This is a genomic window from Maribacter sp. R86514 (genome assembly GCF_044597005.1).
GTDB lineage: Bacteria > Bacteroidota > Bacteroidia > Flavobacteriales > Flavobacteriaceae > Maribacter.
This window is the reverse complement of sequence record NZ_CP138999.1, coordinates 1,679,972-1,737,642: the sequence shown is the minus strand read 5'-3', so window position 1 is coordinate 1,737,642 and position 57,671 is coordinate 1,679,972. Positions and strand designations below refer to the sequence as shown.

General features: G+C 35.7%; 54 protein-coding genes, 2 tRNA genes, 3 rRNA genes, 1 other RNA gene and 1 pseudogene (2 of these 61 running past the window's edge). 25 read left to right on the top strand and 36 right to left on the bottom strand.

What is annotated here, in order from left to right:
* Positions 1-1,095, bottom strand: the start of a protein-coding gene (locus tag SJY30_RS07755; RefSeq protein ID WP_396634986.1) for a carboxypeptidase-like regulatory domain-containing protein. It extends 1,323 nt beyond the left edge of the window; only the first 1,095 of its 2,418 coding nucleotides appear in the window; it begins with the start codon at positions 1,093-1,095; its stop codon lies beyond the left edge, outside the window.
* A 149-nt stretch (positions 1,096-1,244) separates the two neighbouring features.
* On the opposite strand from SJY30_RS07755, the gene SJY30_RS07750 reads away from it, so the two are divergent.
* Positions 1,245-2,216 carry a helix-turn-helix domain-containing protein gene (locus tag SJY30_RS07750; protein ID WP_396634985.1) on the top strand — a complete coding sequence of 324 codons (972 nt, stop codon included), beginning with the start codon at positions 1,245-1,247 and terminating at the stop codon, positions 2,214-2,216.
* 25 nt (positions 2,217-2,241) lie between these two features.
* On the opposite strand, the gene SJY30_RS07745 is transcribed toward SJY30_RS07750, so the two are convergent.
* Positions 2,242-3,036, bottom strand: coding sequence for an HAD family hydrolase (locus SJY30_RS07745; RefSeq protein ID WP_396634984.1), 795 nt, complete (start codon positions 3,034-3,036; stop codon positions 2,242-2,244).
* 93 nt (positions 3,037-3,129) lie between these two features.
* On the opposite strand from SJY30_RS07745, the gene SJY30_RS07740 reads away from it, so the two are divergent.
* Together SJY30_RS07740 and SJY30_RS07735 are read left to right on the top strand one after the other, a co-directional pair.
* Positions 3,130-3,552, top strand: a complete 423-nt coding sequence (locus SJY30_RS07740) for a secondary thiamine-phosphate synthase enzyme YjbQ (protein ID WP_396634983.1) — start codon at positions 3,130-3,132, stop codon at positions 3,550-3,552.
* A 33-nt stretch (positions 3,553-3,585) separates the two neighbouring features.
* A complete protein-coding gene (locus tag SJY30_RS07735; RefSeq protein WP_396634982.1) occupies positions 3,586-3,864 on the top strand; it encodes an EF-hand domain-containing protein in 279 nt (92 codons plus the stop codon).
* A gap of 36 nt (positions 3,865-3,900) precedes the next feature.
* Here SJY30_RS07735 and rplT read toward each other — a convergent pair whose 3' ends face one another.
* The 4 genes from rplT to thrS form a co-directional block, all read right to left on the bottom strand.
* Positions 3,901-4,245: a 50S ribosomal protein L20 gene (gene rplT / locus SJY30_RS07730; protein WP_027064529.1), complete on the bottom strand. Its 345-nt coding sequence runs from the start codon at positions 4,243-4,245 to the stop codon at positions 3,901-3,903.
* Between the two features lie 96 nt (positions 4,246-4,341).
* Positions 4,342-4,539, bottom strand: a complete 198-nt coding sequence (rpmI, locus tag SJY30_RS07725; RefSeq protein ID WP_027064530.1) for a 50S ribosomal protein L35 — start codon at positions 4,537-4,539, stop codon at positions 4,342-4,344.
* A 115-nt stretch (positions 4,540-4,654) separates the two neighbouring features.
* Positions 4,655-5,212, bottom strand: a complete 558-nt coding sequence (gene infC / locus SJY30_RS07720) for a translation initiation factor IF-3 (protein ID WP_396635314.1) — start codon at positions 5,210-5,212, stop codon at positions 4,655-4,657.
* 28 nt (positions 5,213-5,240) lie between these two features.
* A complete protein-coding gene (gene thrS / locus SJY30_RS07715; protein WP_396634981.1) occupies positions 5,241-7,181 on the bottom strand; it encodes a threonine--tRNA ligase in 1,941 nt (646 codons plus the stop codon).
* Between the two features lie 684 nt (positions 7,182-7,865).
* Between thrS and SJY30_RS07710 the strand changes: the two genes are divergently transcribed.
* From SJY30_RS07710 to SJY30_RS07685, 6 genes are all read left to right on the top strand, one after another.
* Positions 7,866-9,392 (top strand): 16S ribosomal RNA (locus tag SJY30_RS07710).
* A 186-nt stretch (positions 9,393-9,578) separates the two neighbouring features.
* Positions 9,579-9,652: transfer RNA gene (locus SJY30_RS07705), tRNA-Ile, on the top strand.
* A 116-nt stretch (positions 9,653-9,768) separates the two neighbouring features.
* A tRNA-Ala gene (locus tag SJY30_RS07700) sits at positions 9,769-9,842 on the top strand.
* A 201-nt stretch (positions 9,843-10,043) separates the two neighbouring features.
* Positions 10,044-12,871: ribosomal RNA gene (locus SJY30_RS07695) — 23S ribosomal RNA — on the top strand.
* Between the two features lie 168 nt (positions 12,872-13,039).
* A 5S ribosomal RNA gene (gene rrf, locus SJY30_RS07690) occupies positions 13,040-13,151 on the top strand.
* The 16S, 23S and 5S rRNA genes sit together here with 2 tRNA genes alongside, the layout of an rRNA operon.
* A gap of 197 nt (positions 13,152-13,348) precedes the next feature.
* On the top strand, positions 13,349-13,981 hold the full coding sequence (locus tag SJY30_RS07685) for a hemolysin III family protein (RefSeq protein WP_396634980.1): 633 nt from the start codon (positions 13,349-13,351) through the stop codon (positions 13,979-13,981).
* 17 nt (positions 13,982-13,998) lie between these two features.
* Here SJY30_RS07685 and SJY30_RS07680 read toward each other — a convergent pair.
* Both SJY30_RS07680 and SJY30_RS07675 read right to left on the bottom strand, forming a co-directional pair.
* Positions 13,999-14,423: pseudogene (locus SJY30_RS07680) on the bottom strand (DUF4268 domain-containing protein).
* Positions 14,423-15,094 carry a ZIP family metal transporter gene (locus SJY30_RS07675; RefSeq protein ID WP_396634979.1) on the bottom strand — a complete coding sequence of 224 codons (672 nt, stop codon included), beginning with the start codon at positions 15,092-15,094 and terminating at the stop codon, positions 14,423-14,425. The pseudogene SJY30_RS07680 and the gene SJY30_RS07675 overlap by 1 nt, the downstream one beginning before the upstream one ends.
* A gap of 94 nt (positions 15,095-15,188) precedes the next feature.
* On the opposite strand from SJY30_RS07675, the gene SJY30_RS07670 reads away from it, so the two are divergent.
* Together SJY30_RS07670 and SJY30_RS07665 are read left to right on the top strand one after the other, a co-directional pair.
* Positions 15,189-16,358, top strand: coding sequence for a class I SAM-dependent RNA methyltransferase (locus tag SJY30_RS07670; protein WP_396634978.1), 1,170 nt, complete (start codon positions 15,189-15,191; stop codon positions 16,356-16,358).
* Complete coding sequence (locus tag SJY30_RS07665; RefSeq protein ID WP_299799050.1) at positions 16,355-16,585, top strand: hypothetical protein; 231 nt, start codon at positions 16,355-16,357, stop codon at positions 16,583-16,585. Before SJY30_RS07670 ends, SJY30_RS07665 begins: the two co-directional genes overlap by 4 nt.
* Here the strand turns inward: SJY30_RS07665 and SJY30_RS07660 are convergent.
* From SJY30_RS07660 to SJY30_RS07645, 4 genes are all read right to left on the bottom strand, one after another.
* Positions 16,580-17,320, bottom strand: coding sequence for a DUF6048 family protein (locus SJY30_RS07660; RefSeq protein WP_396634977.1), 741 nt, complete (start codon positions 17,318-17,320; stop codon positions 16,580-16,582). The genes SJY30_RS07665 and SJY30_RS07660 overlap by 6 nt on opposite strands.
* 25 nt (positions 17,321-17,345) lie before the next feature.
* Positions 17,346-17,852: a DUF6452 family protein gene (locus SJY30_RS07655; RefSeq protein WP_396634976.1), complete on the bottom strand. Its 507-nt coding sequence runs from the start codon at positions 17,850-17,852 to the stop codon at positions 17,346-17,348.
* 1 nt (position 17,853) lies between these two features.
* Positions 17,854-19,266 carry a 23S rRNA (uracil(1939)-C(5))-methyltransferase RlmD gene (gene rlmD / locus SJY30_RS07650; RefSeq protein ID WP_396634975.1) on the bottom strand — a complete coding sequence of 471 codons (1,413 nt, stop codon included), beginning with the start codon at positions 19,264-19,266 and terminating at the stop codon, positions 17,854-17,856.
* 184 nt (positions 19,267-19,450) lie between these two features.
* A complete protein-coding gene (locus SJY30_RS07645; protein ID WP_396634974.1) occupies positions 19,451-20,623 on the bottom strand; it encodes a mechanosensitive ion channel in 1,173 nt (390 codons plus the stop codon).
* A 248-nt stretch (positions 20,624-20,871) separates the two neighbouring features.
* Here SJY30_RS07645 and rocD point away from each other — a divergent pair, with 248 nt between their 5' ends.
* The gene (gene rocD, locus SJY30_RS07640) at positions 20,872-22,152 is read left to right on the top strand and encodes an ornithine--oxo-acid transaminase (protein ID WP_396634973.1); all 1,281 of its coding nucleotides are present in this window, start codon (positions 20,872-20,874) and stop codon (positions 22,150-22,152) included.
* A 51-nt stretch (positions 22,153-22,203) separates the two neighbouring features.
* Here the strand turns inward: rocD and SJY30_RS07635 are convergent, their stop codons facing one another.
* The 3 genes from SJY30_RS07635 to SJY30_RS07625 are packed head-to-tail and all read right to left on the bottom strand — an operon-like array spanning position 22,204 to position 23,125.
* Positions 22,204-22,515 carry a CCC motif membrane protein gene (locus SJY30_RS07635; RefSeq protein ID WP_396634972.1) on the bottom strand — a complete coding sequence of 104 codons (312 nt, stop codon included), beginning with the start codon at positions 22,513-22,515 and terminating at the stop codon, positions 22,204-22,206.
* Between the two features lie 4 nt (positions 22,516-22,519).
* Positions 22,520-22,846 (bottom strand): CCC motif membrane protein, encoded by a 327-nt coding sequence (locus SJY30_RS07630; protein WP_396634971.1) that lies wholly within the window; start codon positions 22,844-22,846, stop codon positions 22,520-22,522.
* A gap of 18 nt (positions 22,847-22,864) precedes the next feature.
* Positions 22,865-23,125, bottom strand: coding sequence for a DUF2752 domain-containing protein (locus SJY30_RS07625; RefSeq protein ID WP_245233075.1), 261 nt, complete (start codon positions 23,123-23,125; stop codon positions 22,865-22,867).
* Between the two features lie 104 nt (positions 23,126-23,229).
* Between SJY30_RS07625 and SJY30_RS07620 the strand changes: the two genes are divergently transcribed.
* A complete protein-coding gene (locus tag SJY30_RS07620; protein WP_396634970.1) occupies positions 23,230-23,772 on the top strand; it encodes a Smr/MutS family protein in 543 nt (180 codons plus the stop codon).
* Here the strand turns inward: SJY30_RS07620 and SJY30_RS07615 are convergent, their stop codons facing one another.
* Positions 23,773-24,282 carry a hypothetical protein gene (locus tag SJY30_RS07615; protein ID WP_396634969.1) on the bottom strand — a complete coding sequence of 170 codons (510 nt, stop codon included), beginning with the start codon at positions 24,280-24,282 and terminating at the stop codon, positions 23,773-23,775. It abuts the gene before it with no gap.
* A gap of 103 nt (positions 24,283-24,385) precedes the next feature.
* On the opposite strand from SJY30_RS07615, the gene SJY30_RS07610 reads away from it, so the two are divergent.
* The gene (locus tag SJY30_RS07610; protein WP_396634968.1) at positions 24,386-25,531 is read left to right on the top strand and encodes a cysteine desulfurase family protein; all 1,146 of its coding nucleotides are present in this window, start codon (positions 24,386-24,388) and stop codon (positions 25,529-25,531) included.
* Here the strand turns inward: SJY30_RS07610 and SJY30_RS07605 are convergent, their stop codons facing one another.
* From SJY30_RS07605 to SJY30_RS07595, 3 genes are read right to left on the bottom strand one after another with little or no spacing between them, the layout of a single operon-like run.
* Complete coding sequence (locus SJY30_RS07605) at positions 25,532-26,182, bottom strand: hypothetical protein (RefSeq protein WP_396634967.1); 651 nt, start codon at positions 26,180-26,182, stop codon at positions 25,532-25,534.
* Positions 26,183-26,191: 9 nt separating this feature from the next.
* On the bottom strand, positions 26,192-28,657 hold the full coding sequence (locus SJY30_RS07600) for a carboxypeptidase-like regulatory domain-containing protein (RefSeq protein ID WP_396634966.1): 2,466 nt from the start codon (positions 28,655-28,657) through the stop codon (positions 26,192-26,194).
* A 5-nt stretch (positions 28,658-28,662) separates the two neighbouring features.
* A complete protein-coding gene (locus SJY30_RS07595) occupies positions 28,663-30,354 on the bottom strand; it encodes a M23 family metallopeptidase (protein ID WP_396634965.1) in 1,692 nt (563 codons plus the stop codon).
* Positions 30,355-30,547: 193 nt separating this feature from the next.
* Between SJY30_RS07595 and SJY30_RS07590 the strand changes: the two genes are divergently transcribed.
* From SJY30_RS07590 to rny, 4 genes are all read left to right on the top strand, one after another.
* Positions 30,548-30,838, top strand: a complete 291-nt coding sequence (locus tag SJY30_RS07590; protein ID WP_396634964.1) for a hypothetical protein — start codon at positions 30,548-30,550, stop codon at positions 30,836-30,838.
* A gap of 13 nt (positions 30,839-30,851) precedes the next feature.
* The gene (locus tag SJY30_RS07585; RefSeq protein WP_396634963.1) at positions 30,852-31,148 is read left to right on the top strand and encodes a cell division protein ZapA; all 297 of its coding nucleotides are present in this window, start codon (positions 30,852-30,854) and stop codon (positions 31,146-31,148) included.
* A 56-nt stretch (positions 31,149-31,204) separates the two neighbouring features.
* A non-coding RNA gene (gene ssrS / locus SJY30_RS07580) (6S RNA) lies at positions 31,205-31,315 on the top strand.
* Between the two features lie 49 nt (positions 31,316-31,364).
* Positions 31,365-32,933: a ribonuclease Y gene (gene rny, locus SJY30_RS07575; protein ID WP_396634962.1), complete on the top strand. Its 1,569-nt coding sequence runs from the start codon at positions 31,365-31,367 to the stop codon at positions 32,931-32,933.
* A gap of 53 nt (positions 32,934-32,986) precedes the next feature.
* Here rny and SJY30_RS07570 read toward each other — a convergent pair whose 3' ends face one another.
* From SJY30_RS07570 to SJY30_RS07490, 17 genes are all read right to left on the bottom strand, one after another.
* Positions 32,987-33,301 carry a hypothetical protein gene (locus tag SJY30_RS07570; protein ID WP_396634961.1) on the bottom strand — a complete coding sequence of 105 codons (315 nt, stop codon included), beginning with the start codon at positions 33,299-33,301 and terminating at the stop codon, positions 32,987-32,989.
* Between the two features lie 5 nt (positions 33,302-33,306).
* Positions 33,307-34,518 (bottom strand): ATP-binding protein, encoded by a 1,212-nt coding sequence (locus SJY30_RS07565; RefSeq protein WP_396634960.1) that lies wholly within the window; start codon positions 34,516-34,518, stop codon positions 33,307-33,309.
* Between the two features lie 97 nt (positions 34,519-34,615).
* Positions 34,616-36,634: a DUF349 domain-containing protein gene (locus SJY30_RS07560; RefSeq protein ID WP_396634959.1), complete on the bottom strand. Its 2,019-nt coding sequence runs from the start codon at positions 36,632-36,634 to the stop codon at positions 34,616-34,618.
* Between the two features lie 148 nt (positions 36,635-36,782).
* Entirely contained in the window at positions 36,783-37,535 is a 753-nt protein-coding gene (locus SJY30_RS07555) for a shikimate dehydrogenase family protein (RefSeq protein ID WP_396634958.1), read from the bottom strand.
* Positions 37,507-38,526, bottom strand: coding sequence for a DUF368 domain-containing protein (locus tag SJY30_RS07550; protein WP_396634957.1), 1,020 nt, complete (start codon positions 38,524-38,526; stop codon positions 37,507-37,509). Before SJY30_RS07550 ends, SJY30_RS07555 begins: the two co-directional genes overlap by 29 nt.
* A 13-nt stretch (positions 38,527-38,539) precedes the next feature.
* On the bottom strand, positions 38,540-39,454 hold the full coding sequence (locus SJY30_RS07545) for a DUF368 domain-containing protein (RefSeq protein WP_396634956.1): 915 nt from the start codon (positions 39,452-39,454) through the stop codon (positions 38,540-38,542).
* 17 nt (positions 39,455-39,471) lie between these two features.
* The gene (locus SJY30_RS07540) at positions 39,472-40,875 is read right to left on the bottom strand and encodes a tetratricopeptide repeat protein (RefSeq protein ID WP_396634955.1); all 1,404 of its coding nucleotides are present in this window, start codon (positions 40,873-40,875) and stop codon (positions 39,472-39,474) included.
* Between the two features lie 104 nt (positions 40,876-40,979).
* Positions 40,980-42,155, bottom strand: coding sequence for an aspartate aminotransferase family protein (locus SJY30_RS07535; RefSeq protein ID WP_396634954.1), 1,176 nt, complete (start codon positions 42,153-42,155; stop codon positions 40,980-40,982).
* A gap of 9 nt (positions 42,156-42,164) precedes the next feature.
* Positions 42,165-43,868, bottom strand: coding sequence for an OstA-like protein (locus tag SJY30_RS07530; RefSeq protein ID WP_396634953.1), 1,704 nt, complete (start codon positions 43,866-43,868; stop codon positions 42,165-42,167).
* A 134-nt stretch (positions 43,869-44,002) separates the two neighbouring features.
* Positions 44,003-44,845: a sugar phosphate isomerase/epimerase family protein gene (locus SJY30_RS07525; protein WP_396634952.1), complete on the bottom strand. Its 843-nt coding sequence runs from the start codon at positions 44,843-44,845 to the stop codon at positions 44,003-44,005.
* A 42-nt stretch (positions 44,846-44,887) separates the two neighbouring features.
* Entirely contained in the window at positions 44,888-46,324 is a 1,437-nt protein-coding gene (locus tag SJY30_RS07520; protein WP_396634951.1) for a Gfo/Idh/MocA family protein, read from the bottom strand.
* Positions 46,325-46,335: 11 nt separating this feature from the next.
* Entirely contained in the window at positions 46,336-47,112 is a 777-nt protein-coding gene (locus SJY30_RS07515) for a DUF1080 domain-containing protein (protein ID WP_396634950.1), read from the bottom strand.
* A gap of 137 nt (positions 47,113-47,249) precedes the next feature.
* On the bottom strand, positions 47,250-48,521 hold the full coding sequence (locus SJY30_RS07510; protein ID WP_396634949.1) for an adenylosuccinate synthase: 1,272 nt from the start codon (positions 48,519-48,521) through the stop codon (positions 47,250-47,252).
* Between the two features lie 25 nt (positions 48,522-48,546).
* The gene (locus tag SJY30_RS07505) at positions 48,547-49,017 is read right to left on the bottom strand and encodes a Fur family transcriptional regulator (RefSeq protein ID WP_396634948.1); all 471 of its coding nucleotides are present in this window, start codon (positions 49,015-49,017) and stop codon (positions 48,547-48,549) included.
* 50 nt (positions 49,018-49,067) lie between these two features.
* Entirely contained in the window at positions 49,068-51,272 is a 2,205-nt protein-coding gene (locus tag SJY30_RS07500; RefSeq protein WP_396634947.1) for a RelA/SpoT family protein, read from the bottom strand.
* Positions 51,273-51,316: 44 nt separating this feature from the next.
* The gene (locus SJY30_RS07495) at positions 51,317-52,549 is read right to left on the bottom strand and encodes a M48 family metallopeptidase (protein ID WP_396634946.1); all 1,233 of its coding nucleotides are present in this window, start codon (positions 52,547-52,549) and stop codon (positions 51,317-51,319) included.
* Between the two features lie 45 nt (positions 52,550-52,594).
* Positions 52,595-53,398 carry a TrmH family RNA methyltransferase gene (locus tag SJY30_RS07490; protein WP_396634945.1) on the bottom strand — a complete coding sequence of 268 codons (804 nt, stop codon included), beginning with the start codon at positions 53,396-53,398 and terminating at the stop codon, positions 52,595-52,597.
* An 87-nt stretch (positions 53,399-53,485) separates the two neighbouring features.
* On the opposite strand from SJY30_RS07490, the gene SJY30_RS07485 reads away from it, so the two are divergent.
* The 7 genes from SJY30_RS07485 to moeB all read left to right on the top strand — a co-directional run.
* Positions 53,486-54,280, top strand: a complete 795-nt coding sequence (locus tag SJY30_RS07485; protein ID WP_396634944.1) for a hypothetical protein — start codon at positions 53,486-53,488, stop codon at positions 54,278-54,280.
* Between the two features lie 100 nt (positions 54,281-54,380).
* The gene (locus SJY30_RS07480) at positions 54,381-54,620 is read left to right on the top strand and encodes a MoaD/ThiS family protein (protein ID WP_036153379.1); all 240 of its coding nucleotides are present in this window, start codon (positions 54,381-54,383) and stop codon (positions 54,618-54,620) included.
* Positions 54,620-55,036, top strand: a complete 417-nt coding sequence (locus SJY30_RS07475; RefSeq protein ID WP_036153382.1) for a molybdenum cofactor biosynthesis protein MoaE — start codon at positions 54,620-54,622, stop codon at positions 55,034-55,036. Before SJY30_RS07480 ends, SJY30_RS07475 begins: the two co-directional genes overlap by 1 nt.
* Positions 55,037-55,212: 176 nt before the next feature.
* Entirely contained in the window at positions 55,213-56,196 is a 984-nt protein-coding gene (gene moaA, locus SJY30_RS07470; RefSeq protein WP_396634943.1) for a GTP 3',8-cyclase MoaA, read from the top strand.
* A complete protein-coding gene (moaC, locus tag SJY30_RS07465) occupies positions 56,196-56,669 on the top strand; it encodes a cyclic pyranopterin monophosphate synthase MoaC (protein WP_396634942.1) in 474 nt (157 codons plus the stop codon). Before moaA ends, moaC begins: the two co-directional genes overlap by 1 nt.
* Entirely contained in the window at positions 56,653-57,246 is a 594-nt protein-coding gene (locus tag SJY30_RS07460; RefSeq protein WP_396634941.1) for an NTP transferase domain-containing protein, read from the top strand. The genes moaC and SJY30_RS07460 overlap by 17 nt, the downstream gene beginning before the upstream one ends.
* Positions 57,243-57,671 carry the 5' portion of a molybdopterin-synthase adenylyltransferase MoeB gene (gene moeB, locus SJY30_RS07455; RefSeq protein ID WP_396634940.1) on the top strand. 645 nt of this gene lie beyond the right edge of the window, so the window shows 429 of its 1,074 coding nt (coding positions 1-429); the start codon lies at positions 57,243-57,245; its stop codon lies beyond the right edge, outside the window. Before SJY30_RS07460 ends, moeB begins: the two co-directional genes overlap by 4 nt.

The following is a 57,671-nucleotide window of genomic DNA, read 5'->3' as shown; positions in this document are numbered from 1 at the left end:
GCTACCAAGTAAGGCATCAGATTCAAGAAATCTATCTTTATATGGTGTTATGGTCATAAAAGCACCATGCTGTACCTCTTTGTAATCATCAGATCCTGTAACTCCTATAAAAAATTGATCAGCCCATGTTACGTTTGTGTACCCAATTTCTGCTCTTCCACCGGTTGATTTATATGCATCGTTAAACCTTCTTGCGGTAATTGGGGTTTGTACTCCGCCCAGTCCAGTTGTAACAACACTTCTGCCAGATACTTTGTAGTCGTTATCAGAATAGTTATGAAATAAAGAAGCTTTTACTGTTAATCCAGATTTATCAAAGCGGTACAAACCGTTAACACTTGCTTGTATGGTATTGAAAGATCCGTAAGATACAGATGCGTTAAAATTTGTTTTAGCATCATTCTGCATCACAATATTAATTGCTCCGCCTAGGGCATCATCTGCTAAATGACCTGGAACCACACCTTTGTAGACTTCAATGTTCTTTATCATTGAAGGGGGTATGCTGTTAAGATTAAATGAGTTGCCGTAAGTAGAAATTGGTATGCCGTCAATGAATATGCGAACCGAATTACCTGATAAACCATTAAGGCTGTAGGTAACATCAGAACCTAGACCACCATTTTGTCGAATCTTTACACCAACAGTGGTATTCAGTAATTCGTTGGTTTGAATATTTCTAAGACTAACTTCTTCGGTTTTTATGGCATTCACTGCAAAACCTTTTGTCTCTAGTTTTGTTTCTTTTGATTTACCGTTGACATTTACTTCATTTAAATTTTCAACGTTTTCTTCTAAAGTATAGTTAAGAGTAATTTGATTAGTGTTTTCACTGATTTCAATGTCTTTTGAAAGAGTTGTGTAACCAATAAATGATACTAAAATGTTATGTTCCCCTAAGGGAATATTTTTAAGAGTATAACTTCCATAGTCGTCTGTAAGAACACCGAGTTTTGACCCTTCAATTAAAACACTTGCAAAAGGTAGTGGCTTACCAGATGTATCTGTAACCTTACCTGAAACTGTAGAGGAAAAGTCTTGACCCTTTGCAGAAAGGAATATTAAGAAAAGTATTGCGGTTAAGAAATTCTTCATTTGATTTTAAAAAGGATTTTATCTTTATTAAGATTTAGTCTAAATAACTTAGTTTTGCAAATCTATAGCAGGTTTGAAGGGGGGAGTACCGAGAAAGGAATTTAAACATACGCGAAAGGAAGTAATGAATTGGGGGGTAGAAAAAGCTTATGAATAAGGAGATGTTGAAGAAAGAAATACGAGTGAGTCAATTGTTCAGAAATGGATACTTGGACAATTCGGTGCAATTCAATCAAGTAGAGGTAACTACTAAAGATAATAGTTCTTTTGTACGTGGAATTGACTTTTCTAATAACCAATTAATTCATGAATTCAATTCTGAAATTTGTGTTTTTAGTGATGAGCATTTAATAAAACTTCATTTCTCCTTAGAAGGTACTTATTGTTACCAACCACTAAAACATATAAAATACCTGGTTCAAATTCCAGAAAATCATTGTAATATGTTTTACTATCCAACAACTGAGGGAAGAGATATATTCTTTAAGGGTAACGCCAAATCATTTGAAATATATGTTAAGCCCAGTTTGTTGAAAAATCTATTGGGCACCGAATTTGAATCTTCTTTTGAAAAACTAAATAGTGCCATTCAAAATTCTAATTCATTTGTGCTATGGGATAAAAGTAAATTCATTCCTCCTAGTATTCGAAGTAAAATAAATGATATTATTCAATGTCCTTATAACGGTGAAATTAGAAAGACGTATTTGGAAAGTAAATTAACAGTTTTAATGATTGATTTTCTTTTAGGTAGACAAACATCCAAGCTTTCTAAGAACAATGTGAAATTGTTAAATTCAGATTACTTAGCCTTAGTTAGGGTAGAAGATCATATTAGAAAAAACTTAAAAGAACCTCTCAAAATCTTAGATCTAGCAGATTTAGCAGGAATCAATGCTACTAAGCTTAAGCGCGATTTTAAAAAGTTATATGGGATAACCATATTCAAGTATATTACAGCATTACGTATGGAGGTCGCAAAGAGTTTAATTACACAAGACGGGGCAACTATTGCACATGCTGCTTATGAAGTAGGCTATGCTAATCCGCAACATTTTACCACGGCATTTAAGCGAACTATGGGGTATGTGCCAAGAGAATTAAAACCAGCTGTTCAGTAAAGTTAGGTGAGTGTACTAAGTGCAACTATTTAACTAGCATCTTCAATATGTGCTCAACACCGTTTTCGTCATTACTTAAAGTGCTGTATTTTGCTACTTCTTTTACATTTGGATGAGCGTTTTCCATAGCAAACCCATAATCTGAAAGTGCCAACATTTCAAGGTCATTGTTAAAATCTCCAAAAACCATAACTTCATCTGATTTTAAATTATAGCTTTTCATTAATTTATCTAAAGCGTATCCTTTGTTTGCATTCATATTTGAAATGTCAAGCCAATTTTCACCAGATACTTTTACTTTTAAATTCGCTTCAAAATGTTTTACATACGGGTATATGTGTTCTTCTGAACTTTCAAAATGATAAATTGCGATTTTAATAACCTCAGAATTAAAATCAGTCAAAGTTTCTATAATTTCATATTCGGTATAGTATTCTGCTAACTTATTGGTAAAGGCATTAGATTTATTTGTTAGATAAGCTTTGTGCTTTGTACAGATTACCGGGTGTATGTTTGGGATATCATCAAGTGTCCTTAAAATATCTTGAACATGTTGTTGTTCTAGTGGAGTAGCTAAAATTTCAGTTTGTTGTTTCATGGCAAATCCTCCATTCTCCGCAATAACGATAATGTCATTTTTAATAGCATCTAGCTTGTCTATGATACTATTATATTGTCTTCCACTTGCAGCAACAAAGGTGATACCTTGAGATTTTAAATCTTTGAATATTTCAAAGAATTGGTCGCTAACTTCGTGGTTAGAGTTCAAAAGTGTCCCATCCATGTCGGTTACAACCATTTTAATCTTTGATAAATCCATATATTTTATATTTAAGGGCAAAGATATTTGAATGATGTTTAATAAGGTGGGGTTATCCTCAAAGTTTTACCTTTATTTAATAATTTACAAGAGATGAAGTTAATTCAGAAGGAGTTTCAATTACGCGCATATAAAAGGGGATTTCATATCATAACTAATGAAATAGTTGTTAGGATTCCTGAAATAAAAGATATAGATGCCGGTTTCTTGCAGGTATTTATAAAACATACTTCTGCTAGCCTTACAATTAATGAAAATGCAGATCCAACGGTCCGTGATGATTTTGAATCTCATATAAATATTATGGTGCCTGAAAATGCACCGTATTACAAACATGATTACGAGGGTTCAGATGATATGCCGGCGCACATTAAGGCATCATTAATGGGAGCTTCGGTACAGATACCAATAACCAATGGTAAATTGAATATGGGTATTTGGCAGGGCATTTATCTTTGCGAGCATAGAAATTATGCCTCAGGTAGAAATATAGTGTTGACGTTGTGGGGAAATTGAATTTTGAGTAACTTGAAGTAAAGCTAAGGGAATATGACTACAGAAGAAGCTATTTTAAATAAAATTCAAATACTAATTACCAACCATTTTCAAACTCCTGAAATGGCCTTTAATTTTTTTGATAAGAATAATGATCAAAAATTGACAAAGGCAGAAATTGTCAAGCTCTTAAAACAAGCAGAAATAAGTGGATTTATTAGAGGTATTGTATCTTCAAAGCTAATTGAAGGTTATGATAAAAGTGGGGATGAGCTTATAGATTGGCAAGAATTTAAAGCGGCTATAGCTAAAATTAAAAAATCCGATTCGTAAGAATCGGATTTTTCAAAAAGTGAGATTGTTATTAATTTATTTTACCTGATCTACAACTGCCTTAAAGGCATCTGGGTGGTTCATAGCTAAATCTGCAAGAACTTTTCTGTTAAGTTCAATGTTATTAGCTTTTACTTTTCCCATAAATTGAGAGTAGGACATTCCGTGTTGTCTGGCACCTGCATTAATACGGGTAATCCATAATGAACGAAAAGTTCTTTTCTTGTTTCTACGGTCTCTATAAGCATATAACATTGCTTTTTCAACCGCATTTTTGGCTACTGTCCAAACGTTTTTACGTCTTCCAAAGTAACCTTTGGCTTGCTTCATTACCTTTTTTCTTCTGGCTCTTGAAGCTACTGCATTTACTGATCTTGGCATTTTTTCTAATTTTTTGTAGTAGGCGCCCTTATAATTTAAAGGAACTTTTAAAGCCTAACTCCATGGTTAATAATTTTACCTTTTAAAGAACTTGATTTACTTTAAACGTAATTGTTCTTTAATACTGTTAACGTCTGCTTGATGAACTAAACCATCATGAGTTAACTTAAGCTTACGCTTTTTAGATTTTTTAGTCAAAATGTGACTCTTAAAAGCGTGCTTTCTTTTAATTTTACCTGTACCTGTAAGCTTAAAACGCTTCTTAGCACTGGATTTTGTTTTTTGTTTAGGCATTTTCTCCTAGTTTATATATTAATCTCACTTTGCATGCTAAACGCCGCCTACAAAAGCAAGCAGCGTTTAGTATTTTATAAATACCTCGGTTGTTTTACCAAGCCGATGTGTTTTATTATTTTCCTTTAGTTTTAGGTGCGATGAACATTGTCATACGCTTTCCTTCTAGTTTAGGCATTTGTTCTACCTTCCCTAATTCTTCTAATTCAGATGCTAATCTTAATAATAAGATTTCTCCTTGATCTTTATAGACAATTGATCGTCCTTTAAAAAACACATAAGCCTTTAATTTAGCTCCTTCCTTAAGGAACTTTTCAGCATGTTTCTTTTTAAATTCATAATCATGGTCATCTGTATTTGGACCAAATCTTATTTCTTTAACAACAACCTTTGAAGCTTTCGCTTTCATGGCCTTGTCTCTTTTCTTTTGTTCGTATAAAAACTTTTTATACTCCATGATCTTACAAACAGGAGGGTCTGCTTTTGGGGATATCTCCACCAAATCCAAACCTAATTCTTCTGCTTTTTCAAGAGCCTGAGGAAAAGGATATACTCCTACTTCAACGTTATCGCCAACTAACCTAACTTTCGGTGCTGTAATCTTCTCATTAATTTTATGAGGATTCTTATTTTCCCTTCTAGGTTGCGGTCTAAATCTTTTACGTATTGCTATGACTAATTCTTTTTAATTAAACTTAATTTTAAAACGTCTTTAAGGTACTATTTATTTCTGTATTGACCAAGTCTGTAAACGTTGCAATGCTTATTGCTCCTAAATCTTCACCTCCGTGTTTACGTACAGAAATAGTATTGTCTGCCTCATCGTTTTCTCCTACGATCAACATGAATGGCACTTTGGTCATTTCTGCTTCACGTATTTTTTTGCCAACAGTCTCATTTCGACTGTCGATAAGGGCGCGAATTTCGTTATTTTCTAGGGATTTTAAAACTTTTTCAGCATATTTTTCATGTTTTTCGCTAACAGGAAGAATAATCGCTTGTTCAGGGGTTAACCATAACGGGAAATTACCGCCTGTATGTTCTAGTAACAATGCTATAAAACGTTCCATACTTCCAAAAGGTGCACGGTGAATCATGACAGGTCTATGTAACTCATTATCACTGCCTTTGTAATTTAAATCAAATCTTTCCGGTAGGTTGTAATCTACTTGGATAGTCCCTAGTTGCCACTGTCTTCCCAAGGCGTCTTTAACCATGAAATCTAGTTTTGGACCATAGAAAGCTGCTTCTCCTGCCTCAACCACAAAATCTAAGCCTTTTTCTTTGGCGGCATTTATAATTGCTTGCTCTGCTTTTTCCCAGTTTTCAACTGATCCAATATATTTTTCTGGAGTTTCTAAATCACGAACAGATACCTGTGCAGTAAAGTTTTCAAATCCTAAAGAGCCTAATACATATAATGATAGGTCAATTACATTTTTAAATTCTTCGTCCAATTGATCTGGTGTGCAGAAAATATGGGCATCATCTTGAGTGAATCCACGAACTCGTGTAAGACCGTGAAGTTCTCCACTTTGTTCATATCTATATACAGTACCAAATTCAGCAAATCTTTTTGGAAGTTCTTTATAACTATATGGTTTGGTATTATAGATTTCACAGTGGTGAGGGCAGTTCATTGGTTTCAATAGAAATTCCTCGCCCTCTTTTGGTGTGTGTATGGGTTGAAAACTGTCTTCACCATACTTTTCATAATGTCCAGAGGTAACATATAGTTCTTTCTGTCCAATATGTGGAGTAACCACCATTTCATAACCAGCTTTCTTTTGGGCTTTTTTTAGAAAGTTTTCAAGTCTCTCTCTTAAAGCAGCTCCTTTGGGTAGCCATAAAGGTAAGCCTTGACCAACTTTTCGCGAAAAAGTGAACAGTTCTAATTCTTTGCCTAGTTTTCTATGATCGCGTTTTTTTGCTTCTTCCAGAAGTTCTAGATATTGCGTAAGTTCTTTTTGTTTAGGAAAAGAGATACCATAGATTCGGGTTAGTTGAGTCTTGTTTTCGTCACCTCTCCAGTAAGCACCTGCAACACTTAATACTTTAATAGCTTTTACTATTCCTGTATTTGGTATATGACCACCTCTACATAAATCGGTAAAGGTATCATGGTCACAAAAAGTTATAGTGCCATCTTCAAGATTTTCTATTAATTCTACTTTGTACTCATTGCCTTGATTTTTGTAAAATTCAAGAGCTTCTGCCTTTGAAACAGATCTCATTTTATAATCATGCTTTCCGCGAGCAATTTCCAATGCTTTCTTTTCTATGATAGGAAAATCTTTTTCAGAAATAGAACCGGTAGGAAGTTCAACGTCATAATAGAATCCGTTTTCAATAGCTGGACCAATAGTTAATTTTACGCCTGGGTATAATTCTTCTATCGCTTGTGCTACAATATGTGAAGTAGAATGCCAAAAAGCTGTTTTTCCTTCTTTATCGTTCCAGGTATATAAGACCAAGCTTCCGTCCGTCTCTAATGGGGTGGTGGTTTCAACAATCGTTTCATTGAATTTTGCCGAAATTACATTTCGTGCTAATCCTTCACTAATGCTTTTTGCAACCACTATAGGGCTTGTTCCTTTTTCAAATTCCTTAACCGATCCGTCGGGAAGTGTAATTTTAATCATTGTTATACAAATTATAGGATGCCAAAGATAATATGAACTATTCACGTCCGCAATAGAATCATGTTATAATGTAAAGTGTATATGATGTAGTTGTCTTTGGTTTGTTGATGCTATCTACCAGGTTTATGTCATCTAATGAATTTAGTATATGCTAGCTTATTTGATAAAATTTAATGCTTTGTGTTTTTATAATATGGTTAATGTGTTATTTATAAGTGTGTTGCATATTGATGTAAATTTTTCTTTAATTTTATTTTAAAAAATGGTTGTGTAATTAATAATAGTGTGTACATTTGCACCCCGCAAACGAGGAAGATGATTTTGGAAACGGGAGTAGGAAAAAGGTTCTTGGATATGTTGTTTAGGTCTGGCGAAAAAAAGAAAATAATTTTTTTTCGATAAAAGTTGTCAGGTTAAAAAACAGTTGTATATTTGCAGCCGCTTAGGGAAACACCTAAGGGAAACGAAGTCGGAAAGTCATGGGATTTGAAGGCTGAGTGGATAGAAGTTCATTGAAATATTGTGGAGATAAGAATCGAGAATAGGTGAGGACCTGTTCGAGAGGAACAAGAATTAAGGAAACATGAAAATTCAGTATATGCCCAAGGGTATACATAAGGAATTGAATCGAGAGTCGGGGCCGGGATTGATTTGGACTTCGTTGGGACGAATATTTACAAAACAACGATGAAGAGTTTGATCCTGGCTCAGGATGAACGCTAGCGGCAGGCCTAACACATGCAAGTCGAGGGGTAACATTTGTGCTTGCACAAGATGACGACCGGCGCACGGGTGCGCACCGCGTATGGAACCTGCCTTGTACAGGGGAATAGCCCAGGGAAACTTGGATTAATGTCCCGTAGTACCGTGACCCGGCATCGGGATACGGTTAAAGCCTTCGGGCGGTATAAGATGGCCATGCGTCCCATTAGCTAGTTGGTAAGGTAACGGCTTACCAAGGCTACGATGGGTAGGGGCCCTGAGAGGGGGATCCCCCACACTGGTACTGAGACACGGACCAGACTCCTACGGGAGGCAGCAGTGAGGAATATTGGACAATGGAGGAGACTCTGATCCAGCCATGCCGCGTGCAGGAAGAATGCCCTATGGGTAGTAAACTGCTTTTATACGGGAAGAAAAAAGAGTACGTGTACTCTACTGACGGTACCGTAAGAATAAGGACCGGCTAACTCCGTGCCAGCAGCCGCGGTAATACGGAGGGTCCGAGCGTTATCCGGAATTATTGGGTTTAAAGGGTCCGTAGGCGGGCCGATAAGTCAGGGGTGAAAGTTTGCAGCTCAACTGTAAAATTGCCTTTGATACTGTTGGTCTTGAGTTATAGTGAAGTTGCCGGAATATGTAGTGTAGCGGTGAAATGCATAGATATTACATAGAACACCGATTGCGAAGGCAGGTGACTAACTATATACTGACGCTGATGGACGAAAGCGTGGGGAGCGAACAGGATTAGATACCCTGGTAGTCCACGCCGTAAACGATGGATACTAGCTGTCCGAGGCCTTGAGTCTTGGGCGGCCAAGCGAAAGTGATAAGTATCCCACCTGGGGAGTACGTTCGCAAGAATGAAACTCAAAGGAATTGACGGGGGCCCGCACAAGCGGTGGAGCATGTGGTTTAATTCGATGATACGCGAGGAACCTTACCAGGGCTTAAATGCATATTGACAGGTCTAGAGATAGATTTTCCTTCGGGCAATTTGCAAGGTGCTGCATGGTTGTCGTCAGCTCGTGCCGTGAGGTGTCAGGTTAAGTCCTATAACGAGCGCAACCCCTACCGTTAGTTGCCAGCATGTCATGATGGGGACTCTAACGGGACTGCCGGTGCAAACCGTGAGGAAGGTGGGGATGACGTCAAATCATCACGGCCCTTACGTCCTGGGCCACACACGTGCTACAATGGTAGGTACAGAGAGCAGCCACGTCGCAAGGCGGAGCGAATCTATAAAACCTATCACAGTTCGGATCGGGGTCTGCAACTCGACCCCGTGAAGCTGGAATCGCTAGTAATCGGATATCAGCCATGATCCGGTGAATACGTTCCCGGGCCTTGTACACACCGCCCGTCAAGCCATGGAAGCCGGGAGTGCCTGAAGTCCGTCACCGTAAGGAGCGGCCTAGGGCAAGATCGGTAACTAGGGCTAAGTCGTAACAAGGTAGCCGTACCGGAAGGTGCGGCTGGAACACCTCCTTTCTAGAGATTGTCCTTTAAGGACGGTCCCTGACGAAGTAAAGAATCGGAATAACGGTCCCGGTCTTTTGATTTAATAATGTTTTCGCTTTAAGAATTGTTCGAAAAAAATAATCTCCATAATTATGATATATAAGTAATTGCTTTTTCCAAAAAAAGGTATTTATACTAAGAGGAAGGAGTAGGGACAGTCCCATAGCTCAGCTGGTTAGAGCGCTACACTGATAATGTAGAGGTCGGCAGTTCGAGTCTGCCTGGGACTACAAAAAAGGAATTCGTTTAGAGATAAGCGAAACGTTCATATATTTAAATATTGAAGGAAATTTTAGAAGTTGTGCTACCTGTCAACTGTAAACTGGCAACTGCCGACTTATAGAATGGGGGATTAGCTCAGCTGGCTAGAGCGCCTGCCTTGCACGCAGGAGGTCATCGGTTCGACTCCGATATTCTCCACATTACAATTGACAATGTTCAATTAACGATAAACAATTTTAGATTGTTCATTGTTGACTGGTAATTGTTAACTGTTCAACGTTCATTGACATATTGGAACAGGAGGTAATACATTTAGGTGTATTATCGACTAAAAAAGAAAGAAACACGAATCTTTATTAAGTAAAGAGTACGAATAAGATAGAATAGATTAAAGATCTGGCGACAAGCTGGAAAAGGGCGTATGGGGAATGCCTAGGCTCTCAGAGGCGAAGAAGGACGTGATAAGCTGCGAAAAGCTACGGGGATCGGCACACACGATATGATCCGTAGATATCCGAATGGGGCAACCCGGCATATTGAAGATATGTCATCCAGTAATGGAGGTAAACCCGGGGAACTGAAACATCTAAGTACCCGGAGGAGGAGAAAACAAAAGTGATTCCGATAGTAGCGGCGAGCGAAATCGGATTAGTCCAAACCGTACATGTTCCGGCATGTGCGGGGTTGTAGGACCACGACATTCGAGATGTGATGAACTAGAACGCTTTGGAAATAGCGACCATAGAGGGTGATAGTCCCGTATAGGCAAAGAGCATTTAGATAGTGGTATCCTGAGTAGTGCGGGGCACGTGAAACCCTGTATGAATCCGGCGGGACCATCCGCCAAGACTAAATACTCCTGAGAGACCGATAGTGAACCAGTACCGTGAGGGAAAGGTGAAAAGAACCGTGAATAACGGAGTGAAATAGATCCTGAAACCATACGCTTACAAGCGGTCGGAGCCCATATGGGTGACGGCGTGCCTTTTGCATAATGAGCCTACGAGTTACTTTTACTGGCAAGGTTAAGTTCTTCAGGAACGGAGCCGTAGCGAAAGCGAGTCTTAATAGGGCGCCATAGTCAGTAGTAGTAGACGCGAAACCGTGCGATCTACCCATGGGCAGGTTGAAGCTGTGGTAACACATAGTGGAGGACCGAACCCGTTGACGTTGAAAAGTCTTGGGATGACCTGTGGGTAGGGGTGAAAGGCCAATCAAGCTCGGAAATAGCTCGTACTCCCCGAAATGCATTTAGGTGCAGCGTGTAGATAGTTTTATAGAGGTAGAGCTACTGATTGGATGCGGGGGCTTCACCGCCTACCAATTCCTGACAAACTCCGAATGCTATAAAATGTTTCTGCGCAGTGAGGGCATGGGTGCTAAGGTCCATGTCCGAGAGGGAAAGAACCCGGATCACCGGCTAAGGTCCCAAAGTATATACTAAGTTGATATAACGCGGTGGAACTGCATTGACAGCCAGGATGTTGGCTTGGAAGCAGCCATTCATTTAAAGAGTGCGTAACAGCTCACTGGTCGAGCGGTTCCGCATGGATAATAATCGGGCATAAGTATATCACCGAAGCCGTGACTTCATATTTATATGAGGGGTAGGGGAGCATTGTAACTGCGTCGAAGGCGTACCTGCGAGGGATGCTGGAGCGGTTACAAACGAAAATGTAGGCATAAGTAACGATAATGCGGGCGAGAAACCCGCACGCCGAAAGACCAAGGTTTCCCCAGCTATGCTAATCAGCTGGGGGTCAGTCGGGACCTAACGCGAACCCGAAGGGGATAGTGGATGGACAACAGATTAATATTTCTGTACCTGCTCACGCTAAAAGTGACGGAGGCGAGAAGTTGGTGCGTACAGACGGAATTGTACGTTGAAGGGAGCGGTAACGCCCCGATAGTACACCGAGACCACGGTCAAGGTGATAATCCAGCATATCGACTTCCAAGAAAAGCGAGTGAAGCAGCCCGTACCGTAAACCGACACAGGTGGTTGGGATGAGTATTCTAAGGCGCTCGAGAGATTCATGGCTAAGGAACTAGGCAAAATAGACCCGTAACTTCGGGAGAAGGGTCGCCCCCTTATGGGGGGCCGCAGTGAAGAGGTCCAGGCGACTGTTTATCAAAAACACAGGGCTCTGCAAAATCGAAAGATGAAGTATAGGGCCTGACACCTGCCCGGTGCTGGAAGGTTAAGAGGAGATGTCAGCTTCGGCGAAGCATTGAATTGAAGCCCCAGTAAACGGCGGCCGTAACTATAACGGTCCTAAGGTAGCGAAATTCCTTGTCGGGTAAGTTCCGACCTGCACGAATGGTGCAACGATCTGGACACTGTCTCGGCCATGAGCTCGGTGAAATTGTAGTATCGGTGAAGATGCCGGTTACCCGCAGTGGGACGAAAAGACCCCGTGCACCTTTACTATAGCTTCGTATTGACCTTGGTCAAGCAATGTGTAGGATAGCTGGGAGACTTTGAAGCTGCATCGCCAGGTGTGGTGGAGTCATTGTTGAAATACCAGCCTTTGCTTGTCCGGGGCCTAACTCTCAATGAGAGAACAGTGCGTGGTGGGTAGTTTGACTGGGGTGGTCGCCTCCAAAAGAGTAACGGAGGCTTCTAAAGGTGCCCTCAATACGGTTGGCAATCGTGTGTAGAGTGCAATGGCACAAGGGCGCTTGACTGAGAGACATACAGGTCGATCAGGTTGGAAACAAGAGCATAGTGATCCGGTGGTTCCGCATGGAAGGGCCATCGCTCAAAGGATAAAAGGTACGCCGGGGATAACAGGCTGATCTCCCCCAAGAGCTCATATCGACGGGGGGGTTTGGCACCTCGATGTCGGCTCGTCACATCCTGGGGCTGGAGAAGGTCCCAAGGGTTGGGCTGTTCGCCCATTAAAGTGGCACGCGAGCTGGGTTCAGAACGTCGTGAGACAGTTCGGTCTCTATCTACTGCGGGCGTTAGAAATTTGAGTGGATCTGACTCTAGTACGAGAGGACCGAGTTGGACTGACCGCTGGTGCACCAGTTGTTCCGCCAGGAGCATCGCTGGGTAGCTATGTCGGGATCGGATAAGCGCTGAAAGCATATAAGCGCGAAACCGGCCACAAGATGAGATTTCTTTAAAGGGCCGTGGGAGATGACCACGTTGATAGGCTATAGGTAGAAGGGCAGTAATGTCCGTAGCCGAGTAGTACTAATTGCCCGTCAGGCTTGCGCATACGTACGCCCTTCCCTTGCGGAGGGGCGGACGACGATCTTTAACCTCTTTCTTTTTATACCGAAACATACTTTATATTATAAGTGCTTCTTTCCTTTATAGGATCCTGTTCCATTCATGTCAACGATATTGCGGCGAAGGCCGCGGTCGGGAAAACCCGATTCAAAACTTAGGTGGCCATGGCGACGGGGCCCACCCCTTACCATTCCGAACAGGGAAGTTAAGACCGTTTGCGCCGATGGTACTGCTATACCAAGTGGGAGAGTAGGTAGCCGCCTTTTTCGAAAGCCCTTTACAGTAATGTAAGGGGCTTTTTTTATGGAATAAGGTCTGGGTTTCTATTTTTCTTCTAATAACTTTATGGCTATTATCAGATTTTATAGAATAGCTTTAATTTTGTATCTGTGAGTTCATACATAGCACTAATTTTAGTCATTGGATTGAATTTTGTGAAGGTGCTAGTGTTATAAAAATTGTTATGATGTACTTAGATTCATTAGAAAAGGAAGAAAAGTTTAATACCATCTCTCATGGTATAGGCGCTTTATTTGCTATTGTAGGTATGGTGTTTCTGATTCAAGGAAATAATCATAAATCTGAGTGGTCATTGTTAGGATTAGTGTTATATAGCTTATCATTAATAAGTATGTTGTCAGTATCTACGATATATCACGCAGTCGATAATAAGGTTTGGAAACTCAGAATGAGAATTCTAGATCATATAAATATATATTATCTAATTGCAGGTACGTATACTCCCGTTGCTTTAATAACGCTTATTAACGGAAATGGATGGTATATTTTCTTTGCAGTATGGGGTATAGCAGCTGTTGGTACTATTTTAAAGTTATTTTTTACTGGTAAATTTGAAATTATATCCTTGCTACTTTATTTAGCTATGGGATGGCTCATAATATTCGATTTTCAAAATTTGGTAGATAATACTTCAGAGTTTGGAATCAATTTACTCATGCTTGGAGGTGCATTTTACACTATAGGAATATTATTTTATGCGGTTAGAAGAATTCCGTATAATCACTTCATTTGGCACCTTTTTGTACTGTGCGGAGCAATATGCCATTGGTATTTTATTTACATAGATGTAATCTAAATGTTTTTCTAATAAGATTAAGAATCGATAACATCTTTATACTCTTCATAGAATTTCTCTATCTGCAACATATTATCGTTTAAAAATACCATTGTCTCCCTCCATGTATTTTTATTATGTATAGATACGTTGTTTAGCTCCACATAAATTCTTGATATTTCTTTTTGGTTTTCTAGGATAAAGAAATCTTCAAATTTTCCTTCAGGAAGGAATTCATCTAATAATATTGATTTTAAAGCTAATAGTTTATCCCATACTTTTATTCGCTGTTCAAAATCAGAATCTACGTCTATGGAAACTATAGCTTTTTTAAATCAAAATGAAATTTGAATGATAAGCCTTTAACTTCAGTTTTATATAAAGTCCATTTGTTTGGAAACGATTTGCCAAAAGCAATCCAAAATTCTTCTCGTAATTTTCTTGATTCTTCTTTACTGAACATTATAGATAATATGCGATTGTTATACCTAGTAAAATCACTAATAACTTTCTTAAATTAAATTTATGCCCTTCAGAACTTTCAAATAGTATTATAGTCGAAATATGTAAGAACACACCTATTACTAGAGCATTTAAATACATACCATAAGTGGAAAGTATATCTGTTGTATTGGCTAAATAGGTGCCTAACGGAGTCATAACAGAGAATAAAAGCATGAAAAATGCTGCGTAAATAGGTTTAATGTTTGACCCTAAAAGGAATATACTCAATATTATTGCTATAGGAATTTTATGAATTAAGATACCATAAATGATGGTGTCATTTGTACCAATAGGTAGACCCTCCAATAGAGCATGGGTGCATAGACTAATAAAAAGTAACCAAGGAAAATCTTGACTTTGCTTCGAAATATGAACGTGGCCGTGTTCAGCTCCTTTTGAGAAAAATTCTAAAAATATTTGAAAAAGAATACCTAGTATTATAAATACACCTATAGTTTTAGGATTCGTATTTTCATAAACTTCAGGTAACATTTCAAAAATAGTAAGCGCTAATAAAAATGCGCCACTAAATGCTAATAATAGTTTGAATGATTCGTTTTTCTGGGGTTTTGCAACAACCACAAAAAGAAAACTAATAAGTACTCCTAGAATAGGTAATATGTAAATCATGTGATGCTGATAAACCTTTTAAAAAAAGGAAATAGGTCATAAATTAAACAGGCGTCAAAATTAGCGTATTTTTGCGGTACGAGAAAAGATGATTATGGGTAATAATTTTAAAATGGTCGCTAAGACCTTATTTGGTTTCGAAGAAGCACTTTCTAAAGAACTTAGAAATTTGGGGGCAAGCAATGTTGTTGAGGGAACTAGAAATGTATCTTTTGAAGGTGATAATGGCTTTATGTACAAAGCCAATCTATGTCTGAGAACAGCTATTAAAATTATTAAACCAATACATTCTTTTCGTGTTAATGATGAAAATGATCTGTACAAGAAAATATATGCGATGGATTGGACAGAGTATCTTTCTGTCAGCGAAACTTTTGCCATAGATGCTACGGTGAATTCAGAGCAGTTTACACATTCCTTGTACGTGTCTCAAAAGACTAAGGATGCTATTGTAGATAAATTTAGAGATACTGATGGTACAAGACCAGATGTAGATGTTAAGAATCCAGATTTACGTATCAACATTCATATTCATAATAATGACTGTAATGTTTCTTTAGATAGTTCTGGTTACTCATTGCACAAAAGGGGATACCGTACAGCAACGAATATTGCGCCAATAAATGAAGTATTAGCTTCTGGTTTGCTTTTATTAAGTGGATGGGATGGTCAATGTGATTTTCTTGACCCAATGTGTGGTAGTGGTACTATGTTGACAGAAGCGGCTATGATTGCTTGTAATATACCCGCAAATATTAATAGGAAGGAATTTGCATTTGAGAGATGGACCGATTTTGATGCTGATCTATATGAGAAAATCGTAGATTCTAGTTTGAAGAAAACAAGAGAGTTTCATCATAAAATTATAGGGTACGATAAAGCGCCTTCTGCTGTTAGAAAGGCTCAAGACAATATAGAAAATGCTAATCTTGAAGATTATATCACAGTAGAAAGAAAAGATTTCTTCAAAACTGATAAGCAAACAGAAGGTACGTTGCATATGTGTTTTAACCCACCTTATGGAGAACGTCTAGATATTGATTTGGAAAACTTTTATAGTGCGATTGGCGATACTTTAAAACAAGGTTACCCTGGTACCAATGCTTGGTTTATAACAAGTAACCTACCTGCTTTAAAGTTTGTAGGCTTAAGACCTTCTCGAAAAATAAAGGTGTTTAATAGCCATCTAGAATCTCGTTTGGTAAAGTATGAAATGTATGAAGGTAGTAAGAAGGCCAAATATCAAAAAAGAAATGAAGAATGAAGCTAAAACATAAAGTTCTAATATATAATTTTTTAGGCTTTGCAGTACTATTTGTATTGTTCCGCTTTCTATTATACATTTCGCTATCAATAAATAGTCTTTATTTATCAGCAATAGCTGCTATTGCAGCTTCTCTACTAGCTCCCAAATTTGCAGTGGCAAAAATAGAAGGGCTTGAGAAGATTGTAATGAAATGGGTGTTTATTAAAGGGTTTAAAGTTTTATAAGCGTTCTTTTGGGTTAGGCGGTCCTACGGGTTCATTAGAATTTTCAATCTTTTTCTTAGCCTTATTTTTCTTTTTATAGAGCGGCAAGAAGTAAGAAATACTATAGTTGTAGCCAACACCAAAATTACTATCCCACGTTACTTTGTTAAAACCGGGTACCCATAGATTAGGAAAACGCTCGTCTTCTTTTTGAGTTAATATAAGTCCTAAACGTACACTAGCTCCAAGGTATATATTTGAGAAGATTTCAAATTTAGTTCCAAAAAGAGCTTCTATCCAAGTTGTAGAAAGACCTGAGAAATTTTCTGAAGTATCCGATCCATTTGCAAAATCATCTGGATTCCAGTATCTATTCGTATCAAAGTATTGATAGTTATTAAGGGTATTTTCAAAAGTGCTGAATCCTAATCTGGCACCCATGTAAATCAAATTTTGCTCTCCATACCAATTAGCATAATTGTTTTTATTGATACCTAGTTTAATGTAATTACCAGAGGTTGTAAAATTGTATAAGTCTTCCTGTCGTGTCTTTTCTTCGCTCCCAAGTTCAGCAGCTAGATATAAATTTTGGGTTAATCTGTAATCCGCAACAAATTCAATTCCTTGATAGTTGTCGTCTAAGGCACCGGTTATAATTCTACTTAAATCTACACCTAAACGTAAACCATAGGATTGTTTATATTCCACCGTATCCTTAGGGTTAAGATCAATTGGTTTACTCTGGCTAAAAGCCATGCAAGTTCCCAGTATAAATAAAAGATTAGTGAAAAATCTTGACATGTGTAGAATCTGAGTTGGTGACTAGTGACTGTTGTATTTCTATATCTTGAATCCAATTATCTGAATCTGCTGTTACATTCGCTTGTAGTTCATCATAATTTACTACGAAACCGCATGCACGTGAAAGAAAGTCTTCAATTCTAGTGTATGAAAAATTAATGGTATCTAGGTTACCTATTTCCGCGCCATCATCAGCATCTGCCGAGTCGCTAATTAATATGAAACTTGTAGCATCTTCATCTGTCTTTAACGGGATGGATATGGTACTTAAATTACTGCGATCTGTAACAGTATTCACGGTTACATTTTGACCGACACCTACTACCCTTAAAGTTTTTACTTCTTTTAACGTCTCTATGTCATCAATATCATAAAATTCTATGACCAGTAGGGGAGTGTCTCCTTCTACACAGATATCATCTTTCTCACATGACGATGCAGAAATAATACTAAGAAACAGCAATAAGCCGAATTGAATTTTTCTCATCCTAAACTTTCTTTTCTAAAAGTACAACATTTTCTACGTGGTGCGTCTGCGGAAACATGTCTACAGGCTGAACCTTGGTTATATTGTACATCTCTTTCATTAGTTCTAAATCTCTTGCCTGTGTAGCGCTATTACAGCTTACATAAACAACTTTTTTAGGTGCAATGTTCAATATTTGCTGAACTACATCTTTATGCATTCCATCTCGTGGAGGATCGGTAATAATAACATCTGGCACACCATTTTGAGCAATAAACTGTTCGTTGAAAACATTTTTCATATCGCCAACAAAGAAATCAACGTTTTCAATTTCGTTTCGCTCTGCGTTTGCCTTGGCATCTAAAATTGCTTCAGGTACCGATTCTATACCTATTACTTTCTTTGCTTTTTTAGAAACAAATTGTGCAATGGTACCTGTACCTGTGTATAAATCATACACCAATTCATCACCATTTAAATTTGCAAAATTTCTGGTGATTTTATAAAGCTCGTAAGCTTGCTCTGAATTCGTTTGATAAAAAGACTTGGCATTGATTTTAAATTTTAGCCCTTCCATTTCTTCGAAAATATGGTCTCTACCAGAAAAACAGATAATCTCTTGATCGTAAATAGTATCGTTCTGTTTTGGATTGATTACATATAATAATGATGTAATCTCTGGGAAAGTTGTAGAAAGATGATTTAAAAGCAATTCTCTTTTTTCTTTATCATTTTCAAAAAACTGAACTAAAATCATTATTTCACCTATAGAGCTAGTGCGTATCATTAATGTACGTAACAATCCATATTGGTTTCTTGGATTAAAAAATGTTAACCCGTTTTCAGTGGCAAATTTTTTAGTCTCTAAACGTATTGCGTTTGATGGGTCTTTTTGTAAATGACATTTTTTAATGTCCAAAATCTTATCCCACATGCCAGGTATATGAAAACCTAAGGCATTTCTATCTTCTATTTGATTATCTGATCTTACTTCTTCTAGCGTTAACCAACGACTGTCAGAAAAAGAAAATTCCATTTTGTTTCTGTAGAAGTATTTTTGTTCTGAACCAAGTATAGGTGTAAGCTCGGGCAAATCTAAATGACCTATTCTTTTTAGGTTATTCTCCACTTCTTTCTGCTTGTAAAAAAGTTGGTGTTCATAGCCCATATCTTGCCATTTACAGCCTCCACAGACATTAAAATGCTGACAAACCGGGTCTACTCTTTTATTTGAAAGACTGTGAAAATTAATAGCAGTTCCTTCAAAATAAGCTTTTCTTTTTTTTGTAGTTTGTACGTCTACCACGTCGCCAGGTACGGTGTTATTTAAGAAAATAACCCTACCATCTGGGGCTTTACCAATAGTTTTTCCTTTTGCAGCAGCATCGGTTACCGTTACATTTTCAAAAACTACTCGCTTTGTCTTTTTTCGCATGTGGCAAAAATAAGCATCCCATGGCATTTATTATAACTAATAAACCTAGTAGCCTTGTTATATTTAGTTAAATATGACCGTTCAAGTATCTAATCAAATGTTTACCTAATTATTTAAATAAAAAAAGTCAGGAAATCTTTAATTTAAGATTCCCTGACTTTGAACAGTAAAATATATTTTACTACTATTTGTTCTTATTGAATTTGTTTAAAATTCTTTCCATTTGCTTGCCAGCAGCTTCTCTACCACCTAAGCCAAATGATAGTGCAATGGTTACTGCAATAGTACCCAATGTAATACCAAAAGCCATATTGATAATTTCGTCGCCAATACCCATAGTCTTAAGACCCATTGCCAAGAAAATAGCTAAAATGCACATTCTTACAATTGAAGCAACAAAAAGACTGCTTTCATCTTTAGCCATAGCTTTGTGAGCTGTAGATGCAATCCAGTTTCCTATGATTAAAATTACTAATCCGAAAAGAATATTTCCAGAAACACCTACTAATGTGTCAAGTACATTGGTAAGTTTTTCAAATTCCAGTTTTTCTAATGCAGTCGTAATTCCAAAAAGAACTATGAAAAAGTAAACAACATTACCTAAAAGTTTTGAAAGGTTTGTATTAGACGATAAGCTGCTTAAATTCATTCTGTTTACAATACCATCTAAATTTAAACTTTCTAATAAATCTGTAACCAAACCAGAAACAAATCTACCACCTATAACGAAGATTAAAAGAATAAGAACAGCAACGATAATTTTTGGTATGGCAGCAAAAAATTGTTCTAGCATATGTGTTGCAGGAACAGAGATAGCATCCATATTTAAGATGTTCAATGCGGTTATCAATAGCGGAATAAATATAAAAATGAAAACTACTTTTTTAAGGATGTTCACTAAATCCAAATTTTCCGGAAGTTTTAATTTAGGTACAAAACTCTGTATAGTCTCGCCTGAAAGACCTACTAATTCAGATACAATAGTAGCTAGCATATAACCTATATAGCCTACTAAACCTGCACCTACAATATTTGGTATGTAATCTGTAAAGCCGTTAAGTAAATTCTTAACTGGATCTAAAACGCTCGTCATACCTAACTTTTCTAAAGCAAGCATAAAGACAAAAATCATGATAAAGAAGTATACTAATTTGCCAATAAAGGAAGAAAGTACCACTTTACCTGTTCCAAGTTTGCTGTCAACATTGGTTCGCTTAATTAATTTTGTAATAAGCCTTTTCAAAAATCCGGCAATAAACCACCCTATTATAAGTATCAGTATTGCGCCGATGGTAGTTGGTAAAAAATCGCCAACTGAGTTAGAAAGGCTGGTCATCATGTTCTCTAAATAATTCATAGTGTTCTTTTTTAATAAATTGGTTGTATAAAGTAAGACACCGTATTTTGTTATAGGTCACATTTATATGGTTGTTCATAGGTTCTTTTGAGAATTATAATGGTTCAAAAAAAATATTTATTAAGTTTGTAGTTCTACAGGATGATTTCTCTCCCACGCTGAATTTTCGACCCGATGAATTTTTCGGGATTTGAAAGGAAAAAGGTATAGAAGGAATTGCTAAAGTTTTATTTAAAGTAATTTTTATCATGTCAATTTTAGAAAACATCACTTCTAAGGATGCTATTGCATTAGAAGAAAAACACGGTGCTCACAATTATCACCCATTACCTGTTGTATTAAGTAAAGGTGAAGGTGTTCATGTTTGGGATGTGGAAGGAAAAAAATATTATGATTTTCTTTCTGCGTACTCTGCCGTAAATCAAGGGCATTGTCACCCCAAAATTGTAAATGCCATGACAGAACAAGCAAAAACATTGTCTTTGACTTCTAGAGCATTTTACAATGATATGTTGGGTAAATACGAGAAGTATGCAACCGAAACTTTTCATTTTGATAAGTTGTTACCTATGAATACAGGTGCAGAAGCTGTTGAAACAGCTTTGAAAATTTGTAGAAAATGGGCATATGAAGAAAAAGGTATTGCAAAGAACAATGCTGAAATAATTGTTTGCGAAAATAATTTTCACGGCCGTACGACAACTATAATTTCTTTTTCAAATGACCCTGTTGCTCGTAAGAACTTCGGACCTTATACTGACGGATTCATTAAAATAGAGTACGATAATCTATCTGCTCTAGAGGATGTTTTAAAATCAAATTCTAATATCGCTGGCTTTTTAGTGGAGCCAATACAAGGTGAAGCTGGAGTTTATGTACCTTCTGAAGGTTATCTAAGCGGAGCGAAAGCTTTGTGCGAAAAGTATAATGTATTGTTCATTGCAGATGAAGTACAAACCGGTATTGCCAGAACAGGTCGTTTATTGGCAACATGTGGTAATTGTTCTTGCCCAGATAAACATTGTAGTGGAATACCTGAAATTAAACCAGATATTTTAATATTAGGTAAAGCCTTATCAGGTGGGGCATACCCTGTTTCTGCAGTTTTGGCTAATGATAATATTATGGGTGTTATACGCCCCGGAAACCATGGTAGTACTTTTGGTGGTAACCCTATTGCCGCTGCTGTTGGTATGGCTGCTTTAGAAGTCGTAAAAGATGAGGAGCTTGCAGAAAATGCCTTTGAACTAGGTGAGCTTTTTAGAGCTGAACTAAATAAATTTATACCAAATACAGATTTGGTAAATAGTGTTAGAGGTAAAGGTCTTTTAAATGCAATACTTATTAATGATAGTGAAGATAGTTCTACTGCATGGGATATTTGTATGGCGTTGAAAGAAAACGGATTACTTGCAAAACCTACACACGGTAATATTATAAGATTTGCACCACCATTGGTAATGACAAAAGAACAGCTTTTAGATTGTGTTTCTATTATTATTAAAACACTACAAGAATTTAAAAACTAGAAATAAAAAATCCCCGATGTAAATCGGGGATTTTTTTTAATTATTAATTTCTTATTGAAAATCGGCTGTCGTAAAGAAAGCGATAATCAATCCGAAATAGAGAATACAGAATACTAGGTAAATAATAGCTAGTGCTAGCCCTATATAAGAAAGAATTCTTCCTGTATTAATATTTTCATATCCTCTATAATTACCTGGGTTAGCTTCAAAATAACTCTTAGCTTTTTTAGCATTGCTCAAACCAATGAAACTGAATATAGCACCAAAGGGACCACAACAGAAAAGGGTTAATGCAATAGATAAAATGCCAAAAGTTAAAGCGTTACTAGAACCTGGTATTTGTTGATTTTCTGAATTGTTCATTGAATTATTGAGAATATTGTTCAGTCATTATTTGAACTTGCTCCATATATGCATCCCATCCGCCAATACTCATGATTCCGTAAATAGAATAAGCTAAATATAAAATACCAATCACCAATACAATTATAGAAACGGTTTTAGTTGTTTTTAAAGTACTGTAATTAGAATAGTTTTCAGGGTTTTCTTTATAGATTTTTTCGTCTTTAGTTGCTAAAAAATAAGCAATACCACCAAAGAGAATTCCAGGTACTCCACCAAAGCAGCAGCATACAAATCCTAAAATAGCAAGTACTAATGCTAATGTTACATTAGGTAATTTTTGTTGTTCCATAATTTAAAGGTTTAGTTATTAGATAAATTTTAAAATATAATTGGTTAATATAAAACCTACGGTACTTACCATAAGCGTAATTGTAATTGTATTTGAATGTTTAAAAGGGTATAATTTATTTAATCCTAAAAAGCCAAAAAGTAAAAGCATAGGGTAAATAGCTGGGTACATTAAAAAGGCAGATGTAAACTCCCCTTTAAGTAAAAATAATAGCGATCGTTGTAAACCGCAACCAGGACAATCAACCCCTAATATTTGCTTTGTGAAACAGGGTAGCATGAAACTTTCAAGTCCCAGAAAAATAATTAATGCTTTAATACGCATCTATAAATAAATTAGTAGTCCGAAAATTACCATTATTTTTGTGTATACAAAATAAAAACATGCGTCATTTTAATATTGGTGATACGGTAGAAACTATTGACGATGTCATAAAAGGCGTTGTGGAGTCTATTAATGGCAACAATATTACTATGCTCAGCGATGATGGGTTTCCGTTAACGTTCAGCGCTCATGAATTGGTTTTGATAGCCGATGATATTCGCGTTTCTAATTATGAAGTCGCTAAAATTAAAAAGGAAAAAGAAATTCCTAAGCGAAAAAAGACGAGAGTTCTAAAGTCAAAGGAACGTACAGCCCCAAAAATGGAAGTTGATCTGCATATAAATCAACTTATCAAGAACCCTAAATCTATAAGTAAGTTTGATATGCTTACCCTGCAGTTAGATACGGCTAAACGTCAACTAGATTTTGCTATCAGTAAAAGAATACAGAAAATTGTATTTATACATGGGGTAGGTGAGGGTGTATTAAAAGAAGAATTAGGTTACTTGTTCAGAAAATATGACAATGTAAAATATTACGATGCCGATTACCAAAAGTATGGGTTAGGTGCAACGGAAGTTTATATTTTTCAAAACTTCTAATTATTCTACTGTAGTGGTTACAGTGCCAAATTCATTCACTTGTAAATCTGTAATTCTACTGCCATTTTCATTTAAAAAAGTAACGCCACTTAATTGAATTGTATGCGAAAAAGTTACACTGTCTACTTCAACGGTTGTAACTATAATACTACCACCTTCAGCTTCAATTTCCTCTAGAAAAGTTGGCGTAAGTGGTGGTGGTGAGTCACAAAAATAACTACTGCTAACGGTCTCAGAGAAAATACGATAGGTAATTTGAGAACTGCCCGGTACAGCACTTTCAATTCCGGTTGCAGTTGAAACCTCGTTGTTTAATAATTGGCTTGGCAGATTCAATATCAATGCTTCATCACCATTAATTTTAAATAAAACATTCTCTGTTGTTGGTGAAATGTCATTGCAACTTTCAATCGTATCTATACTGTCAAAATCAACAGTTTCTATCTGTAGGTCACCATCATTACAGTTAAAGAATAATATGGAACAGACAATTAAAAGGTATTTTTTCATATTTCAAATTTAGTTTAAAATTTATAAATCTGTCTGTCGCATGACTGTCAATTATAGGTTAATTAACTATTTTTGTTCATTGTTTATTTTAGCGAATCCCTATATGAAACAAGTATATTTAGATAATGCGGCCACTACGCAGGTTCACCCCAATGTAATTGCAAAAATGCAAGAAGCTTTAGCTGTTTATGGCAACCCTTCTTCTACTCATAGTTTTGGAAGAACGGCAAAAACTGCTATAGAAAGTGCACGTAAAACCATTGCTAAATATTTAAATGCACAGCCTTCAGAGATCATATTTACATCTGGTGGTACAGAAGCGGATAATATGATCATTAGATGCGCTGTACGAGATCTTGGTGTAAAAACCATCATTACTACTCGAATTGAGCATCATGCAGTTTTACATACTGTTGAAGAATTGGAACAGAAAGGATTGATTCAATTGTTATTTGTAGATTTAGATGCATATGGTAATCCTGATGTAGCTCATTTAGAAACACTTTTACAAAAAGATGACTCCAAAAAATTGGTTAGCCTAATGCATGTAAATAATGAAATAGGAAACAAAATCAATTTAGAGGAAATCACCCTTTTATCTAAAAAATATGATGCACTCGTACATTCAGATACCGTACAGTCTTTAGGGCATTATAATTGGGATGTTAAAGCATTTCCGATAGATTTTTTAGCTGCTGCCGCTCATAAGTTTCATGGGCCAAAAGGTGTTGGTTTCGCCTTTATTCGTAAGAATTCAGGGTTAAGCTGTATGATATCTGGCGGTTCTCAAGAACGTGGTCTAAGGGCAGGTACCGAGTCTTTTCATAATATAGTTGGTTTAGAAGAGGCTTTTATTCATGCCTACGATAACTTAGAAGAAGAAAAGAAATATGTTGAAGGCATAAAATCTTATTTCATTGATCAGATAAATAAAGAAATACCTGGAGTCAAATTTAATGGGCATTCTGGCGATATGGAGAAGAGTACCTATACTTTGGTAAACGTATGCTTACCTATCACTGAAGAAAAAGCGATGTTGCTTTTATTTAATTTGGATATGAAAGGTATTGCTTGTTCTAAAGGTAGTGCTTGCCAGTCTGGTAGCGATGCTGGTTCTCATGTACTTACCCAGATATTATCTGCTGAGGATATGAAAAAGCCATCTGTTCGTTTTTCATTCTCAACGTATAATACCAAAGAAGATATAGATTATACTATTGCGGCCTTAAAAGATATTATGGAAGCGTAATCAATTTTTACGATTTCTTTTACGTTCTCTCTCGTAGGGGAATTTTCTAATGGCTAATTTCATCATGCGGTCAATAAGGTCAGTGGTGTTTTTACCGGTTTTCTTATTGATTTCCTTTTCGTACTTCCAAAGAAGTTTACCAGAATCGCCATCGCTTATTTTAATGCCTATTCTACCGTAATTTGCCCCTCCAGAGAAATAATCTGTAAAGCTGAACTCTGTTGGTATACCGTTAGATAGTAGTATGTTTAAATCTAAGGTGCCACTAATAATACCATCAACACCTAAGATTTCGCTTAGCTCTTTTGTAGTATATACATCTATATTATCATAACTGATGTTCTTCTTAGCTAAGATAGCTGCTGTATTTTCAATGTTTTGGAATGTTACCGGCAGCTTTTTCTTTTTACTACGCTTAGAGAAATAGGTCTCTAAAGCATTTTGAACAGCGTAACCTTCGTTTTCTTCTAATCTTTTTTGTTCCTTTTTAGACACTTTTTCATTTAAATCTAAATTGGTTAAAAAAGGAATGATAGCTAATACATTATGGTCAGCACTCAAGTTATCGAAACTTGGACTTTCATAAATGTTTTTCTGAGCCATTACAGCAAATGAGGAAATAAGTACTAGTAAGAAAAGTATTCTTTTCATTTTTATTGTTTAAAGGCGTATACCCAATTTTAAGTTTAAAACCCTAGAAGTAAGATAATTTGGTACAGCATATTCATTTTTACTGTCGGCATCTCTTACCCAAGTGTTGGTAATTGAATTTTGATTGTTGAATAAATTGAAAATTTCAAAACCTAAACTGAATTCTTTAAAATTGCGCAGCCAATGTGTTTTTGGAAATTGTTTGTTCTTATTTGCAAAAATATAGGAAATTCCTAAATCTGCACGTTTATAGTCTCTTAATCTATTCTGAAAAATATATGGGTCGGCATAACTAGGGGATCCACCGGGTACACCTGTTTGATAAACCAAATTTAAATACATTTTTAAATCTGGAATGGTAGGTATGTAATCTTGAAAGAGAATGCCAAATTTTACGCGTTGATCTGTAGGTCTGGGTATATAGCCTCTATTGTTTCTATTCTCTTCGGTTTTTAAATAGCCTAGACTTACCCAAGACTCCGTTCCTGGTACAAAGGCACCGTTTAACCTAATTTCCGCTCCATAAACATAAGCTTCAGTGTCATTATTGGCTGCGTATCTTATGCGTACATCTTCTAAAGTATACGAATTCACATTTTCCAATTTTTTGTAATACGCCTCGCTTATCAATGTAAAAGGTCTATCCCAAAGAAGAAAACTGTACTCATTACCTGCTACGAAATGAAATGCTTTTTGTGCTTTTACATTTGGCTGTATTGTGCCAGTGTTGTCGCGTAATTCTCTGTAGAAAGGTGGTTGATGATATATTCCTGTAGATAACCTAAAGAGCATATCTTTATCCCAGTTGGGTTTTATAGCAAATTGTGCACGCGGACTAAAAACGGTTTGTGATACTTTTTCAACTCCGGTTCCACTAACTGTCCAATGATGAGAGCGTACACCAACGTTGTAATACACATCTACATTGCTCCATGTTTTATGCGTTCCCAATTGAACGTAGCCAGAAAACCGATTTGTCTTCACAAAGTTCAAAGCGCTTAATCCGCTATACGCTTCTAAAGGTGCATCAAACGGTTCAGAAGGTTGATTATTTATGAATTCACTTCTAGGTGGTCTAATGGAAAATCCTGCAGAATCTATAAATTCAGATTCACGTAATTGATCGCGTATATCTTCATGAGTATATTTTGCTCCCCATTCCAAAATAGAATTACCCATGGTATGTAAGCCTTTGTGCTCTAAATTAAATATTAAAGCATCTAAATCGTTTCTCGTTCTGTTGAACTGAGAACCTATACCGCGAGAAGTTAACACCTCGCCAGCCGTATCGCTACCTAAATTACTATCGATATCACCAAGCTCATAGGCTGCAACAACGTCTGAATATTCTTCTTCCGTAGTATGATAAATAGATGTCATCAATTTTAATGTAGTATTCTCGTTTAAAAAATAACTGCCTTTTAAAGCTCCTAATGCGGTGGTGTATTTATTTATCTCTTGTCCTTGATAATAAACCACTAATGCCTGAGGATTATCTATTGTTCCAAAATTAGTTTGTCTGTTTAAAGGTTCGTTCTTGTAATCGTTGACAGCTAGGTTGCCTAGAAAATTCAGCTGAAATTTAGGTGAAAAACGGTAGGTCAAATAACTTTGAACATCTGTAAATGCCGGATTGAAATTGCTTTGTGTCTGCTGGCTATTGACCAATAAAGCGTTATTTCTATATCTTATACCGGATACTGAGCTCAATTTTTGATTTTTAGAAACAGTTTCTAAACTTGCGCTTGCACCAAGAAAACTTACATCTGCCCTAAGGGAAAATAGAGTAGGGGTCTTGTATTTAATATCTAATACAGAAGCTAGCTTATCACCGTACTTCGCTTGAAAACCACCAGCTGAAAATTTCACATTCTGTACTAGGTCACTGTTAACAAAGCTTAATCCTTCTTGTTGTGCCGAACGAATTAAAAAGGGTCTATACACTTCTATTTCGTTTACATATACCAAATTCTCATCGTAGTTGCCACCACGTACAGCATATTGTGTACTTAACTCGTTGTTAGATGATACACCAGGTAATAGCTTCAGTATTGTTTCTACTCCGGAATTTGCACCTGGTATTTTTCTTATTTTCTCCGGGGAAATATTCAGAATGTTGTTAGCTTCTTTTGCACCGGTGGCAGAAACGGTTACGCCGTCTATTTGAGTAACATCATTTTTTAAAACAGGATTGAATTCAAAAGTCTCGTTCGTATTCAATAGTAATTTTTCCAATACGACGTCTAAGTATGCAATATGAGAAAAAACTATGGTGTTCTCTATATCTGAGGTAATCTCTAGAATATAGAATCCGTCAGAATTTGTAGTGGTTCCCAAACCCTTACAAGATATATTGACATTTGGTAACGGTTCATTATTTGCACCTAGTACTATACCAGAAATAGTAGCGTTCTGAGCAAAACCAATGGAGCTGCACAGCAGTAAAATCAGGCTTAGAACATTATAAAGTTTCAACTATATTATTTTCTGTAAAAGGAGGTGCTTAAGGTGTTTGTATTGCCTACATTATCTGTAACGGTAACTTCAAGTACACATTGCGTTTGATCAGCAATCTTATCGTCAAAATTATAAGTAAGGGTATTGCGCTTAGGCTCATACTCCATTAATATCCATTCTCCGTTTAAGGTAGCGGAATATTTGTCTACACCACTTAAGTCATCTGCAATCTGTACACTTAGGTACTTGTAATTATTTAACCATTGCTTTTGTTTAAAATTTTTGGTTCTTATGGTTGGCGCTACAGTATCCTTAGCTAAAGTATATGTTCCTAAATTACGTGTTCTAGTTGTAAATTCATTGCCACGTTTATATGTATTTGCATGGTTTGGTCTAAGTTTAGAATCTAATCTGGCGATAAACAATTGCTTTCGTTCTTCTTGTGAATATTTAGAAACGTCAAAAGTGATTGTAAAGTTTCTATGTGCAGGCACAGTGTTGGTGTGTATGGTAACCGTATCTTTTCCTTTCTTTAAGTCAATATAAAAATCTTCATAAAAAGTGTTTGTTGGGAAATATACCTTGGCACCATCTAAATCAAAATTATTAGGTTTTTTTGCAATTACATAGTTGTCCGTTTTTTCTATAACCTTTTTATTGCCCAATAGATTCTTTACCCCTTCAATAGGTATGTTGACCTCAATTTTATTACCGGCATAATCTTTAATCAATAATTTGGCATTATAACTTAAGCCTTCGTTTATTTTAATTTTGCCGTCATTATATATGTCTTTGTATATACTAAGCTTGTTACCTGGCGATTTAAAGCTCTTTTGAATTTTTTGCCTATTTCTACCGTAATAATCATAATCTACAAGTGTGTTTATATATCTGGTTTCTCCAAATGAAAATTTCTCAAAATCATATAAAGAATATACTTTACCGTTTACACTAAATTCTACACTATAAACTCCATTTTTATTAGCGGCCATATCTAACCTATCAAATCCAATAAAGCCAACTCCGATTTCACCTAAAGCAGTTACTTTATCCGCTAAAAATGTACCATCTTTCTGTTTACTAACGTTTACCTGTGTTCTTTCGTAATTATTATTAACATGAGAATTATCTGTTAACGGATAAATAAATAATTTTTCTAAAATAGGATTAGTAGCATCGGCAACCTCTAAACCGTACATTAACGGGTTGGTGGGTTTTTCAGAAATACTACTTCGTATTTCAAAATGTAAATGCGGACCTGCAGAACCACCCGTATTTCCGCTATAGGCAATGAGTTCGCCTTTAGAAACTTTCAACTCCCCGTAATCAGGAAATACTTCTACTTCGAACGACTTTTTAGTGTATTGTAATTTCTTGATGTAAGCTTCAATTCTAGGTGAAAATTTTTGAAGATGACCATAAACTGAAGTATACCCGTTTGGGTGAGCTATATAGAGCACTTTACCGTAACCCCAAAGAGAAACTTTAATTCGGGTTATGGTACCATCGCCTATTGCGTTAATCGGAATTCCCTCTCGCTGCTGTGTTTTGATATCAACACCAGAATGAAAATGATTGGAACGTAACTCGCCAAAAGTACCCGCTAAAATAATGGGGATATCCATTGGTGGACCAAAAACATCTTTCGGGTATTTTTCTTGTGCGAAAAGGTTAAAACAAAATAATAATAACAGACTAAGGGATATTTTTTTCATAGGTAGATAGGAATACTGCGAAAATAAATAATCAAATACAATTCAATGAAATTGAGGGTGCAAAAATTATGAGAAAGAGTTTACGGTGGTGTATTCTTAATTTATGTACTGCTGATTTACGAATATTTGAAAAAACTATTGCTAAGTCATATAATGTATGTTAACTTTGTGTAAATCGCATTGAAGGTAATGTATGAGCGAGTTAATTAAAATCGTTGATTCTTTAGAAAATAAAATTAGCAAATTGTTGCATAAACTTGAGGTTTTAAACAATGCTAATCTAGAATTGGAAAAAGAATTACGGAATATAAAATCTTCACAAGAAAATGCCAGTAAAACGGTGTCTGAATGGGAAGAAAAATATAATTCGCTTAAACTAGCTAATTCAATGCTTGGCAGTAATACCAATAAAACAGAAGCTAAGCTTAAAATAAATACATTAATACGAGAGTTGGACCATTGTATAGCTCAATTGTCGGAGTAATGTTTATAATAATATGTCAGAAAAGCTCAAAATAAAACTTTCTATTGCTGATAGGGTCTATCCATTGACTATTGACCCCGCTCAGGAAGAAGGCTTGCGTAAAGCAGCCAAAAATATAGAACAGTTGGCTAAAAAATTTGAGCAGAACTATGCAGTTAGAGACAAACAAGATGTTTTGGCCATGTGCGCCTTGCAATTTGCGTCTAAAATTGAACAGATCGGCATTGAGCAAACAGAAGGAACCAAAGAAGCTGAAGAGCGTTTACAAGCACTTGAGGATTTGGTAACATCTAAATTGGCTTTGAAATAAAAACGTTCTTTTAAATACATTAAGTTACTGCCCACATTGGTAATACCTTTTGACAAACTCAACATTTATTTTTTTTAGAAAGGGTGAGTTTAGATTGTAAAAGCAAGCCCTACTTGTATAGGGATCCTTGATCAGTCTGTTAGCCCTAAACCTGTTTACCGGAGTTTGATCAAAACTTCTCCAATGTGGGCTTTTTTTTTATTAATAAATTACACTATGGATAGTACAATGATAATTATTGCCGCAATAGTTGGACTGGCAATCGGTTTTGCAATAGCAAAATTTTTGGAAAAAGGGAAAGCCTCTAAAACCATTTTAAATGCAAAGAAAGATGCTGAACGCATATTAAAAGATGCAAAAGTAGAAGGTGAGAGCGTTAAAAAAGAAAAAATATTACAAGCAAAAGAGAAATTCTTAGAATTAAAAGCCGAGCATGAAAAGGTTATCAATAATAAGGATAAGAAGATAAGCGACGCAGAAAAGCGTACTAGAGATAAAGAATCTCAAGTAAGTAGTGAACTTGCCAAAAACAAGAACATGAACTCTCAGTTAGATAGTAAATTAAAAGATGTAGAGCAGAAAAGACAACTTTTTGATAAACGTCATGAGGAGTTGGATAAAATGCACAAAAGCCAAATTCAACAGCTAGAAGTTATTTCTGGACTGTCTGCAGATGAGGCTAAAAATCAATTGGTAGAAAGTTTAAAAGAGACTGCAAAGACAGATGCAATGGCTTTTATACAGTCTACTGTTGAAGAATCTAAACTTACCGCACAGCAAGAAGCACGTAAAATCATCATTAATACCATTCAAAGAATTGGTACTGAAGAAGCTGTTGAAAACTGTGTGTCCGTATTCAATATAGAATCTGATGATGTTAAAGGTAGAATTATTGGTAGGGAAGGTAGAAACATTAGAGCTTTAGAGGCGGCTACCGGTGTAGAAATTATTGTTGATGATACGCCAGAGGCCATTATACTTTCTTGTTTTGATTCTGTTAGAAGAGAAGTTGCAAGACTTTCGCTTCATAAATTGGTTACAGACGGTAGAATTCACCCGGCAAGAATTGAGGAAATCGTTAAGAAGACCGAAAAGCAAATAGAAGCTGAAATTGTTGAAATAGGTAAACGTACGGTTATAGATTTGGGTATTCACGGTTTACACCCAGAGTTAATACGTGCTGTTGGTAGAATGAAGTATAGATCTTCTTACGGTCAGAACTTGTTACAACACTCTAGAGAGGTTGCTAAACTTTGTGGTGTTATGGCATCTGAATTAGGATTGAATCCTAAAATCGCTAAACGTGCCGGACTTTTACATGATATAGGTAAAGTACCTAATACCGAAAATGAAATAGAAACTCCACACGCTATCTTAGGTATGCAGTGGGCAGAGAAATTCGGAGAGAAACCAGAAGTATGTAATGCTATTGGTGCTCACCACGATGAAATTGAAATGAAAACGCTTATTGCCCCAATAGTTCAGGTTTGTGATGCCATTAGTGGTGCTAGACCAGGAGCAAGAAGACAGGTTTTAGATTCTTATATTCAACGTTTAAAAGATCTAGAAGAGATTGCATTTGGTTTTAGTGGTGTACAGAAGGCTTATGCTATTCAAGCAGGTAGAGAGCTTCGTGTAATTGTTGAGAGCGAAAAAGTCAATGATGACAGAGCTGCACAATTGTCATTTGAGATTTCTCAAAAAATACAAACCGATATGACTTATCCAGGTCAAGTGAAAGTTACTGTAATACGAGAGACAAGAGCGGTTAACGTTGCTAAGTAATAAACACAATTAATAATAAAAAAAAGCCTCTATTTATAGAGGCTTTTTTATTTCTAATCTAAAGTTTTAATCCAATTTAATAATTGGGTTTCTTCTAAGGATGATAATTTATTTTTTCTGCCTTTCGGCATTTTTTTCTTTGTAAACACTTGAAATTCTATCGCTTTTGCTAATCCGTCCATATTTTCAAGGGAAAAAATAGTTCTATTTTTCTTTACGGAATGGCAGAAGTTACATTTTGTATTCAATACTAAGTAAGCTTCTTTCTTCGCTGTCTTAGTTTGATTTCCTATTACTTGTAGTTCCTTGCTTGATGGTATAGAAATGAAATTTGAAATAACTATTACAATCCAGATTACTGATTTCATATACCTTAATTAAGGTTCTTGGAAAGTGTAAAATTGAAATGCACACCCTCTTTATTGTCACTACGTTTGCCTATAGTGATATCTCCGCCTAGTTTTTCTATAAGCTCTTTAATGGTGGTTAGGCCAATGCCGGTATCGGTGGCACCTTCCGTACTAAGTTTTTCGAATAATAAGAAAACCTTTTTCCAGTATTTCTCTGGTATGCCAGGACCATTATCCTCATAAGTAAAAGAATAAGATTTTTCATCTTCGCTAAAAGAAACCGTAATTTCAATATCAGACTTATCGGTAAATTTAATGCTGTTAGATATTAAATCTCTAAATATTTGGTCAAAGCTGTTTAAAGAATGATTAATGTCGTGGTCGCAATTTTCTAATTGTAAAGAAACAGATGCATTATTATATTGTTTGCTTAATACATTTTCTATTTCTTTTGCTACATTAAATTTTTCAAGATTTATTTCGGCATTGGTTATGGAGTTGTAGTTGATAATACCAGTGATTAAAGATTCCATATAATCAACTCTGGTGTCTATAATGCCTAGATATTTTGGTATTTCGGTATCTTTAAAAAAATCGGAATAATCTTCTTTAATAATGCCAACCATAGAGCTAATGCCCAATAATGGTGTTTTCATATCATGGGCCAATCGATATGATAATTGCTTTAGTTGGTTGTTCTTTATTCGTAATTCTTCATTAACTAACTTCTGCAGTATATTTTGCCTTCTCAATTCTAATTGAGCCATTACTTGATCAGCTAAATCTTTTAAAGACGCTTGTTGTTTTTTGGTAAATTCTTTTCTTGGTTTGGTATCTATAACACACAACGTACCTATTGATTGACCTTCTTTTGTGTTTAAAGGAGCACCAGCGTAAAATTGCACTGAAGGACCGCCGGTAACCAAAGGATTATCAAAAAATCGTTCGTCTTTATTGGCATCATTGACCAATAATATACAATCAGGAGAATTAATAGCGTGTGCGCAAAAAGCTAAATCTCTAGGAGTTTCTGTGGCATCTATACCGTGGTGAGATTTAAACCACTGTCGATCTTCATCAACAAGTGAAACTAATGCCATTGGAGTATTACAAATATCTGCGGCTATACGGGTGATAGCATCATATTCCTTTTCTTCTAATGTATCAAGTATATTGAAACTCTTTAAGGCATCGAGCCTTTGTTTCTCGTTATTCGGTATTTCAGGTTTAATCATTTTACATGTAACGATGTACTTATTGTAAGTAATATAAGTATTTTCTTACATTTATAACATATAAAATGTTTAAATGTTTATTTTAAAAGAATTAAAGCTACTCCTCTGTTTTGGTTTCTTCAGTATCCTTGATTTCTTCCTCTTCTTTAAGTAGATTGTTTTTTAAGATATTCAACTTCTTTAATTTTGCTTTCCAAGCCGACAAGGCTTCTTTGTGTTGGTTGACTCTTTTTATAACGTCTTGTACCAATGGGTTGCTTTCAGAAGCATTAGAGAAAAACTGTAGATTATTCTCTAGTTGTCTAATCTCATCTTTACTCTCATCAATCTTTTTTCTAATGAAGGCACGCTCATTTTGTATGGCACGCTCTTGATTATCATTATTACTTAATTGCTGAATTTTGTTACCATATTTCAACAGTTCAGATTCTTGTATACTAACACCACATTTTTGATATAGTGCATCTATAATTTTATCGAACTTTTGATTGATGTTTTTCTTTTTGAAAGGAACTCTACCATAGGTTTTCCATTCTTCAGAAAACTTTGTGATGGCTTCTAAATCTTTCGCTTTGTCACCACTTAATTCAAAAGCTTTAAGACGATTAATAAATTCATCTTTAAGTTTAAAATTCGCTTCTTCTTCCTTAAATGCGTCACTTTTAAGCGCGTTTAATCTATCAAAATAATGGTTACAGGCTGTTTTGAATTCTTTCCAAAGCTTATCTGAATATTTTCTTGGCACATGTCCAATTTTTTTCCACTGGCCTTGTATGCGCTTCATTTCTGAAGTTGTAGCATCAAAATCATCGTTATCTTTTAAAGAAACCGCAATTTCCAATAAAGCTCTTTTCTTCTCTAAATTCTCTTGTTGCTCTTTTTTAAGATTCTTGTAAAAAGCATTTTTATTCTGATTAAATGCGCGAACCGCTGCCTTAAAGCTATTCCATGTCTTAGAATTCACTTTTTGTGGTACTTGACCGGCTTTAAAAAAGGACTCTCTAAGTTCCTCTAATTCTTTAATCTGTTGTTGAAGTGCACCATGATTGCTAGATACATTTTCACTAAGTGTATTTATCTCTGCTATAATTGCGTGCTTTCGCTCTAAATTTTCTTCTTTTATCTTATCAAGATTCTTAAAGTAATCTTGTCTTCTTTCATGAATAATTTTTGTAGCAGCACTAAAACGATCCCAGATTTCTTCTCTATGGTCTTTACCTACAGGGCCTAAATCTTCTTTCCAGATTTTGTGCAATACCTGTAGTTCTCTAAATGCTCTATTTAAATCTGGTTCTTTAGAAAGTTCCTCTGCTCTAGCAACTATTTTACCTTTTTCCTCTAGATTATGCTTAAAATCTAAATCTCTTAAGTCTCTGTTGATATTTAAAAAGTCGTAGAATATTTCAATGTGGTGGTGGTATGTTTTCCAGACATTGTTATAATCTGCGCGAGGTATTGGTCCGGCATGGCGCCATTTAGCTTGTATATCCTTAAAATTGTTATACGTTGTATTAATATCCTCTTCTACATTCACCAAGGCTTTCAATTGTTCAATAAGGTCTAATCTATAGGCAAGATTTTCTTTGTGACTCTTTTCTAAACTCTTGTAATATTGGTTGCGCTTGTCTCTGTATTCTGAGTATACTTCGTTAAACTGTTGTTTGTCAACAGAATTGTATCTGAAGTCAATTTCATTACCTCCGTTTGAGATGAATTCTTCTTTCTTTTCTTCTAAAAACTGATCAAATTTTTGATTGAATTCATCTTTGATAGAGTCAACATGCTTTCTTATGGCTTGTACCTTCTCATTCTTTACCAAACGTTGTAATTCACCTACCAAATTTTCCATGCTCATATCATGGTAATCTGGCATTGGAATCTCATGTCTTTTTTCATTGTCGGTATCTTCTGCATCTTCTGCATTAGAATCGTCAATTTCATTCATTACATCAGTTTCTTCTGCATCTTCATTTGGTGCAATTGTAGTTTCTGTTTGTAATGGTGTTGATTCGTCTGAAGGATTAACGGTTTCCTCCACTACGTTTTCAGTGGTTTCGGTCGTAGTTTTTTCCTCAATTGAATTCTCTGGTAATTGTTGTTCTTTATCCTCAGACATAATCATAAATTATATGCTTACAAGATAGTAACAACCCTACGACTGGCAAAGAATTGATTGTTCTTTTTAGTTAAATCACCAAAGAGTAATCTAGCGTAAACCTATATTTTACATTGTCCTTCTAATAGATATGTGTAAAGAAGGATAGTTATCGATTCCAAATTTCCCATGATTTTTCGGCCTGAAACTCTAACATTTTATGTCCGTTACATGTAGATGCGCCATTAGCTTTACCGGCAGCAAGAAAAGCAGTTACTTCAGGATTATAGATGAGATCAAAAAGAAGGTGTTGTTTGTTGATTTGGGAATACGGAATTGCAGGTTTTTCTTCAATTTTGGGGAAGGTACCTACTGGAGAGCAGTTTATGATCAAGGTATGGTCAGCAATAATATCATTAGTTAACTCACTATAGGTATATCCATTATTTTTACCACTTCTGGACACAAAAGAAAAATTAATTCCTAATTCATCCAATACAAATGCGATTGCTTTTGATGCTCCTCCCGTACCTAAGATCAATGCCTTTTTATGGTGTTCTTTTAAATATGGTTCTATAGATTTCTCAAACCCATAGGCATCGGTATTGAAACCAACTAAACCATTTTCTGTAAATTTTATGGTATTCACGGCTCCAATTTTTTTTGCAGCCATATCCATATCATCTAAAAAAGCCATGACCTCTTCTTTATAAGGTATAGTTATGTTTAGCCCCTTTACGTTTTCTGTAGTTTCAAATATAGTCGGGAATTCTGATATGGCTTGCAAATCGAAATTTTGATATTGGCATTGATCCAACCCCATATCTTCGAATTTCTTTTTAAAATATCCTCTTGAAAATGAATAAGAAATATCTTTTCCTATCAAGCCGTAATTAGCTTTCTGTTCTTCTGTTCTTTCCATACCAATCTAAAAGTAGCAAAATACTAATACCTATGATAATAAAGAAAATAGCTGTCCAGTTTTCTACGGTGGTCAAATCTGGTAGAAACCTTTCATAGTTCATTATTATCGGTTTTTCGTTCGTATCTAAAATATTTTCTCCATTAATTCCCGTTTTAAAAATGGTTCTTTTCCACGGCCATACTACTCCTAAAGATCCTGTAATGAAACCTAAAATAGTAGCCGTAGTAATGTGTTTATAGTGTTTTAAAACATAAGTTAATAAATGGGATAGGGTTACTAAGCCTGTAGCGGAACCTAGGGTGAATACCGCTAAAATCTTGAGCGTATGCAACCTTTCCGTATTGGAAGTAAAGCTAAAATCACCTACTAATAGTTCTGAGAATGTATCGTATAAGGCATTAACGGAATCTACTAAAAGGAGTACGTAATTACCTAGTAATATTAATATAAAGGAACCCGAAAGCCCAGGTAAAGTCATACCAGATACACTGATCATTCCACATAAAAAAATAAAAAGTAAGTTGTCGTTTTCCTTTGCGGGACTAAGAAAACTAATGGCTACACCAACACTTAAGCCTATAATGGCAGCGGTAAATGTTTTCTTTTTCCAATAATCGAAATCTTTACCTATGTAATATATGGATCCTAGGATCATACCAAAAAAAGCAGCCCAAACATAGAGTTCTCGTTTAACCAAAAAGTAATCCAATACTTTGGATATACTGAAGTAGCTAACAAGCATGCCAAAAATGAGCAGGGTTAAAAAAGAACCGTTAATATATCTGTAAAAGCTTTTGAGTCTTCCGTTAACAAGAAGTTTAAAGGCTTTGCCATTTACTTTTTGTAGCGAATAAATAAATTCTTCGTAGAAACCACCAACAAAAGCAACTATACCACCAGAAACGCCAGGCACTTTATTGGCAGCGCCCATGCAAAGTCCCTTAACGATCAAGAAAAATTTATCGGTAAAGGATCGGGTTTCGTTCATGTAGCTTTTAGCGTTACTTCTTAGAAGCTGATTTTTCTAATATAAAAATAAGAGAAAAACCTATTACAGCAGCTACAATAGCAAAGGTTAATTGATTATCACCTTGAAAAGCGAACGGAGAAATATTTTCGTCAACGATAATTTCTTTTTTACCGATTTGAATAACTTCGATAATATTTTTCCAAGGCCATATTTTGTTCAAGGATCCTAAAATGAATCCTGTTAATACGGCTAAAGTAGCATCTTTATAATTGGTGAACATCCATTTTAAAATTCTTGCAAAACTTAAAATACCAAACGCGGCACCAAATGCAAAAGTTATAATAATGCCGAAATCTTTTTCATTAACCGCTTCTAAAACGGTTTTGTAAGAACCCAGTAATACCAGTATAAAAGACCCTGAAATACCAGGTAGAACCATGGCGCAAATAGCTATGGCACCCGATAGAAATATAAAAGGTAAACTTCCTGAACTAGTAGAAGGGGGTAGGGTAGTAATGTAAAAAGCACTTGCAGTACCGATTATGAACAATACAATTGCCAATACATTCCATTTTTTTATGGATTTAGCGACGAAAATGACACTTGCCAATACCAAGCCAAAAAAGAACGACCAAGTTACAATTGGGTGTTCTTCTAATAACCAAGCAATAACTTTTGATAATGAGAAAATACTGATCATCATACCAATTAGTAGGGCTAAAAGAAAGTTACCGTTCAATTTCTCCCAAAACATTTTAAAGCCTTCTTCCTTTAAAACTTTTAAAGTTTTTAGATTAAGGTTATTGATAGAGGTGATAAATTCTTCGTATATGCCTGTTACAAAGGCTATTGTGCCACCAGATACTCCTGGTACTAATTCGGCAATACCCATTGCCATACCTTTTAAAGATATGAAGGTGTAATCTTTTAGTTTTCTATTGTCCATGAAATGTAGAACCTTTTCTAAGGGATTTTATTGTATTTTCTTACAATTTCTTGTGTCCATTCAGACTTGCCGTATTCTGGAAAATTTTCAGTGAACAAATGTAGTTTTTTCTGCTTTTTGTCAATCTTCAATGCATCCATTAACATAATACGTGCATTGATAGGGTCTTTGGCAAGTAGTAGGTAGCCTACAGATCTATATAAAAGTTTTAAATTTTCAGGATAAAACTCTCTTCCTTGGGCTAAGATTTCTACTGCAGCAGATTCTTCTCCGTTAATGTGAACAACCTCTGCCCAGTTTAACCATGTATCTATTTCAAAATTACCAAGGTCAACTGCTTGTTTAAAAGCGAAATCTGCTTGGTCATAATTCTTTAAGGCCATGTGAATTTGCGCACACTTTTTCCAGTATTGCGGATTCTCACCATCAATATTCAAAGCTTTATTAATATAGAAAACTGCCTTTTCAAAATCTCTACTATTATAATATAGATTTGTAATCGCCAACCAGCCTTTGTCTAAAAGTGGATCTTCATGCACTGTTTGGTAGAAATAGTACTTGGCCATTTCAGTATCCTTAAGTTTTTCATAGCATTTACCTATTCTCAAAAATGCATGAGAGGTAGGATCTTCAATGGAAATGGTGGTTTCGTAATTTTCAATGGCCTCTTTATGGCGACCTAACTTCTCAAGAACTTTTCCCTTTTCAAAGTAAGCGCCAATAAAAGTATCATCTGAAATAACTGCAAAATCAAAAGCAGTCAAGGCTTCAGTATACATTTCTTTAAAATAATACTGCTTACCTAATTGATGCCAAGCTACTTCGCAATACGGATTCTTTTCTAAATAGCTGTTTAAGTAAACTATAGCACCATCATAATCCTCAAGAAATTCAAAGCAATACACCACATTATAGAGCGATGAATAATCCTGTTCGTCAAACTCCACACATTTCATAAAGCTCTCTTTGGCATTATTGAAGTTGTCCATGAACAAATACTCCATACCCAGTAGGCTGTAGATATCAAAACTATTATTAGTGAAGCTTAATGCTTTTTGTAGTAATTCTATTGCGCCAGCATGGTCATCTCTCTTAGAATAAATGTTGGCACGTTGAATGTAAATTTCATCATTGTTATTGTCCAACTGCTGTAATTCATCTAGCAGGGCTTCGGCTTTTTCCATCTGGTTTTCAAAAACCATGACTTCTACCTGCAGCAATTTTAGTTCTATAGAAGCTGGATGCTGCTGTAAACCAATTTTAATTCCTTTTTTAGCCAAAGAAATTTTACCATGATTTAGGTAATGGTGCACAATATCTTCAAAATCCTCTGCATCAAAGAAATAGACATCATCTGTCTTTAACATTGATTCAAATTTTGTTATTGGCTTGTTCGGTCTCTCGTTAGATTCTAACGCCATAGGCACTATTTGGTTTTACAAGATATTTTAAAAGTAAGTGATTGTAAGGTGTTTCAGCCACATTGCTAATCGATATTATTAACAAATTAGTTAACAACGTTGATTTACATACTATTAAGAAGTGCCAAGATTATAGCACAACCATCTTTGATTTCTTTTTCTGAAATGGTTAATGGCGGGGAAATTCTTACCGCTCTATTTTCAAATAATAACCAAAAAAGAATAAGATTTTTCTCTTTTGCTTTTAATACCAATTCATTGGCTGTTTCGGGAGTATCCATTATTAAGGCAAGCATTAATCCCTTACCTCTAATTTCTTTTATCTTCGGATGTTTTAATAACGATTTAAAGAGTTTTTCTTTTATTAAAGTGTCAGCAATTAAAGTCGAGTTTAACAGCACGTTTAATGTAGCTAAGCTAGATGCCGCAATTACCGGATTACCGCCAAAAGTAGTTATGTGACCCATTTTAGGATTCTCACTTAGCGTATGCATAATTTCTTTACTGGCTGTAAAAGCACCAACGGGCAAACCAGATGCCATACCTTTGCCGATAACTAAAATATCGGGAATGCAGTTAAAATGTTCAAATGCAAATAGCTTTCCTGTTCTGCCAAAACCGGGCTGTATTTCATCAAGTATCAAAAGCGCTCCCATTTCTTTGCAACGCGCTTTTACTTTCTTTAAATAGTCTTTTGTTGGAAGTATAAAACCAGCGCCACCTTGTATGGTCTCTAAAATAACACAGGCAGTTTTAGAGGTTATCTTCTCTAAATCTTCTTCGTTATTGAAACTGATATGATAAATATCTGGTAATAAAGGTCTAAAAACACTTTTGCGCTCTTCAAAATCCATAAGACTCAAACTACCCATGGTATTACCATGATAGGCGGATTTAGCTGCAATAATTTCTGAACGACCAGTATATCTGCGCGCCAATTTTAATGCACCTTCAATAGCTTCTGTTCCAGAATTAACCAAGTAGGTTACCTCTAGAGGTTCGGGTAAATTATCCGCAAGCAATTTAGTGTATATGGTTGCTGGTGATTGTGCATATTCGCCATACACCATAACGTGCATATATTTACCTACTTGCTTTTTTATGGCAGCTACCACATCTGGGTGACAATGACCAAGAGTACATGCCGAAACACCTGCAACAAAATCTAAATGCGCACTACCATTGGTGTCATAAATATAACTGCCGCTGGCACGGGAAACTTCCATGCCCAAAGGGTAGGGAGAAGTTTGTGCTTGATATTTTAGAAAGTCTTTGTTCATGTGAAATAGTTATTTCACCTTTTTAGGCTTCACCGATTTTTTAGGGTCTGTTGCTTTATCTTGTGTAGGAATATTATTGACCGGGTCAGATTCATTTTGACTTCGTTGTTGCTCTTCGGCATCAATATCTATTGGGTTGTCAATACCATTGATAACTACTAGTTTTAGATTATTATCATCTTCATCAAAAATATCATCCTTAGTTAATATGCGTTCATCTCCACGCCATACAAAGCCTTTTAATATTCTACTATTCTTGGGTAGGTCTTTCTCAGGGAAAATATCGCCATCTGGGTCTGTATAAAAAGTCAAGTTTTCTATGTCATTTTCTGCCATAGTAATTCTTATTTTGCTACACACAGTTTTATCAATACCTATTAGTTCGTCATCATCATTGTACATATAGTATACCACTTCAGTATTTTGAACCAAGTCTATAAGTTTTAATTCATTTTCAATAAACTTTCCGTATAAATTAATCCCCTTGGCTTGGTTATATCCGGTCATGCTAACACTGTCCAAAGAAATTATAAAGGCATTGTTCAATACTTTTAAGGAGTCTAGTTTTTCAGTTTCTAGGTTTGATTTTAAGTGAATGCTGTCACCCGTCATTTGGTTGGCACCGTTCCAGATAATAGGATTTTTAATTAATTGGGTAATACCCGTTTTTTGTTCTGAATGTATGCTATCACATTTACCGCTTAAATCTGTCTTGTAGAATTTAGCATTTCTAAAAGCTCGTAGAATTCTATCTTCTGGTTTTCCGGTGACCATTAATGTATCTCCATGAACATAAAGAGAATCTCTTTCTTGAACAGAAATAGAAACTGCTCTTCTTGTTGCAAATACTGAATCTTTAGCTTTAAATACCTCGGCATAATGTGCTCTGATAATACCATTGTTTATAGTATCTGTAACGGTAATGTTGTTGGTGGCAGATGCAAATTCTTCTGCCTTGTTAAAGTAAACACTATCACCTTCTATAATTCTGTTGTTATAATCTATACGAGTGTTTTTAATGCCGTAGCCGGTTTCTACTTTAGTGTCATAAAATCCTCTTTCACAATATATTTTATATGTTTCTCCGTTTATAGTTGACGGACCGTACATATAGGCGTTTTTAGAATTCGTGTAATAGTCTAATTGTTCTGAGTCTAACGTATATTCAGGATTTTTAACATGTACGCTGTCTAAAAACTGATATTTTTTAAGTTCCATAAAATACTTACCAATTTTACTGGTCAACGTATTTGCTGAATCTACCACAGTACCGTTATCTTGATAAAAGGCTTCTTGCTTTTCGCGATCTAAACGTAAGGTATCTGTTCTTAAGGTCATGTCAGAATTTGTCAATACAACATTACCCCAGGCTTTAGCCAATTTTACATCACCTAAATAGTTGATTTTTTTACTGGTCATCTCAACGGAATCTCCCTGCTTTAGAATGACATTGCCAATAGCTTCCAATCTATTTTCTAATTGGTAATAAATAGCAACATCGCACCACAAATCGGCACCTTGGTGTTCAAATTGAACTTGACGGGTATCTTTACTAAAAATAGAAGCACCTGGATATTCGGCTTCGTTTTTAGTGAAATTGGCACCGTAGACGATATTAATTTGTTTGGGCTCTTCTTCGGTAGTATTCTGCTGGGAATAGCCAAAAAGAGAACATGCTAAGCATAAAAGAACTACTGGATAAATCTTTTTCAACCTAAAAATTTTTTCAAAAATAGGACATTTTAAAAGAGCCTTGTCATGGTTAAGATACTTTTGGGATTTTACACCTAAAAGTTTCTTTATTCTTTTAGTATTCTTTAAGTGATAAACAGTACTAATGCTTTGGTTTAAGTGGTTTTAAGTATTCCTCTGATATATCCTAAAGATTCTGATAAGCCATAAATAGCGTGGTCGGCATCTTTTTCGTATTCAATGGCTACAACGCCAGTATACTTCATATTCTTTAATGCTGTCAGTATTGCCGGTATATCTATTTTGCCATGGCCTAAGACTGTTTTATCACCTTCTTCAATAGCTGCGTCAATATCCTTGATATGCACATCGAATAATTTATCTTGATATTTAATTAATTCTTCTGCAGGATCTAAACCTAATCTAAAGGTGTGACCTACGTCTATACATAAGCCTATTCTATCATCTAATCCTTTTATTTGATCATAAACACTTTGCGGAGAAGGAAAAATTTTATCTTCTGGTCCGTGATTATGAATAGCCAATTTAATATTTGTTTTTTTTACTTTTTCTTCCACCTGAGGTAATAAATGATGCTCGGGTGCTCCAATAATCATTGGTAAACCAGCATTTTCGGCGTAATTAAAATATGTCTCCACGTCTTCTGGGGTTTTCATATAAATTACTCCACCGCCATATAGGTTTAAACCACTGGCTTTAACTTTTTTGCGTATATCTATCAGCTCTTTCTTGCTCGCATTATAGGGTAAATGAAAACTTTTAAAAGCGACATCTTTTATGTTTAGACGCGTTGTTATATCAATTAGTTCATCTAAGCTATATTTTCTTAGGGTGAAAGATGCTAAACCGATATGTAGTTGATGGTCTGTGTACGTTATGTCGGTATTATTAGTTTGACCAGATTTGAATGATGCGGTACCTAGTGCCAAAACACCTAAACCGCTCGTTTTAATGAAATTTTTTCTTGATAAAGCCATGCTTTTAATTTAAATGTGGTGTCTTTTGTTCTAAGGTTATATTTAGAAACTTCTGTATTCTCCTTCTAAAAATGAATTGGCTTCATCTTCGGCAAATTTTGCGTTCTCGCTATCCCAATGTAATGTTTGGTTAGGGAATCTACCGGCGATTACACCTAATAGAATGGTTTCCGTTAGTCTAGATGCATAAGAGAAAGGAGCGGTAGTTTCATCTGTTCCCAAACAAGCATCTACAAACTGATGGTAATGTTTTGGTCCTTCCAAATCATAATCTCTAATTGGTTTTGCCATATTATTGGCTTTTTCTACCGCCTCTATTTCTGCAGAAATATCTACATATTTGCCATCTACAATCTTTTTTGGTAGTTGCATGAAATGAGGTAGCAATAATCTTCCTTTTTCACCAATGAACATGGCACCTTGATCTGGTAACGCCCCTTCATCTACTGTTTTTGTTTTTAAGGACATCTTGTCTTCCATAGTTTCCTCGGTAGTACCTTCAGTAGTTGCCATATTTTCAGCCCCTGGTAATATTAAATCTTCATGGTCTTTTGGTGCACGCGGACCATCATACCAAACCCATTTTAAAGTTTCCGTAGTATATTCTGTTTGAGGAAATTCATAAGTGACGACGTTGTTCTGTGGAAAACCGAATCCATTCGGTTCCCTACATTCATTTTTAATCGTCTTTGGAACTTGTAGAGCCAATGCGTTATACGGCGTATCAAAAATATGTACGCCCATGTCACCTAATGTCCCACAACCATAATCAACTAACTTTCTCCAGTTGCCTGGGTGATAGAAGCCTTCCTTGTAAGGTCTTTCTGCCGAAGTACCTAGCCAAAGATTCCAATCTAATGATGCTGGTATTGGGTCAGATCCAGTAGGTTCAGCTCCGTCATAACCCCAATCTTTTGGTGACCATGCACGAACCGTATGTACTTTACCTATGATACCGGATTGTATTAATAACGTTGCCAATTTGTAGTCATAGAACGAATGTACCTGAATTCCCATTTGAGTAACCAATCCTTTTTCTTCGGCAAGCTTGTTCATCGCCCTTGCTTCAGATACATAATGGGTCAATGGTTTCTGGCAATACACAGGCTTGTCCATTTCCATAGCCATCATAGAAGCTGGTGCATGGGTGTGATCTGGTGTAGAAACAATAACGGCATCGATCTCATCGCCCATTTCTTTTAACATCACTCTATAGTCGGTATATGTTTTTGCATTAGGATGAAGTTCTTTTGCAGCTGCTAAATTGTTTGCATCAACATCGCATAATGCGGTGACATCAACCTTGCTGTGAGATGAAATGGCTTTTAAATCTTCGGCTCCCATATTGCCAACACCAATGTGTGCAGTTTTTAACCTTGTCAATTTTTTGACCTCTTTTTTGCAAGACCAAAGTCCGGATGGAAGTAATACAAATGTTGATAATGTAGCTGCATTTTTTAGAAAGTCTCTTTTGTTCATTGGTGTGGTGGTTAAAGTTTTTTGATTTTTATGTTTCTGAACCAAATAGGGCTAGAATGATCTTGAAAACCGATATAGCCGGTTTTAAACTTACCGTAGTCTTCACTATTTTTCCATTTATCCGAATTCTTCTTCTCGTACCAAGCTTCATCCCACGGTATAAAAGAAACCACCTTCTTACCGTTTAACCAGTGCTCTACCTGTTCTGGGGTGAAAATGATTCTAGTAGTGTTCCATTGCCCCACCGGATGCAGTATTTTACCTTCTGGATTAGCGGCATGCATGGCATAATCAGAGGCGGTTTGCTGAAGTGGCTTTAATTCCTCTGGCTTTTCTGTATAACCTAGGCTTAAGTTATAATCAGTAATGTCGTGAATGCTGGCATAGTTTTCATCATCTATCAATTGATATTCTGGTGCAACTTCTGGCGGACTATCATAACCTTCTTTCAAGTGGTAGAAAATACCGCTGTTTCCACCTTTCGGCAATTTCCATTCTACATAGAGTTCAAAATTATCAAACTCTTCTGCGCCATAAATAATATCTGTGCCACCGGTGTAATCTTGCTCCATACCCAATTCTGTATCAAACTGTAATTCTCCATCTTTAGCTATCCAACCTGGTGGCAGTTCTTTGCCGTTGTATGCGCGCCATCCTTTTGTGGTATTACCATCGAAAAGAGTAATCCATTCATTGTTTTTTTCTTCTGCTTTTTCTTTTTTTTCTGACTTGCAAGATGTCGCTAAAACAAGAAAAAATAGCAAGGAAGCATAGGTGGGTATTTTCATTTGTTAAGTTGTTGCTGAATTGTGAAAATGTACATTTTGCACAAACTTGAAAATACAAAAAAAAAGAATGGCGATAAAGGTATTTCCCTATATCGCCATTTCTGAAAGTTGAACAACCTATTCTGGTCGCTTAATGTTTATCTCAATATTGTCTGTGTTCTATCTGGACCTACAGAAACAATCTTGATCGGCACTTCTAATTCTTTTTCAAGGAAATCGATGTACTCGTTAAGTTCTTTCGGCAACTGGTCTGCTGAAGTCATTTTGGTTAAATCTTCTTTCCAACATGGAAACTCAGTGTAAACAGGAGTTACATTTTCTGGTTCTATGTTATATGGAAAATGAGTTATAGTCTTACCCTTATACTTATAGGCAGTACATACTTGCAGGCTATCAAAACCAGAAAGTACATCACCTTTCATCATATTTAATTGTGTAACACCGTTAACTTGACAAGCATATTTTAATGCTACAAGATCTAACCAGCCACAACGACGTGGTCTACCGGTTACCGCACCAAATTCGTGACCTACTTTAGCCATTTCTGCACCAACTTCGTCAAATAACTCTGTTGGGAAAGGACCGGAACCGACACGTGTTGTATATGCTTTAAAAATACCAAATACCTCTTTTACTTTATTTGGAGCAATACCTAAACCTGTACAAGCACCTGCTGCAGTTGTATTAGATGAAGTAACAAAAGGGTATGTTCCAAAATCGATATCTAATAAAGATCCTTGAGCGCCTTCTGCTAGTATAGTTTTACCTGCTTTAATAGCTTCGTTCAAATACTCTTCACTATCAATAAAAGTTAATTCTTTTAAACGCTCTACAGCATCAAAAAATTCGACTTCCATTTCTTCTAAGTCATATTGCACATCAACATTATAGAAGCTGATCATAGCCTCGTGTTTGTCTGCTAAATGACGGTACTTTTCTTTCCAAGAATCCAATTCTAAATCTCCAATACGCATACCGTTTCTACCGGTCTTGTCCATATACGTTGGACCAATACCTTTTAATGTAGAACCAATTTTTGCTTTTCCTTTAGATGCTTCAGATGCGGCATCTAACAAACGGTGTGTCGGTAATATTAAATGTGCTTTTCTAGAGATAATAAGTTTAGCCTTGTAATCTATATCGAACTGGTCTAAGCCTTCTAGTTCTTTTACAAAAACAACTGGATCGATAACAACACCGTTACCGATAACGTTCATTGCCTTTTCATGAAAAATTCCGGAAGGAATAGTTCTAAGAACGTGTTTAATACCATCAAATTCTAAGGTGTGACCAGCATTTGGACCGCCTTGAAAACGTGCAATAATGTCGTAATCTCTAGTTAATACATCAACGATTTTTCCTTTTCCTTCGTCACCCCATTGTAGGCCTAACAATAAATCTACTGCCATCTAAATTTTATATACTTGGTTAGTTTTATTTAATTTCTTTTTTGCCTGCATTTTTAGCAGGAGTATTTTTAGTCCCATAAAAATATAGGGAATGCGTATTTATGGTTATGTCGAAAACTTCTTCTATAGTTTTTTTAATAGACTGTATTCTTGGATCACAAAATTCCATGACCTCACCCGTATCCGTTAGTATGACATGGTCATGCTGGCGATCAAAATATGATTTTTCATATTGTGCCTGATTCTTTCCAAACTGATGCTTACGTACCAATTTACAATCTAAGAGAAGTTCAATGGTGTTGTATAAGGTAGCCCTACTTACACGATAGTTTTTATTCTTCATTTTAATATAAAGAGACTCTATATCAAAATGTTCATCACTTTCATATATCTCTTGAAGAATAGCGTAACGTTCTGGGGTTTTTCTATGTCCTTTGTCCTCTAAAAAGGTTGTGAAGACGTTTTTTACAATTTCTTGATTTTTATCAGAAGACATATTTACTACATTAATACACAAAGGTACAGTTAAATTTTAATTTCCTTTTTCTAAATACGAGTAACTTTATCAATACCGTTGATGTTCATAAGATTATCGGTCAATTTTTTCAATACAGCTTTGTTTTTGACCACTACGGTAATCTTACCTTTAAAGGTGCCACCATCAGTGCTGAAATTTAAATTACGCATATTTACGTGCATAATATCAGATATAACTTCTGTAATATCATTTACAAGTCCTAAGTTATCAATACCGGTCATAACAATGTCAGCTTGGTATTCTTGTTGCGATGAATCTATCCATTTTGCACTAATAATACGGTAGGCATAGTTTGACTGTAATGAAATAGCATTCGGACAATTTTTTTTGTGCACCTTAATTCCTTCAGAAACACTTACAAAGCCAAATACTTCATCTCCTGGTATAGGATTACAACATTGCGATAACTTGTATTCTAGTTTTTCTTCTTCCTTGCCAAAAACAAGCATGTCATACTTAGAAGTGATTTCATCTTTGTTGATATCTTCTTGTGTTGGCGATTTGCGCATTCTGTTTTTAAAGAAACTAATGAATGCATTACTGTAAGAAGAAGCAAAGTCTTTGATCATGGTATTGTCAATAGAGCCTATACCAACTCTATAAAACAAATCTAAACTTGTTTTTAATTTAAAGAAGGAAACCATTTTATTGATGGAGTCTTCGTTGAGCGAAATTTTCTGAGACTTTAATTTTCTACGTAAAATCTCTTTTCCATCTTCGGCAACTGCTTTTTTCTCTTCCCTTAAAACAGATTTAATTTTTGCCCTAGCTCTAGCGGTAGTGGCATAGTCTAACCAGTTTTGATTTGGTTTAGCTTGATCAGAGGTAATAATCTCCACTTGATCTCCGCTTGAAAGTGTGGTGTTCAAAGGAACGAGTTTACCGTTGACCTTAGCGCCTCTGGTACGCATACCAACTTCTGTATGTATGTTAAAAGAAAAATCTAGTGGCGTTGCACCTTTGGGCAAAGACCTTAATTCTCCTTTTGGGGTAAAAACAAATATTTCTTTTGAATATAGGTTCAGCTTAAATTCTTCTACAAAATCAACAGCATTGGTATTTGCATTCTCCAAAGCTTCTTGTAGTTTGTTTAACCACACTTCTATACCTTGTTCTTTTTGATCGCCGTGTTTGTATTTAAAATGCGCAGCATACCCTTTTTCAGCTATTTCGTGCATTCGTTCACTTCTGATCTGCACTTCTACCCATTTCCCTTTTGGTCCCATAACGGTAATGTGCAAGGCTTCATAGCCTGTTGACTTAGGGGAGGATATCCAATCTCTTAATCTAACGGGGTTCGGGGTAAAGTGATCTGTAACTATGGAATATATTTTCCAAGCAAGAAACTTTTCATTCTGCGGGTCTGATTTGTAAATAATTCTAATGGCAAATTTATCGTAGATTTCCTCAAAAGTTACATTTTGGGCAATCATCTTTTTGCGCATAGAGAAGATAGATTTCATCCTCCCTTTTATAATGTAATTGAGACCTTCTTTTTTAAGTGAATTGTCAATTGTGCCAGAAAATGCATCAATATAAGCTTGTTGGTCTTCTTTACTATCTTCTATTTTATCTTTAATAGAGTTGTAAACTTCTGGCTCTGTATATTTTAAACTTAAATCTTCTAATTCTGTTTTAATGTTGTAAAGACCAATTCTATGGGCAAGAGGAGCATAGATATACAATGTTTCCGATGCGATTTTTACTTGCTTGTGCTCTGGCATAGAATCCATGGTGAGCATGTTGTGATATCTATCGGCAATCTTAATGATAATTACACGTACATCATCATTTAAGGTCAAGAGCATTTTTCTGAAATTCTCTGCTTGCTGAGAGATATTCATGTCTTTCTTTAAATGCGATATTTTGGTGAGTCCATCAACAATACGCGCTACGGTTTCACCGAACATACGGTCAATATCGTCTAAAGTGTACTCGGTGTCTTCAACTACATCATGTAATAGGGCAGAGGCTATGGAAACGGCATCAAGTCCAATTTCAGAAGCTACTATTTTTGCTACTGCTATAGGGTGAAAAATATAAGCTTCGCCAGATTTTCTTCGTTGTGTTTTGTGCGCATCAACAGCGACCTCAAAAGCGCTTCGTATTAGTTTTTTATCATCATCTGTCAATGTTTGATAACTAATTCGAAGTAACTCTTTATACTCTTGAGCTATAAGCTTATTTTCCTCTTCTATCGCTGCCTGTGTCATACTAGATTAAAAATAAGATAATCTTATATGATGCACAACAAAAATTATGCCTTTAAATTACGTATGCGATCGATAAGCGGTGGGTGAGAATAGTGCATAAATACATATGCTGGGTGCGGTGTAAGGTTGCTAAGACTGTTTTTTGATAACTTTTTCAAAGAAGTGACCAATGGTAAGGCTGCATATGTGTCTTTTGCATAGTCATCTGCCTGGTACTCGAATTTTCTTGAAAAATGATTCATTAGCAAGCCCGTTATTTCTGAAATGGGACTATATAATATTCCAAAACCTATTAAGGCTGCGTGAAAACTAGGTCTGTCTACACCAATTGCCAACGAAACTTCTGGGTTATTAATAAATAACGATAGTAACAATAGCATTAATCCTGTAAGTAGAATTGAAGTTGCTAGATTATATATGATATGTTTTCTTTTGTAATGACCTATTTCATGTGCCAATACGGCTACAATCTCTTCTTCCTCCAAATCATTAATTAAAGTGTCATATAAGGTTACTCGCTTTTCCTTGCCAAATCCTGAAAAATATGCGTTGGCTTTTGTGGATCGTTTTGATCCGTTAATTACAAATATATTTTGTAGATCAAAACCTACTTGTGCAGCGTAGTTTTCAATTTTTTCTTTTAAACTACCAGCTTCCAAAGGTTCTTGCTTATTAAACAATGGTACAATTAGCTTGCTGTAAAATACATTCATGAACAACGTGAATGCTGCAACCAATGCCCACGTATATAGCCAAAAGTTGGTACCTGCCCATTGAAAAAACCAAATGACCAAAGATAGAATTCCACCACCTACGATTATGGTCATAGTCCATTGTTTTAATTTATCTAAAAAAAAAGTCGATATCGTTGTTTTGTTAAACCCAAATCTTTCTTCGATTACAAATGTTTGGTAGTAAGAAAAAGGAATATTGATAATATCGCTTCCGATCATAATGATACCGAAGAATACCAATGCCTGTACGATAATGTTATCGCTCTGGTTTTGTGCAATGCTATCGACATAGGCAAATCCGCCAAACAATAAAAAGGTTAGCATCAATAACAATGAAAAAACTGATGTAAAAACACCAAATTTATAATTGGTGAGTTTGTAGGCTTGAGATTTTTCATATTCCTCTGTATTATAAACATCGTTTAAATCCTCTGGTATAGGGTCTTTAAATCGCTGTGCGTTTAAGTAATTCATTACCGTAGCAAGTATAAACTCCGCTATCAAAATGAAAAGGATACAATAAAAGACGAATGTATTATCCATATAGTGTAGTTGCAAACGAAAACGGTACTATAAAAAGTATATATTTTACTGGTTTATTTTTCGCTGACGCTTGGCTTCAAAGATAAGTATTGCCGCAGAGACCGAAACGTTCATGGAATCTATCTCGCCTTCCATTGGTATAATAATGTTCTGTGTGCTGTTCGTAAGCCATTCTTCACTTAGTCCAGAATGTTCGGTACCTACTACTATTGCTGTGGGATTTTTATAATCAACCGTCGTATAATCTTTGGATGCCGATAGTGAAGCGCAAAATATCTGAAATCCTTCTTTTTTTAAAAAGGATATAACTTCTGTTGTGCTGCCTATTTTAACATCCCTTGAAAAAATACAACCCACACTTGATCTTATAATATTCGGATTATATAAATCGGTTTTTGGATTGGCAATTAAGACAGCATCTAAATTTGCAGCGTCTGCCGTTCTTAGCAGTGCACCTATGTTACCTGGTTTTTCAGGTGCTTCGGCGATTAACACTAGCGGATTTTTAGTCTTGAATTTTAAAGATGAGAGCTCGTGGTCTTTACTTTTCGCAATAGCAATGATGCCTTCCGTAGTGTCTCTATAAGCTAATTTTTTGTATACATCTAGGGTTACGGATATGAGTTGATCACTGCTGAAGGACTGTATTATAGCTGTGTTTTCTAAAATGGTTTCGCAGTATAGAATGGTATTTATACCATACCCTGCATTGCTCGCAATCTGTAATTCACGCAGCCCTTCTAAGACGAAAAGTCCTGTTTTTTTGCGCTCCCTAGATTTCTCTTTTAATAGTAAAACCTTCTTTATCAGTGGGTTTTGGGCGCTACTTATGTGTTTTGTTGCTTGCATGAAATACAAAAATAGTTCAATTTAGTAAGTCTCTTGTAGTTTCTCGACTAACGGATTTCAAAAAACAATAAATAATCAATTAACATTATGAATAAATTTTACCTTTTAGTTTTAGCCTTGGCAATATTTTCATGTAAAGAAGTTCCTAAAAAAGAAACCATTACAGAAGCTGCTGAAGAAATTGCAACACAAGTGAATTTAGATAAATATCCTGCGGAATTGAATAAAGTATTTGAAGCTCATGGCGGACTAAATGCTTGGAAGGGATACAAAACGTTAAATTTTGAAATGCCTAACGAAAAGTTCAACGAATTACAGACTATTGATCTTCATAAAAGATTCGATAAAATTTCTACCCCAGCATACACAATTGGTTTTGATGGTGCTGAAGTTTGGCTTTTAGATAACACAGGTGACTATGAAGGTAAGCCTAAGTTCTATCATAATTTAATGTTTTACTTCTATGCAATGCCATTTGTATTGTCTGATGACGGAATAAAATATGAAGAAGTCGATGCTTTGGTATATGACGGGGTTTCATACCCGGGATATAAAATTTCTTATAATAGTGGAATAGGGGCTTCTTCTACAGATGAATACTATATTCATTATGATGCAGAGACCTTTGAAATGAGATGGTTGGGTTATACGATGACGTATTTTAGTGGTGAGCCATCTAAGAAAATTAATTGGATCAGTTATAATGATTGGGTAAAGGTTGATGCCGTTTTATTGCCAAAATCGATTACATGGCATAAAGTTGAACAAGGTGAAGTAAAAGGACCGGCTAAAACCGTAAACTTTGAAAATGCTACGCTATCTACAGAGGCTAAGCCAAACGGTTTTTATTCTAAACCTGAGAATGCTGTAATTGTGGAGTAAGGAGTTTCTCAAAATCATATAATTTTTTTAAAATAGGTGCCATTTTTATGGCACCTTATTTTTTATACCTAACTTGGAATTTATCTAATTTTAATGGGATATGAATGTACTTTTTTTTGGCATAACAAAAGATATCGTAGGTAGCTCTGAAATTAATTTTTCTGATGAATTTAAGCCTGTAAATGTTGCCGAACTTAAAAAACAACTGATTGATTCTTATCCTGAATTTTCAAAATTAAATTCATTGGCTGTAGCTGTAAATAGTGAATATGCCGATGATAATGTAACATTAATTGGCAATGAAGAAATTGCCATTATACCACCAGTAAGCGGAGGCTAATGAAGAAAGTAATTGAGATAGTCGATGAAATTGATACGGCTAAGGTGTATGCTGAATTAAGCGATGCCAATAGCGGGGGAATCTGTGTTTTTGTAGGTGCTGTACGTGAGTTTACAAATAACGAAGAAGTAGTTGCTTTGGAGTTTGAAACTTATAAAACGATGGCGCTTAAAGAAATGGAGAAAATTGCTGACAGCGCCCTAGAGAAATGGTCATTGAATAAAGTGGTCATGAGACATGCGGTTGGTGAAAAGGGTGTTGAAGAACCCGTTGTGGTTGTAGGTGCATCATCTGCACATAGAGATGCGTGTTTTGAAGCCTGTAGATATCTGATCGATACTCTTAAAGAAACTGTACCTATCTGGAAGAAAGAGAAATTTAAGAATAAGACCGTGTGGGTTTCGGCACATCCGTGATTTTTGGAAAAGAGAGAAGTTAGAGGAGAGAAAATAGAGAATAGAGTAAAGAGAATAGAGGAACTTGAGTTTGTGTTTTATTTTTGAACTTGAACTTGAACTTGATTTTTTAACTTGAATTTGAATTTGAATTTGAATTTGAGTTTGTATTTGATTTTTGAACTTGTATTTAAAATATGTTAGTAGACAACCATAATAGAGCAATTAATTACTTGAGATTGGCGGTTACAGACCGTTGCAATCTTCGTTGTAATTATTGCATGCCAGAGGAAGGAATCAATTTTGCTAAAAATGACAAATTGTTTACCATTGATGAGTTGGTGAAATTGAGTGAGATTGTGGTTTCTCAAGGTATAGACAAAATACGTATTACTGGTGGCGAACCTTTTGTTCGTAAAGATTTAATGGTATTGCTAAGAAGCTTATCAAAGTTAGAGGGACTTAATGATATATCTGTTACTACGAATGCGACTTTAATTGGTCCGTATATTGATGAGTTGAAAGAACTGGGCATTAAGAATATTAATGTGAGTATGGATGCCATTAATCGTGAGACTTTTGAGCGTATTACACGCCGAGATCATTATGATGTGGTGTATAATAATATGATTCGCTTAATAACCGAAGGATTTAATGTCCGTATTAATTTCATTGCTTTAGATGGTCAAAATACAGATGATATTCTACCTATGTTAGAGCTTACAAAACACTACAATGTATCGGTTCGGTATTTAGAAGAAATGCCTTTTAATGGTGGATCAAAAGAATTTCAAACTATTAAATGGGATTTTAAAACCATACTTGAACATATTAGAAGTGAGTATCCAGATTATTATAAATTAGAATCACCAAAAACATCGACTTCAATTAATTATAAGATTCCTGGTTATAAAGGCACGTTCGGGGTTATTCCTTCTTTTAGTAGAACTTTTTGTGGTAGTTGTAATCGGTTAAGAATTTCAGCGACCGGTGATGTTATCACTTGTTTGTATGCTAAAGCAAGTGCTAATTTAAGAGATATTATGAGAGCTGATGATGTGGAAGAAAATATCAAAAAAGAAATTTTAAAGGCTGTAGGCAGTCGTGCTAAAACAGGTTTTGAGGCACAAGAAAAATATAAAGACGTATTTAGTAATTCAATGACTTCAATAGGAGGATAATGCAAAAAAAATTATCACATATAGATGAATCTGGGAATGCAACTATGGTAGACGTTTCTCAAAAAATAGCTTCAGTACGTACCGCAATTGCTAGTGGAACTATTAAGTTTCCATCAGAAGTTTTTAAATCATTATCTGATCAAGATTTTGTGGGCAAAAAAGGAAGTATTGTACAAACAGCTGTTATTGCTGGGATACAAGGTGTAAAGAAAACATCGGAATTAATACCCTTATGTCATCAAATAAATCTATCAAAAATTAATGTTGAAATTGAACCGGGCTTAGATTCTTTTCGAATTACATGCACCGTTAAATGTAACGAAAAAACAGGAGTGGAAATGGAAGCCTTAACCGGTGTTTCTATCGCTGCCTTAACTATTTATGATATGTGTAAGGCTCTTTCACAAGACATCGTTATCGGTGCAATTCAGTTAGAACAAAAAACAGGAGGGAAGAATGATTTCCAAAGATAAGATATACGGTTTAGTACTTTCAGGTGGAAAAAGCACTAGAATGGGAGAGGATAAAGGTTTAATTACGTATCATAATCTTCCGCAACGTGAGCATTTATACCATTTGTTGAATGAAGTCTGTGACCAAACTTTTCTAAGTATTCGTAAAGATCAAGAGAAAGAAATTTCAGATTCATTTAAAACTATAGTGGATAACGATGAATTTCGTGGACCATATAATGGATTGCTATCAGCACATAAAGCTCATCCAGAAGTTGCTTGGTTAGTTCTGGCTTGCGATTTACCGTTAATGGATAAAAAGGCACTTCAAGAATTAATAGCAGCAAGAAACTCAGATAAAATAGCAAGTGCTTTTGCCGATGTTGATGATCCTTTACCAGAGCCACTTTGTGCTATTTGGGAACCTGAAGCTTTACAAAAGTCCGTTGCTTATCTAGAAGCGGGTAATGGTTCTTGCCCTAGAAAATTTCTGATAAATTCAGATGTCAACTTGGTGTTTCCAAAAGAGAAAGAGGTATTGCTCAATGCTAATTCTAGAGCAGAGTATGAAGAAGCGCTATTAAAAATAGCACCATGAACGAGGAACGTTACCTAAGACAAATAACTTTAGACGGATTTGGAACTGAAGGTCAACAAAAATTAAATCAGGCAAAAGTACTTGTAGTAGGTGCTGGCGGATTAGGAATTCCTGTCTTAACCTATTTGAACGCTATGGGTGTTGGTACTTTGGGTATTGTTGATGCTGATGTAGTTTCGTTGTCTAATCTTCATCGTCAAGTTTTATTTACTGAGACTATGGTAGGCACTTCCAAAGTTGAGGCGATAAAGAAACAGTTGTCAGCTCAGAATTCTACAACCAATATTGAGATTTACAAGTCTTATTTAACAACCGCCAACGCACTTGATATTATTAAAGATTATGATATAGTTGTAGATGCTACGGATAATTTTCCCACTAGATATTTGATTAATGATGCCTGTGTAATAGCTGACAAGCCATAT

Coding starts and splice junctions, on each gene's coding strand:
- SJY30_RS07750 (WP_396634985.1), top strand. CDS start 1,245: ATGAATAAGGAGATGTTGAAGAAAGAAATACGAGTGAGTCAATTGTTC.
- SJY30_RS07745 (WP_396634984.1), bottom strand. CDS start 3,036: ATGGATTTATCAAAGATTAAAATGGTTGTAACCGACATGGATGGGACA.
- SJY30_RS07740 (WP_396634983.1), top strand. CDS start 3,130: ATGAAGTTAATTCAGAAGGAGTTTCAATTACGCGCATATAAAAGGGGA.
- SJY30_RS07735 (WP_396634982.1), top strand. CDS start 3,586: ATGACTACAGAAGAAGCTATTTTAAATAAAATTCAAATACTAATTACC.
- rplT (WP_027064529.1), bottom strand. CDS start 4,245: ATGCCAAGATCAGTAAATGCAGTAGCTTCAAGAGCCAGAAGAAAAAAG.
- rpmI (WP_027064530.1), bottom strand. CDS start 4,539: ATGCCTAAACAAAAAACAAAATCCAGTGCTAAGAAGCGTTTTAAGCTT.
- thrS (WP_396634981.1), bottom strand. CDS start 7,181: ATGATTAAAATTACACTTCCCGACGGATCGGTTAAGGAATTTGAAAAA.
- SJY30_RS07685 (WP_396634980.1), top strand. CDS start 13,349: ATGATGTACTTAGATTCATTAGAAAAGGAAGAAAAGTTTAATACCATC.
- SJY30_RS07675 (WP_396634979.1), bottom strand. CDS start 15,094: ATGATTTACATATTACCTATTCTAGGAGTACTTATTAGTTTTCTTTTT.
- SJY30_RS07670 (WP_396634978.1), top strand. CDS start 15,189: ATGGGTAATAATTTTAAAATGGTCGCTAAGACCTTATTTGGTTTCGAA.
- SJY30_RS07665 (WP_299799050.1), top strand. CDS start 16,355: ATGAAGCTAAAACATAAAGTTCTAATATATAATTTTTTAGGCTTTGCA.
- SJY30_RS07660 (WP_396634977.1), bottom strand. CDS start 17,320: ATGGCTTTTAGCCAGAGTAAACCAATTGATCTTAACCCTAAGGATACG.
- SJY30_RS07655 (WP_396634976.1), bottom strand. CDS start 17,852: ATGAGAAAAATTCAATTCGGCTTATTGCTGTTTCTTAGTATTATTTCT.
- rlmD (WP_396634975.1), bottom strand. CDS start 19,266: ATGCGAAAAAAGACAAAGCGAGTAGTTTTTGAAAATGTAACGGTAACC.
- SJY30_RS07645 (WP_396634974.1), bottom strand. CDS start 20,623: ATGAATTATTTAGAGAACATGATGACCAGCCTTTCTAACTCAGTTGGC.
- rocD (WP_396634973.1), top strand. CDS start 20,872: ATGTCAATTTTAGAAAACATCACTTCTAAGGATGCTATTGCATTAGAA.
- SJY30_RS07635 (WP_396634972.1), bottom strand. CDS start 22,515: ATGAACAATTCAGAAAATCAACAAATACCAGGTTCTAGTAACGCTTTA.
- SJY30_RS07630 (WP_396634971.1), bottom strand. CDS start 22,846: ATGGAACAACAAAAATTACCTAATGTAACATTAGCATTAGTACTTGCT.
- SJY30_RS07625 (WP_245233075.1), bottom strand. CDS start 23,125: ATGCTACCCTGTTTCACAAAGCAAATATTAGGGGTTGATTGTCCTGGT.
- SJY30_RS07620 (WP_396634970.1), top strand. CDS start 23,230: ATGCGTCATTTTAATATTGGTGATACGGTAGAAACTATTGACGATGTC.
- SJY30_RS07615 (WP_396634969.1), bottom strand. CDS start 24,282: ATGAAAAAATACCTTTTAATTGTCTGTTCCATATTATTCTTTAACTGT.
- SJY30_RS07610 (WP_396634968.1), top strand. CDS start 24,386: ATGAAACAAGTATATTTAGATAATGCGGCCACTACGCAGGTTCACCCC.
- SJY30_RS07605 (WP_396634967.1), bottom strand. CDS start 26,182: ATGAAAAGAATACTTTTCTTACTAGTACTTATTTCCTCATTTGCTGTA.
- SJY30_RS07595 (WP_396634965.1), bottom strand. CDS start 30,354: ATGAAAAAAATATCCCTTAGTCTGTTATTATTATTTTGTTTTAACCTT.
- SJY30_RS07590 (WP_396634964.1), top strand. CDS start 30,548: ATGAGCGAGTTAATTAAAATCGTTGATTCTTTAGAAAATAAAATTAGC.
- SJY30_RS07585 (WP_396634963.1), top strand. CDS start 30,852: ATGTCAGAAAAGCTCAAAATAAAACTTTCTATTGCTGATAGGGTCTAT.
- rny (WP_396634962.1), top strand. CDS start 31,365: ATGGATAGTACAATGATAATTATTGCCGCAATAGTTGGACTGGCAATC.
- SJY30_RS07570 (WP_396634961.1), bottom strand. CDS start 33,301: ATGAAATCAGTAATCTGGATTGTAATAGTTATTTCAAATTTCATTTCT.
- SJY30_RS07565 (WP_396634960.1), bottom strand. CDS start 34,518: ATGATTAAACCTGAAATACCGAATAACGAGAAACAAAGGCTCGATGCC.
- SJY30_RS07560 (WP_396634959.1), bottom strand. CDS start 36,634: ATGTCTGAGGATAAAGAACAACAATTACCAGAGAATTCAATTGAGGAA.
- SJY30_RS07555 (WP_396634958.1), bottom strand. CDS start 37,535: ATGGAAAGAACAGAAGAACAGAAAGCTAATTACGGCTTGATAGGAAAA.
- SJY30_RS07550 (WP_396634957.1), bottom strand. CDS start 38,526: ATGAACGAAACCCGATCCTTTACCGATAAATTTTTCTTGATCGTTAAG.
- SJY30_RS07545 (WP_396634956.1), bottom strand. CDS start 39,454: ATGGACAATAGAAAACTAAAAGATTACACCTTCATATCTTTAAAAGGT.
- SJY30_RS07540 (WP_396634955.1), bottom strand. CDS start 40,875: ATGGCGTTAGAATCTAACGAGAGACCGAACAAGCCAATAACAAAATTT.
- SJY30_RS07535 (WP_396634954.1), bottom strand. CDS start 42,155: ATGAACAAAGACTTTCTAAAATATCAAGCACAAACTTCTCCCTACCCT.
- SJY30_RS07525 (WP_396634952.1), bottom strand. CDS start 44,845: ATGGCTTTATCAAGAAAAAATTTCATTAAAACGAGCGGTTTAGGTGTT.
- SJY30_RS07520 (WP_396634951.1), bottom strand. CDS start 46,324: ATGAACAAAAGAGACTTTCTAAAAAATGCAGCTACATTATCAACATTT.
- SJY30_RS07515 (WP_396634950.1), bottom strand. CDS start 47,112: ATGAAAATACCCACCTATGCTTCCTTGCTATTTTTTCTTGTTTTAGCG.
- SJY30_RS07510 (WP_396634949.1), bottom strand. CDS start 48,521: ATGGCAGTAGATTTATTGTTAGGCCTACAATGGGGTGACGAAGGAAAA.
- SJY30_RS07505 (WP_396634948.1), bottom strand. CDS start 49,017: ATGTCTTCTGATAAAAATCAAGAAATTGTAAAAAACGTCTTCACAACC.
- SJY30_RS07500 (WP_396634947.1), bottom strand. CDS start 51,272: ATGACACAGGCAGCGATAGAAGAGGAAAATAAGCTTATAGCTCAAGAG.
- SJY30_RS07495 (WP_396634946.1), bottom strand. CDS start 52,549: ATGGATAATACATTCGTCTTTTATTGTATCCTTTTCATTTTGATAGCG.
- SJY30_RS07490 (WP_396634945.1), bottom strand. CDS start 53,398: ATGCAAGCAACAAAACACATAAGTAGCGCCCAAAACCCACTGATAAAG.
- SJY30_RS07485 (WP_396634944.1), top strand. CDS start 53,486: ATGAATAAATTTTACCTTTTAGTTTTAGCCTTGGCAATATTTTCATGT.
- SJY30_RS07480 (WP_036153379.1), top strand. CDS start 54,381: ATGAATGTACTTTTTTTTGGCATAACAAAAGATATCGTAGGTAGCTCT.
- SJY30_RS07475 (WP_036153382.1), top strand. CDS start 54,620: ATGAAGAAAGTAATTGAGATAGTCGATGAAATTGATACGGCTAAGGTG.
- moaA (WP_396634943.1), top strand. CDS start 55,213: ATGTTAGTAGACAACCATAATAGAGCAATTAATTACTTGAGATTGGCG.
- moaC (WP_396634942.1), top strand. CDS start 56,196: ATGCAAAAAAAATTATCACATATAGATGAATCTGGGAATGCAACTATG.
- SJY30_RS07460 (WP_396634941.1), top strand. CDS start 56,653: ATGATTTCCAAAGATAAGATATACGGTTTAGTACTTTCAGGTGGAAAA.